General features: G+C 72.5%; 36 protein-coding genes, 1 tRNA gene and 1 pseudogene. 11 read left to right on the top strand and 27 right to left on the bottom strand.

Annotated features, from left to right (window positions below; translation table 11 throughout):
• Positions 1 to 149: 149 nt before the first annotated feature.
• The 9 genes from prfA to AB0J24_RS04465 all read right to left on the bottom strand — a co-directional run bounded on the left by prfA (position 150) and on the right by AB0J24_RS04465 (position 13,025).
• Positions 150 to 1,250, bottom strand: a complete 1,101-nt coding sequence (gene prfA / locus AB0J24_RS04505) for a peptide chain release factor 1 (RefSeq protein ID WP_358675286.1) — start codon at positions 1,248 to 1,250, stop codon at positions 150 to 152.
• Positions 1,251 to 1,336: 86 nt separating this feature from the next.
• Entirely contained in the window at positions 1,337 to 1,558 is a 222-nt protein-coding gene (gene rpmE / locus AB0J24_RS04500; protein WP_358675283.1) for a 50S ribosomal protein L31, read from the bottom strand.
• 120 nt (positions 1,559 to 1,678) lie between these two features.
• Positions 1,679 to 3,988 (bottom strand): transcription termination factor Rho, encoded by a 2,310-nt coding sequence (rho, locus tag AB0J24_RS04495; protein ID WP_358675447.1) that lies wholly within the window; start codon positions 3,986 to 3,988, stop codon positions 1,679 to 1,681.
• A gap of 424 nt (positions 3,989 to 4,412) precedes the next feature.
• Positions 4,413 to 5,330, bottom strand: coding sequence for a homoserine kinase (gene thrB, locus AB0J24_RS04490; RefSeq protein WP_358675280.1), 918 nt, complete (start codon positions 5,328 to 5,330; stop codon positions 4,413 to 4,415).
• A complete protein-coding gene (gene thrC, locus AB0J24_RS04485; RefSeq protein ID WP_358675444.1) occupies positions 5,330 to 6,430 on the bottom strand; it encodes a threonine synthase in 1,101 nt (366 codons plus the stop codon). Before thrC ends, thrB begins: the two co-directional genes overlap by 1 nt.
• Before the next feature lie 139 nt (positions 6,431 to 6,569).
• Positions 6,570 to 7,970, bottom strand: coding sequence for a homoserine dehydrogenase (locus tag AB0J24_RS04480; protein ID WP_358675277.1), 1,401 nt, complete (start codon positions 7,968 to 7,970; stop codon positions 6,570 to 6,572).
• Positions 7,971 to 8,084: 114 nt separating this feature from the next.
• Positions 8,085 to 9,569 carry a diaminopimelate decarboxylase gene (lysA, locus tag AB0J24_RS04475; protein WP_358675274.1) on the bottom strand — a complete coding sequence of 495 codons (1,485 nt, stop codon included), beginning with the start codon at positions 9,567 to 9,569 and terminating at the stop codon, positions 8,085 to 8,087.
• Between the two features lie 4 nt (positions 9,570 to 9,573).
• Positions 9,574 to 11,223: an arginine--tRNA ligase gene (gene argS / locus AB0J24_RS04470; protein WP_358675271.1), complete on the bottom strand. Its 1,650-nt coding sequence runs from the start codon at positions 11,221 to 11,223 to the stop codon at positions 9,574 to 9,576.
• Positions 11,224 to 11,366: 143 nt separating this feature from the next.
• A complete protein-coding gene (locus AB0J24_RS04465; RefSeq protein WP_358675268.1) occupies positions 11,367 to 13,025 on the bottom strand; it encodes an AMP-binding protein in 1,659 nt (552 codons plus the stop codon).
• A gap of 86 nt (positions 13,026 to 13,111) precedes the next feature.
• On the opposite strand from AB0J24_RS04465, the gene AB0J24_RS04460 reads away from it, so the two are divergent.
• From AB0J24_RS04460 to AB0J24_RS04445, 4 genes are all read left to right on the top strand, one after another.
• Positions 13,112 to 14,005 carry a TetR family transcriptional regulator gene (locus tag AB0J24_RS04460; RefSeq protein ID WP_358675265.1) on the top strand — a complete coding sequence of 298 codons (894 nt, stop codon included), beginning with the start codon at positions 13,112 to 13,114 and terminating at the stop codon, positions 14,003 to 14,005.
• Between the two features lie 168 nt (positions 14,006 to 14,173).
• A complete protein-coding gene (locus AB0J24_RS04455) occupies positions 14,174 to 15,139 on the top strand; it encodes a cyclase family protein (protein ID WP_358675262.1) in 966 nt (321 codons plus the stop codon).
• A 10-nt stretch (positions 15,140 to 15,149) separates the two neighbouring features.
• Entirely contained in the window at positions 15,150 to 16,802 is a 1,653-nt protein-coding gene (locus AB0J24_RS04450; protein WP_358675259.1) for an AMP-binding protein, read from the top strand.
• A gap of 201 nt (positions 16,803 to 17,003) precedes the next feature.
• Positions 17,004 to 17,075 (top strand) — tRNA-Arg (locus AB0J24_RS04445).
• Positions 17,076 to 17,186: 111 nt separating this feature from the next.
• On the opposite strand, the gene AB0J24_RS04440 is transcribed toward AB0J24_RS04445, so the two are convergent.
• Positions 17,187 to 17,933 carry a TetR/AcrR family transcriptional regulator gene (locus tag AB0J24_RS04440; RefSeq protein ID WP_358675256.1) on the bottom strand — a complete coding sequence of 249 codons (747 nt, stop codon included), beginning with the start codon at positions 17,931 to 17,933 and terminating at the stop codon, positions 17,187 to 17,189.
• 80 nt (positions 17,934 to 18,013) lie between these two features.
• On the opposite strand from AB0J24_RS04440, the pseudogene AB0J24_RS04435 reads away from it, so the two are divergent.
• Positions 18,014 to 18,631 (top strand): annotated as a pseudogene (locus tag AB0J24_RS04435) (CPBP family intramembrane glutamic endopeptidase); the annotation flags it as partial.
• A gap of 1,262 nt (positions 18,632 to 19,893) precedes the next feature.
• Here AB0J24_RS04435 and AB0J24_RS04430 read toward each other — a convergent pair.
• Positions 19,894 to 22,257: an FdhF/YdeP family oxidoreductase gene (locus AB0J24_RS04430; RefSeq protein WP_358675253.1), complete on the bottom strand. Its 2,364-nt coding sequence runs from the start codon at positions 22,255 to 22,257 to the stop codon at positions 19,894 to 19,896.
• Positions 22,258 to 22,681: 424 nt separating this feature from the next.
• Between AB0J24_RS04430 and AB0J24_RS04425 the strand changes: the two genes are divergently transcribed.
• The gene (locus AB0J24_RS04425) at positions 22,682 to 23,644 is read left to right on the top strand and encodes a glycine betaine ABC transporter substrate-binding protein (RefSeq protein WP_358675250.1); all 963 of its coding nucleotides are present in this window, start codon (positions 22,682 to 22,684) and stop codon (positions 23,642 to 23,644) included.
• A 98-nt stretch (positions 23,645 to 23,742) separates the two neighbouring features.
• Here AB0J24_RS04425 and AB0J24_RS04420 read toward each other — a convergent pair whose 3' ends face one another.
• Positions 23,743 to 24,522, bottom strand: coding sequence for a PRC and DUF2382 domain-containing protein (locus AB0J24_RS04420; protein WP_358675247.1), 780 nt, complete (start codon positions 24,520 to 24,522; stop codon positions 23,743 to 23,745).
• 622 nt (positions 24,523 to 25,144) lie between these two features.
• Between AB0J24_RS04420 and AB0J24_RS04415 the strand changes: the two genes are divergently transcribed.
• From AB0J24_RS04415 to AB0J24_RS04405, 3 genes are all read left to right on the top strand, one after another.
• Positions 25,145 to 26,929, top strand: a complete 1,785-nt coding sequence (locus AB0J24_RS04415) for a phosphatidylglycerol lysyltransferase domain-containing protein (protein ID WP_358675244.1) — start codon at positions 25,145 to 25,147, stop codon at positions 26,927 to 26,929.
• 44 nt (positions 26,930 to 26,973) lie between these two features.
• Positions 26,974 to 29,019, top strand: coding sequence for an NAD(+) synthase (locus AB0J24_RS04410; RefSeq protein ID WP_358675241.1), 2,046 nt, complete (start codon positions 26,974 to 26,976; stop codon positions 29,017 to 29,019).
• A 316-nt stretch (positions 29,020 to 29,335) separates the two neighbouring features.
• Positions 29,336 to 29,617: a hypothetical protein gene (locus tag AB0J24_RS04405; protein ID WP_358675238.1), complete on the top strand. Its 282-nt coding sequence runs from the start codon at positions 29,336 to 29,338 to the stop codon at positions 29,615 to 29,617.
• A gap of 19 nt (positions 29,618 to 29,636) precedes the next feature.
• Here AB0J24_RS04405 and AB0J24_RS04400 read toward each other — a convergent pair whose 3' ends face one another.
• Complete coding sequence (locus AB0J24_RS04400; RefSeq protein ID WP_358675236.1) at positions 29,637 to 30,971, bottom strand: MFS transporter; 1,335 nt, start codon at positions 30,969 to 30,971, stop codon at positions 29,637 to 29,639.
• 299 nt (positions 30,972 to 31,270) lie between these two features.
• Between AB0J24_RS04400 and AB0J24_RS04395 the strand changes: the two genes are divergently transcribed.
• Positions 31,271 to 32,089, top strand: coding sequence for a hypothetical protein (locus AB0J24_RS04395; protein WP_358675233.1), 819 nt, complete (start codon positions 31,271 to 31,273; stop codon positions 32,087 to 32,089).
• A 28-nt stretch (positions 32,090 to 32,117) separates the two neighbouring features.
• On the opposite strand, the gene AB0J24_RS04390 is transcribed toward AB0J24_RS04395, so the two are convergent.
• The 13 genes from AB0J24_RS04390 to AB0J24_RS04330 all read right to left on the bottom strand — a co-directional run bounded on the left by AB0J24_RS04390 (position 32,118) and on the right by AB0J24_RS04330 (position 46,329).
• Complete coding sequence (locus AB0J24_RS04390) at positions 32,118 to 32,744, bottom strand: HAD-IB family phosphatase (protein WP_358675231.1); 627 nt, start codon at positions 32,742 to 32,744, stop codon at positions 32,118 to 32,120.
• 51 nt (positions 32,745 to 32,795) lie between these two features.
• On the bottom strand, positions 32,796 to 33,125 hold the full coding sequence (locus tag AB0J24_RS04385; RefSeq protein WP_358675228.1) for an NIPSNAP family protein: 330 nt from the start codon (positions 33,123 to 33,125) through the stop codon (positions 32,796 to 32,798).
• The gene (locus AB0J24_RS04380; RefSeq protein WP_358675225.1) at positions 33,122 to 34,225 is read right to left on the bottom strand and encodes an LLM class flavin-dependent oxidoreductase; all 1,104 of its coding nucleotides are present in this window, start codon (positions 34,223 to 34,225) and stop codon (positions 33,122 to 33,124) included. Before AB0J24_RS04380 ends, AB0J24_RS04385 begins: the two co-directional genes overlap by 4 nt.
• 45 nt (positions 34,226 to 34,270) lie before the next feature.
• Entirely contained in the window at positions 34,271 to 35,263 is a 993-nt protein-coding gene (locus tag AB0J24_RS04375) for a ribose-phosphate pyrophosphokinase (RefSeq protein ID WP_358675222.1), read from the bottom strand.
• 34 nt (positions 35,264 to 35,297) lie between these two features.
• The gene (locus tag AB0J24_RS04370) at positions 35,298 to 36,242 is read right to left on the bottom strand and encodes a PfkB family carbohydrate kinase (RefSeq protein ID WP_358675219.1); all 945 of its coding nucleotides are present in this window, start codon (positions 36,240 to 36,242) and stop codon (positions 35,298 to 35,300) included.
• Positions 36,239 to 37,279: a LacI family DNA-binding transcriptional regulator gene (locus tag AB0J24_RS04365; RefSeq protein WP_358675216.1), complete on the bottom strand. Its 1,041-nt coding sequence runs from the start codon at positions 37,277 to 37,279 to the stop codon at positions 36,239 to 36,241. The genes AB0J24_RS04370 and AB0J24_RS04365 overlap by 4 nt, the downstream gene beginning before the upstream one ends.
• Positions 37,280 to 37,310: 31 nt before the next feature.
• The gene (locus AB0J24_RS04360; RefSeq protein ID WP_358675214.1) at positions 37,311 to 38,090 is read right to left on the bottom strand and encodes a glutamine amidotransferase; all 780 of its coding nucleotides are present in this window, start codon (positions 38,088 to 38,090) and stop codon (positions 37,311 to 37,313) included.
• A 130-nt stretch (positions 38,091 to 38,220) separates the two neighbouring features.
• A complete protein-coding gene (locus AB0J24_RS04355) occupies positions 38,221 to 39,702 on the bottom strand; it encodes an aldehyde dehydrogenase (protein ID WP_358675212.1) in 1,482 nt (493 codons plus the stop codon).
• Positions 39,703 to 39,764: 62 nt separating this feature from the next.
• Positions 39,765 to 40,106 (bottom strand): cupin domain-containing protein, encoded by a 342-nt coding sequence (locus tag AB0J24_RS04350; protein ID WP_358675209.1) that lies wholly within the window; start codon positions 40,104 to 40,106, stop codon positions 39,765 to 39,767.
• Between the two features lie 46 nt (positions 40,107 to 40,152).
• Positions 40,153 to 41,223 carry a phosphotriesterase-related protein gene (locus tag AB0J24_RS04345; RefSeq protein ID WP_358675206.1) on the bottom strand — a complete coding sequence of 357 codons (1,071 nt, stop codon included), beginning with the start codon at positions 41,221 to 41,223 and terminating at the stop codon, positions 40,153 to 40,155.
• An 81-nt stretch (positions 41,224 to 41,304) separates the two neighbouring features.
• Entirely contained in the window at positions 41,305 to 42,759 is a 1,455-nt protein-coding gene (locus AB0J24_RS04340; RefSeq protein WP_358675203.1) for a nicotinate phosphoribosyltransferase, read from the bottom strand.
• A 550-nt stretch (positions 42,760 to 43,309) separates the two neighbouring features.
• Complete coding sequence (locus AB0J24_RS04335) at positions 43,310 to 45,349, bottom strand: PhoX family phosphatase (RefSeq protein WP_358675441.1); 2,040 nt, start codon at positions 45,347 to 45,349, stop codon at positions 43,310 to 43,312.
• Between the two features lie 251 nt (positions 45,350 to 45,600).
• Positions 45,601 to 46,329 (bottom strand): response regulator transcription factor, encoded by a 729-nt coding sequence (locus tag AB0J24_RS04330; RefSeq protein ID WP_358675200.1) that lies wholly within the window; start codon positions 46,327 to 46,329, stop codon positions 45,601 to 45,603.
• A 258-nt stretch (positions 46,330 to 46,587) separates the two neighbouring features.
• Between AB0J24_RS04330 and AB0J24_RS04325 the strand changes: the two genes are divergently transcribed.
• Positions 46,588 to 48,078 (top strand): GAF domain-containing protein, encoded by a 1,491-nt coding sequence (locus tag AB0J24_RS04325; RefSeq protein WP_358675198.1) that lies wholly within the window; start codon positions 46,588 to 46,590, stop codon positions 48,076 to 48,078.
• A 41-nt stretch (positions 48,079 to 48,119) separates the two neighbouring features.
• Here the strand turns inward: AB0J24_RS04325 and AB0J24_RS04320 are convergent, their stop codons facing one another.
• The gene (locus AB0J24_RS04320; protein WP_358675195.1) at positions 48,120 to 52,001 is read right to left on the bottom strand and encodes an ABC transporter ATP-binding protein; all 3,882 of its coding nucleotides are present in this window, start codon (positions 51,999 to 52,001) and stop codon (positions 48,120 to 48,122) included.
• Between the last annotated feature and the right edge of the window lie 32 nt (positions 52,002 to 52,033).

The following is a 52,033-nucleotide window of genomic DNA, read 5'->3' as shown; positions in this document are numbered from 1 at the left end:
CGTCACCGCGCGGGAGGTCAGCGGACGGGACGTCACCGCGCGGGAGGTCAGCGGACGGGACGTCACCGCGCGGGAGGTCAGCGGACGGGACGTCACCGCGCGGGAGGTCAGCGGACGGGACGTCACCGGGTGGGAGGTCAGCGGGCCGGTCACGCCGCGCCGTCCCCCTCCGGGGCGGCACCGGCGGAGGTGCCGGCCATCGCCTCGGCGCGCTCCGCGGCTGTCAGGGCCGCGACGACGTCGGCCAGGTTGCCGTCCAGGACCGCGGACAGGTTGTGCGCCTTGAACCCGACCCGGTGGTCGGAGATCCGGTTCTCCGGGAAGTTGTAGGTGCGGATCCGCTCCGAGCGGTCGACGGTGCGGACCTGCGAGCGCCGCGACTCGGAGGCCGCAGCCGCGGCCTCCGCCTCCGCCTTGGCCTGCAACCGCACCCGCAGCACGTCCATCGCACGTGCCTTGTTCTGCAGCTGGGAGCGTTCGTTCTGGCAGGTCACGACGATGCCGGTGGGCAGGTGGGTGATCCGGACCGCGGAGTCGGTGGTGTTGACGCTCTGGCCGCCGTGCCCGGAGGCGCGGTAGACGTCGACCCGGATGTCCTTCTCGTCGATCTCGACGTCGGGGGTCTCGTCGGTGTCGGGGAACACCAGGACCCCGGCCGCCGAGGTGTGGATGCGCCCCTGCGACTCGGTGACCGGGACCCGCTGGACCCGGTGCACACCGCCCTCGAACTTGAGCGACGCCCAGACCCCCTCGGCCGGGTCACGGCCGCGCACCGACAGCGTGACGTCCTTGAAGCCGCCCAGGTCGGACGGGGTGGAGCCGAGCAGCTCGACCTTCCAGCCGCGGGACTCCGCGTAGCGGGTGTACATCCGGACCAGGTCACCGGCGAACAGCGCGGACTCCTCACCGCCCTCGCCGGACTTGATCTCCATCAGGACGTCGTCGGAGTCGTGCGGGTCGCGTGGCACGAGCAGCTCGGTCAGCGCCGTCTCCAGCTCGACGACCCGGGCGTCGAGGGTGTCCGCCTCGGCGGCGAAGGCCCGGTCCTCGGCGGCGAGCTCGCGGGCCGCGTCCCGGTCGGCCCGGACCCGCGCCAGCTCGTTCGCGGTGTTCACGATCGGGCCGAGGCGGGCGTAGCGGCGGCCGAGCTTGCGGGCCTGGGCCTGGTCGGCGAGCACCTCGGGATCGGAGAGGCGCTGCTCGAGCTCCGCGTGCTCGTCGAGCAGCGCGTCCACCGACTGGCTGGTCATGAGGTCCTCCGTCGCGGGAGCGGGCTGGGAACGCGAAACGGCGCCCGCCTCCTCGCGTGGCGAGGGGACGGGCGCCGTGTCGGTGGCTACTGGTTGGCGCGCTGACGCTTCCCGTAACGGGCCTCGAAGCGGGCCACGCGGCCGCCGGAGTCCAGGATCTTCTGCTTACCCGTGTAGAACGGGTGGCAGGCCGAGCAGACCTCGACGGTGATCGCACCGTTCGACTTCGTGCTGCGGGTGGTGAACTGGTTGCCGCAACCACAGGTGACCTGGGTCTCGACATACTGAGGGTGCACGCCCTCGCGCATGGGATTCTCCTCTCGATGGCCGCCGGGTCCCTCTTCTCGCAGGGTGAACCGGAGCCGGGAAGCTGACGGGCCATTCAACCATCCGGGCCCCGGCGGAATTCCCACCGGGGCCCGGACGGGTCAGTCGTCGTCCTTGCCGGGGGTGTTCTTCGCGACCTGCATCAGGAACTCGATGTTGGTCTTGGTCTTCTTCAGCCGGTCGAGCACCAGGTCGATCGCCTGCTGGTCGTCCAGCGCGGCGAGGACGCGGCGGAGCTTCACCATCACCGCGTGCTCGTCCGGCGACATCAGCAGCTCCTCCTTGCGGGTGCTGCTGTCGCCGACGTCGATCGCCGGGAAGACGCGCTTGTCGGCGATCTTGCGGTCGAGCTTGAGCTCGGCGTTGCCGGTGCCCTTGAACTCCTCGAAGATCACCGTGTCCATCGTGGACCCGGTCTCGACCAGCGCGGTGGCGAAGATGGTCAGCGAGCCGCCGTCCTCGATGTTGCGCGCGGCGCCGAGGAAGCGCTTCGGCGGGTACAGCGCGGTCGAGTCGACGCCACCGGAGAGGATCCGGCCCGACGCCGGTGCGGCCAGGTTGTAGGCCCGGCCGAGGCGGGTGATGTTGTCCAGCAGGACGACCACGTCGTGGCCCATCTCGACGAGGCGCTTGGCGCGCTCGATCGAGAGCTCCGCCACCGTGGTGTGGTCCGACGGCGGCCGGTCGAAGGTCGAGGCGATGACCTCGCCCTTCACCGACCGCTGCATGTCGGTGACCTCCTCCGGTCGCTCGTCGACCAGGACGACCATGAGGTGGCACTCGGGGTTGTTCGTGGTGATCGCGTTGGCGATCGCCTGCAGGACCGTCGTCTTACCGGCCTTCGGCGGCGACACGATCAGCGCCCGCTGCCCCTTGCCGACCGGCATGACCAGGTCGATCACCCGGGTGGTCAGCTGGTTCGGCTCGGTCTCCAGACGGAGCCGCTCGTTCGGGTACAGCGGGGTCAGCTTGGTGAACTCGGGACGGCTGCGGGCCGACTCCGGGTCGCGGCCGTTGATGGTGTCCACCCGCACCAGCGGATTGAACTTCTGCCGCTGCTGCTCCCCCTCGCGGGGCTGGCGGACGGCACCGGTGATCGCGTCACCGCGGCGCAGACCGTTCTTGCGCACCATCGACATGGAGACGTAGACGTCGGTCGGGCCGGACAGGTAGCCGGTGGTCCGCACGAACGCGTAGTTGTCGAGGATGTCGACGATCCCGGCGACCGGCAGCAGCACGTCGTCGTCGCGGATCTCGGTGTCGACGTTCCCGCCGCCACCGCTGCCGCGCTCGCGGTCCCGGCCGCGCCTGCGGTCCCGGAACCGGCGCCCGCGGCGGCCGCGGCCGTCACCGTCGTCATCGTCGTCGTCGTTGAACGCGCCGGTGTTCGCTGCGGCGGCCGGTGCGTTCTGGGTCGCGGTGTTGCCGCCGCCGTTGCGGCCCGAGCTGTTGCGGCCACCCCGGCCGCCCTCGTCGTTGCGGCCCTCACCGTTGCGGTTGTTGCGCCCGCGGCCACCGTTGTCGTTGTCGCGGTTGCGGCCGCCCCGGCCCCCGTCGCGGGACTCGTCACCGGAGTCGGACTGGGCATCGCGCTGGCCTGCGTCGCGCTGGCCCGAGTCGCGCTGACCCGGGTCGCGCTGGCCCGAGTCCTTCGACGGTGCGTCGTCACCCTGGCCGCCGCGCCGCCGGGTGCGGGAGCGGCGGCCGCCGCCCTCCTGCCCGTCGTCGTTCCGCTCGCCCCGGCGGTCGTCGCCGGCCGGCTTGACGTCGGCCCCGTCCTGGGTCTCCTTCTCCTCGGAGCCGGACGTCGCGGGGGCCTCGGCCGGAGCGGCCGGGGTCAGCTCCGCGACGGCCGCGGCGGCGGACGGCTCGACCGCAAGTGCCGCCGCGGGGGCCTCCGTGCTCACGGACTTCTCCGGGCTCGCGGACTTCTCCGGGCTCGCGGACTTCTCCGGGCTCGCGGACTTCTCCGGGCTCGCGGGGGTGTCCGGGCTCGCGGTCGGCTCCGTGGCCGGGGCGCTCGCCGGCTCCCGGGCGGCCGAAGCGGCCGGGGCCGGTTCGGCCGCCGTCTCCGGGGCGCCGGCCGGCCGGGTCGCGGACCGACGGCGGCGAGCCCGCGGCGCGGGAGCCTCGGCCTGCTCGGTCGCCCCGTTCGTGGCGGGCTCGGCCGCGGGCTTCCCCGCCGACGCGGGTGCGTCGGACCCGGTGTCCCCGAGGGCGAGCTGAGGGGCCTCGGCGCCGTCAGCGCCGCCGGAGCCGGTCGCCGCAGGCTTGGCCTTCGACTTCCTGGGCGGGGCCGCGGCACCGCCCTGACGCTCCTTGATGGCCGCGATCAGGTCACCCTTACGCATGCCGGAGATGTCCGGGACGTTCAGCTCGGTGGCCAGCTGACGCAGTTCCGCCAGCACCATGCCGGACAGGCCGCCGCGACGGCGGGGCGCCGCCTCGTTCGATGCGGTCCCGGTTCCGGCGAGATCGGTCTCGCTCACAGAGTTCCTTCCTGACCGACCCGGTTGTCCTGTCCAGGTCAGGGGATGTCGCGCGCTCGGCCGGCGCGGGTGAGCCGCACCGGCAGCATTCACAAAATGAAGCACCACGACGACGTCGCGGGTGTCAGGCCGCCCGTTCGGGATTCCGAGTCCAGTCAGAAAGGAGATCGGGCGAGCGGGCCCGGCTGCAGACTACGCGGATGTCGCGTGGATCGCCTTACGACGCCGAGAGTAGACGTATCGCTCGCGGGCGGCAACAACCCCCGCCCGGCGAGTCCGCCGACCATAGTCGGATTCGTCACGCCGCCGACCCCGGCGGATGCGAACACCCGAACGTCATCGCAGGTCAGGCGACGTCCACTTGGACACCGCGGGTGTCGATCGGCAGCGGCAGCACCGCGAAACCGTCCGTGTCGACGGCGTCGGGGACCGATCGGTCCGAGGTGAGCGCCAGGACGGTCGGCCCCGCACCGGAGATCGCAGCGGGCACCCCGTGGCGGCGCAGGTCCTCGACCAGCCCGAGCGACGACGGGTACGCCGTGCGCCGATAGGGCTGGTGCAGCCGGTCCTCGGTCGCGTCGAGCAGCAGATCGGGCCGCCGGGTCATCGCCAGCACCGCGAGCGCGCACCGGCTGCCGGTGAACGCCGCGTCGGCGAGCGGGACCCGCTCCGGGAGCAGGCCACGGGTGGTCTTGGTGGACGACTCGGCCCCCGCGACGAAGGCCACCGGGTGCACGTCGGGGTGCACGTCGAGCTTCTCGGCGTGGAACCGGCGCGCCGCGCCGGAGGACTCCCACGCGACGACGAACCCGCCCATCAGGCTGGCGGCCGCGTTGTCCGCATGGCCCTCCATACCGGCCGAGAGCTGCAGCAACGTGTCCCGCTCCAGGGCCGCGTCGCGCCCGCAGAGCACCGCCGCGGCGGTGACCCCGGCGACGGCGGCGGCCGCCGAGCTGCCCAGTCCGCGCGAGTGCGGGATGGCGTTCGTGCAGCGCAGCCGCAGCCCGGCCGGGGCCGCGGCCGGGTCGGACCCGCCGAACAGGTCGAACGCCAGGCGCATCGCCCGCAGCACGAGATGCCGCTCGTCGCGCGGGACGTGCCGAGCACCCTCCCCCGCCACGTCGACGAACAGGCCGGGGGTGTCGAACGTCTCGACCTCGATCTCGTCGTAGAGCCCGAGGGCCATCCCCAGCGAGTCGAAACCGGGCCCGAGGTTGGCGGTCGAACCCGGCACCCGGATCCGGACCCGTGTCGGGCGGCCCATCAGGCCAGCTCGAGGGCCGCCGCGACCGCACCGGGATCGATCGGCACGATCTCCGGGTCGGGTGCGGTGAGCAGGGCGGAGTCCGGGTCCTTCAGACCGTGCCCGGTGACCGTGCACACCACGAGCGAGCCCTTCGGCAGCGTGCCGTCCTCGCTGGACTGCAACAGTCCGGCGACGCTCGCCGCGGACGCGGGTTCCACGAACACCGCCTCCTGCGCCGAGAGCAGCCGGTACGCGGCGAGGATCTCGTCGTCGGTGACGGCGGCGAACCGGCCGCCGGACTCGTCCCGGGCGGTGGTCGCGCCGCGCCAGGACGCCGGGGCGCCGATCCGGATCGCGGTGGCCACCGTCTCCGGCTCCTTGACCGGCGCACCGTGCACCAGCGGCGCGGCGCCCGCGGCCTGGTAGCCGAACATCCGCGGCAGCTCCGAGATCAGCCCGTCGGAGTGGTAGCCGCGATAACCCTTCCAGTACGCGGTGATGTTGCCCGCGTTGCCGACCGGCAGGCAGTGGACGTCCGGGGCCTGCCCGAGCTGGTCGCAGATCTCGTACGCCGCGGAGGCCTGCCCGGCGATCCGGGTCGGGTTCACCGAGTTGACCAGTGCGATCGCCGGATAGTCGGCGGTGGTCTTGCGGGCCAGCTCCAGGCAGTCGTCGAAGTTGCCGTCGATCTGCAGGATCCGGGCACCGTGCGCGACGGCCTGGGCCAGCTTGCCGAGCGCGATCTTGCCGCGCGGGACCAGCACCGCGCACGTCATCCCGGCGCGGGTGGCGTACGCCGCCGCCGACGCCGAGGTGTTGCCGGTCGAGGCGCAGAGCACGCTCTGCTTGCCCTCGGCGAGTGCGGCGGTGACCGCCATCGTCATCCCGCGGTCCTTGAACGAACCCGTCGGGTTGGCACCGTCGACCTTGAGGAAGACCTGGCAACCGGTCCGCTCGGACAGCCGCGGCGCCGGCAGCAGCGGCGTCCCGCCCTCACCGAGGGTGACCACCGTCCAGTCCGGCTGCACCGGCATCCGGTCCCGGTAGGCCTCCACGACCCCCGGCCAGTGCCCCGGCGGTGGGGGCGCCACCGACCCGGTCGCCTGGACCGCGGGCATCGGGCCACCGGCGGCCGGGCCCCGGACGTTGTGCACGCTGCCGGTCATCGCCGGTCGCCTCCCGTGTTCGGCCGGCCCCAGCCGGATCTGTTCGGCCGGCACCAGCCGGATCGCACCGTTCTCTGCTCCCGCACCGTCATCAGCCCATGCCCAGCGCGCTCACCGCGCGCCCGAGGCCCTCCACCCGGAGCACACCCACCACCCCGACGACGTGGTCGAGATCGGCGAGCGCGGAGACGGTCGCGGCCAGCGCGGCCTCCGGCGCCGAGTGGGTGACGACGGTCAGCCGGGCCGGGCCGAGCCCCGTCCCCTCCGCACCGGCGACGCTGTCGATCGAACCGTTGATGCCGCCGGTCTGGCGCACCGCGGCGATCGAGACACCCTGCCGGGCGAACTCACCGGCGATCGCGGCCAGCACGCCCTCACGGTCGGCGACCTCGAGATCGACGTGGTAGCGGGTCGGTACCTCGCCGATCGGACGCACCGGCAGGCTCGCGTAGGCCGACTCGCGGGGCCCGCGGCCGCCGCCGACCCGGTTGCGGGCCACCGCGACCAGGTCGCCGAGCACCGCCGAGGCGGTCGGCGCACCACCGGCGCCCTGGCCGTAGAACATGAGCTGGCCGGCCGCCTCGGCCTCGACGAAGACGGCGTTGAACGCGCCGTCGACGCGGGCCAGCGGGTGCGAGTCGGGCACCATCGCCGGGTAGACGCGCGCGGACACCGACTCGACCGGTGCACCGTCGGGCCCCTCGGCCACCACACGTTCACAGATGGCGAGCAGCTTGATCGTGCAACCGAGCCGTCGCGCCGCGGCGACGTCGGCCGCGCTGACCCCGCGCATCCCCTCGCGGTACACGTCGGAGGCGGTGATCCGGGTGTGGAACGCGAGGCTGGCCAGGATCGCGGCCTTGGAGGCGGCGTCGTAGCCGTCGACGTCGGCGCTCGGGTCGGCCTCGGCGTAGCCGAGCCGGGTGGCCTCCTCCAGCGCGTCGCCGTAGGAGGTGCCGCCGGAGGCCATCGCGGACAGGATGAAGTTCGACGTGCCGTTGACGATTCCGGCGACGCGGGTGATCCGGTCGCCGGCCAGCGACTCGCGCAGCGGACGCAGCAGCGGGATCGCCCCGGCGACGGCGGCCTCGTAGTAGAGGTCGGCGCCGGAGGCGTCGGCCGCCTCGGCCAGCGTCGGCCCGTCCTCGGCGAGGAGCGCCTTGTTCGCGGTGACGACCGACTTGCCGGCCTTGAGCGCCTCCAGCAGCCAGCCGCGGACCGGCTCGATACCACCGATGACCTCGACGACGACGTCGACGTCGGCGCGCGCGACGAGCGCACCCGCGTCGGTCGTGACCAGGTGGCCGAAGTTCTCGGTCAGCCACGGGTGCCGGTGCGGCCTGCGGACGGCGACGCCGACCAGCTCGACCGGCGTCCCGATCCGCGCCGTCAGGTCCGCGGCCTGGTCGGTGATCAGCCGGACCACCTCGGTGCCGACGGTGCCGCAGCCCAGCAACGCGACCCGGACGGCCCCGCTCTCGCCCCTCGCCACAAGCCCTCCTCGCGTACCGCACCCGCCTCAGCGGGCGCCGATCATTCCTGGTCAGGCCGGTCCCGGGTGCGCCGGGTGGCCGTTCTCACTCACACCGCGGCGCTCGCGGGGCGATCACACCTCGAACCGGAACTGGTCCTCCAGTGTCTCGCGCCGCAGCAGCGTCCGGGCGGCACCCTCGCGGACGGCGACGACGGCGGGCCGCGGCAGCCGGTTGTACCCGGACGCCATCGCATAGCAGTAGGCCCCGGTCGCGGCGACCGCGAGCAGGTCACCGGGCGCGAGATCGGCCGGCAACCAGCAGTCGCGCACGACGATGTCGCCGGACTCGCAGTGCTTGCCGACTACCCGGGAGAGCACCGGTTCGTCACCGTGACGACCGTCCGGGCAGGGGATGCGGTCGTGCCCCGACGAGCGCGACACCAGCCGGACGTCGTACTCGGCGTCGTAGAGCGCGGTGCGGATGTTGTCGCTCATGCCGCCGTCGACGCTGACGTAGCGGCGGCTGTAACCGCCCAGCGGCACGTCCTTGATCGTCCCGACCTCGTAGAGGGTGACGGTGCCCGGCCCGGCGATCGCCCGGCCGGGCTCGACGGCGATACCCGGGACGTCCAGTCCGGCGGCCGCGCACTCCCGCTTGACGATCGACCGCAGCTCCTCGGCCAGTGCGGGCATCGACAGCGGGGTGTCCGCCGGGCGGTAGGCGATGCCGATACCGCCGCCCAGGTCCAGCGTGCGCAGGGCGGTGAGGTTCTCCGAGCCGTGTTCGGTGTGCAGGTCGGCGAGCACCTTCACGACGCGGCGGGCGGCCGCCTCGAACCCCTCGGTCTCGAAGATCTGGCTGCCGATGTGCGAGTGCAGCCCGACCAGCTCCAGGTGGGGGGCGGCGACGACCCGGCGGGCGGCCTCCAGCGCGGCGGAGTCCTTCCCGGACCTGCTGCCGTCCGGGCCCGCGCCGCTCGCGATGGAGAACCCGAACTTCTGGTCCTCGTGGGCGGTCGCGATGTACTCGTGGGTGTGCGCCTCGACCCCGACCGTGAGCCGGATCAGCACCCGGGCGGTCCGGCCGCGCTCGGCGGCGACGGCCTCGAGCCGGGCGATCTCGTCGAAGCTGTCCAGGACGATCCCGCCGATGCCCGCGTCGACGGCGGCAACCAGCTCGTCGGTGGACTTGTTGTTGCCGTGCAGGGCGATCCGCTCGGGCGGGAACTCCGCGCGGAGCGCGACGGCGAGCTCACCGCCGGAACAGACGTCCAGCGACAGGCCCTCCTGCGCGACCCAGCGGGCGACCTCGGTGCACAGGAACGCCTTGGCCGCGTAGTGCACCGACGCCGCGCCGAACGCGGCGGCGAACTCGGCGCAGCGGGACCGGAAGTCGTCCTCGTCGAGCACGAACAGCGGGGTGCCGTGCTCCCGGGCGAGGTCCCGGACGTCGGCACCGGCCAGGGCGAGGGCGCCGTCCGCGCCGCGGACGGCGTTGCGCGGCCAGACCGCCGGGGCCAGGTGGTCGAGCTCGGCGGCCGACCCGGGGCGCGGGCCCGCGGACTCGGGGGCGGGGGTCAGGCCGGCGTGCAGCGGACCTGCGGGGTGGGCTCTCATCGGGCTACATCCGTTCCGGGGCGCTGACGCCGAGCAGCCCGAGACCCGTGGCGAGCACCTGGCGGGCGGCCGCGCACAGCGCCAGCCGGGCCCGGTGCAGGTCGGTGACCTCCTCGTCGCCCTGGGGCAGGACACGGCAGGCGTCGTAGAACTTGTGGTACGCCCCGGCGAGCTGCTCCAGGTAGCGCGCGACCCGGTGCGGCTCGCGCAGCTCCGCCGCGGAGCGGACGACCTCGCCGAACTCGCCGAGGGTGCGGATCAGGTCGCCCTCGCGCGGGTGTTCGAGCAGACCGTAGGCGTCACCGACGGTGATCCCGAGGTCGGCCGCGTTGCGGGCCAGCGACGCCAGCCGGGCGTGCGCGTACTGCACGTAGAAGACGGGGTTCTCGTTGGTGCGGCTGGCCAGCAGGTCCAGGTCGATGTCCAGCGACGAGTCCACCGAGGACCGGACCAGCGAGTACCGGGCCGCGTCCACACCCACGGCCTCGACCAGGTCGTCCATCGTGACGACGGTGCCGGCCCGCTTGCTCATCCGCACCGGGTTGCCGTCCTTGACCAGGTTCACCAGTTGCCCGATCAGCACCTCGACGACGGCGGGATCGTCGCCGAGGGCGGCCGCGGCGGCCTTGAGCCGCGCCACGTAGCCGTGGTGGTCCGCGCCGAGCATGTAGATGCACAGGTCGAAACCGCGGGCGCGCTTGTCGCGCAGGTAGGCGATGTCACCCGCGATGTAGGCGGGGCGGCCGTCGGACTTGATGACGACCCGGTCCTTGTCGTCACCGTGGTCGGTCGAGCGCAGCCACCAGGCCCCGTCGGCCTGGTAGAGCGAGCCGTTCTCCTTCAGTGCGGTGACGGCCGCCTCCACGGCCCCGGAGTCGTGCAGCGACTGCTCGTGGAACCAGACGTCGAACTCGGTGCCGAACTCGGCCAGCCGCTCCTTGATCTCGTCGAACATGTAGCCGACGCCGACCCGGCGGAACGTCTCGTCCCGCAGCCGGGGCTCCAGCTCCAGCACCCCCGGCTCGGCGGCGACCACCCGGGCGGCGATCTCACCGATGTAGGCACCGCCGTAGCCGTTCTCCGGGGCGGGCTCGCCCTGCGCCGCGGCGACCAGGGAGGCGACGAAGCGGTCGATCTGCGCTCCGGCGTCGTTGAAGTAGTACTCGCGGGTCACCTTCGCGCCGCGCGCGGACAGCACCCTGCCGAGCGCGTCGCCCACCGCGGCCCACCGGGCACCGCCCAGGTGCAACGGGCCGGTCGGGTTGGCGGACACGAACTCCAGGTTCACATCGCGTCCGGCGAGCTCGTCGCCGGTGCCGTAGCCGGCTCCGGCGGCCAGCACCTCACCGACGATCGCGCCCTGCGCGTCGGCGGCCAGGCGCAGGTTGATGAACCCCGGGCCGGCGATCTCGGCGCTCGCGATGCCGTCGCGGGTGGCGAGCTCCTCGGCCAGCCAGGTGCCCAGCTCGCGCGGGTTCACCCCGGCCTTCTTGGCGGTGCGCAGCGCGATGTTGGTGGCGTAGTCACCGTGCTCGGGGTTGCGGGGCCGTTCGACGACTCCGTCCGTGGGCAGCGCCGGGACGTCCATGCCACGTCGGGTCAGCACGTCCCGCGCGACGTCACGGACCAGGTCGGCGAGCACGTCGGGATTCACCGGCCCGATTCTAGGAGGTGACGACGACCGCTCCGGACGCGGTCCGGCCTCGGGCGGCTCCCCTCCGGGCCGGCCGCCCCGGGCGCGGGACACGGCCCCGTGAGCTGCACCGGTCGTGTCCGGCCGCCGGGCCCGAGGGGAGATCAGCGCCCGCGCAGGGCCCGGCGCATCAGCTTGCCGGTCGCCGTCCGGGGCAGTGCGCCGACGATCTCGACCTCGCGCGGGTACTTGTAGGCGGCCATCCGCAGTCTGCAGAACTCGATCAGCTCCATCTCGGTCGCGCTCCGGCCCGGTCGCAGTGCCACGTAGGCGCGGGTGGACTGACCCCGGTAGTCGTCGGCGATGGCCACGACCGCGGCCTCCAGCACCGCCGGGTGGTCGGTGAGGACCTGTTCCACCTCGTACGGCCAGACCTTGTAGCCGGCGGCGTTGATCAGGTCGGTGCTGCGGTCGACGACGTAGAACCAGCCCCGGTCGTCCATGAACCCCACGTCGCCGGTTCGCATCCCGGCTCGGGTGAACACCTCGGCCGTCTCCTGCGGGCGACGCCAGTACCCCGGCCCGATCTGCGGCCCGGTGGTCACCAGCTCGCCGATCTCCCCGGCGGGCAAGGGGCGGCCGTCGTCGCCGACCACGGCGACGTCGGTGTCGAAGACGGGGAGCCCGACGGACAGCGCCCTGGTGTCGGCATGGACCGGTGCGCGCACACCGGGCGGAACCATGTGGGTGGGCGAGGACGACTCCGTCTGGCCGTAGACGTTGTGGAGGTAACCGCCCAGCTCGGCCTCCAGCCGGTCCACCACGTCCGGCACGAGCGGTGATCCGCCCGAGTAGCGCAGCCGCAGCGACCGCAGGTCCGACGCCGACACCGCCGGATCGTCGGCGAGCGCGATGTAGGCGGTGACCGGAGCGACGGTGAAGGCCGGCCGGTGCCGCCGGACGGCGTCGAGGACGACGCCGGGATGGAACCGGTGGGTCAGGATCAGCGGCGAGCGGAGCAGCGCGGCGAGGAGCACGGCGCCGACCAGGCCGGTCACGTGGAAGACCGGCGCCGTCGCCAGCACCGGTTCTCCGACCCGCAGCCCGGTCCAGTCGCGGTAGGTCCGGGCGTTGAACGCGAGGGACCCGTGGGTCAGCATCGCGGCCTTCGGCTCGCCCGTGGTGCCCGACGACGGGGCGAGCACCGCGAGGTCGTCCGGAGCGGGTGGGACGTGCGGCGGCGGGGGCCCGGAGTACGACGCGACGAGGGCGGTCAGGTCGAGCGTGTCGCCGGGCCGCCGCGGTGTCGCTCCCTCGAAGATCCGCCGGTCCGGGCGGCTCAGAGCGCTCAGCGGCGAGGTGGTGACCACGGTGCGGACGTTCGTGTCGGCCCGGGCGAGCACCCCGCGGACCACGTCCTCGTAGAGGTCGTCGAGCGCCAGCAGCGCCGCGGGCTCGTAGTCGCCGAGGGTGAACTCGAGCTCGCGCTGCTTGCTCATCGGGCTGATCAGCGCGGCGACACCACGCGCCTTCCAGGCCGCGAGGAGCCCGACGACGAAGGCGGGATCGTTCTGCAGGCAGAGGGCCAGCCGGTCCCCCGGCGCGAAACCGCGGTCGAGGAGCAGTGCGGCCAGCGCGTCCGAGGCACGGTCGAGGTCGGTCCAGGTGAGGCCGGTGTCGAAGTAGTGCACGGCCGCAGCAGCGGGCGCCGCCTTCACCGCGGCCCGGAACACGGCCAGCGCCGAGTCGTGCTCCCGGCGCCGGGACCGGCGCAGATGCGGTGGGTACGAGGCCAGCCAGGGGCGCTCACCGGGGCCGCTCACCGACGACGACCGGTGACGGGTGCGACTGTGCCAGGACCCACGGGCCGGAGTGTACGACGCAGGGATGCCGCCGTAAGATGTTCAGCATGCCTGAACCGCCGGCCGGGGGTGCCGCGGTCCGCTCCGCGCGCCGGCGCGCCGGTGTCACCCTGCGCCGGCTGGCCCGCGACATCGGCGTCAGCGTCGGGACGATGAGTGCGATCGAGAACGACAAGGTCCGGCTCACGGTGGAGCGGCTGCAGCAGATCGCACGCTGCCTGGACGTGCCGGTCAACCGGCTGCTCGAACCCCCCGTCGTCGCGGAGGACGGCGCGACGCGCCCGCTCGCGGCCCACCCCGGGGAGTGGCGGATCTTCGACGAGCTCGATCTCGATCCGGTGCTCAGCTCGGCGATCGAGGTCTTCAGCGAGACCGGGTACCACGGCGCGACGATGAGGGTCATCGCGACCGGCGCCGACATCAGCGTGCCCGGCCTCTACCACCACTACCCGAGCAAGCAGCACCTCCTGGTGGCCCTGCTCGAGATCGCCCTGCACGACCTCGAATGGCGTGTGGTGGCCGCGGGGAAGGACGTGGACGACCCCGTCGACCACTTCGTCCTCACCGTGGAGGCACTGGCGCTGTACCACGCCGAACGCGCCGAGCTCGCCTCGCTCGCGCTGACCGAGATCCGCAGCGTCGAGGAGCCGAACCGGGAGCGCCTGACCGCGGTGCAGCGGCGCGTGCGCGAAGCGCTGGAGGAGGCGGCCACGACCGCGGTGCGCCTGGGCCGGTTCACCGCACCGGACGTCCGCACGACCACCCGGGCGATCTCGACGATGTGCCTGACGCTGCCGTACTGGTTCCCGGAGTCGCGGGAGGCGGCGGAGCTGGGGCCGGCCCGTCTCGCCCGGCACTACGCCGGGCTCGCGCTCGCCATGATGCGTCCCGTCGCCGCGGCGCAGCCCGCACCGCCAGTTCAGGAAAATCGAACTCACTGACGTTCGCGATCACCCCGGACAGCGCCTCTCCTCACCACGTTCGGCACGAACGTTCGCGAGGTCACACCCCGAGCTTGACGCCGGCGTCCGCACCCGACATGCTCCTGAACACCGACCGAGCGAGCGTTCTGACGCTTGTTCGGCAGCTTCAGTGTCGAAGGAGACCACATGTCCGACGTGCCCACGATGCGCGAGCTCCTCGGTGACGACGCCCTCAGCAACTGGGGCCGGTGGGGCCCCGACGACGAGGTCGGCGCGCTGAACTTCCTCGATGCCGCCCAGGTGCTGCGGGGCGTGCAGCACGTCAGGTCCGGTGAGGTGTTCCCGCTGCAGGCGCCGATGGGACACCCGCACGGCGACCCCGTCTTCCCCGGCCGGGAGGGCACCAAGCGCACGAACGTCCTCGACGAGTCCTCGTGGGACGAGGGCAAGGAGGGCGCACCGGCCTTCCCCGGCGGCCTGCACTACGCCGACGACAAGGCGGAGATCTTCCTGCAGGGCTCCACGCAGTACGACGCGCTGGGGCACGTCTGGTACGACGGCAAGATCTGGAACGGCTACGACGCGCGCGACACCGTCGACGGGATGAAGAAGGCGTCGGTGCAGGCCATCGCCGAACGCGGGGTGGCGGGCCGCGGCGTCCTGATCGACATGGCCCGGCACCGCGGCAAGCCGTGGCTCGACAAGGGCGAGACCTTCAACCACACCGATCTGGAGGAGGCGGCGAAGGCCCAGGGGGTGGAGCTCGGACAGCGCGACATCCTGCTGATCCGCACCGGCTTCCTGTCCTACTTCTACTCGGTCCCGGCCGAGGAGTTCTACGCCGACTTCGTCGAGCCCGGACTGACGTACTCCCGCGAGCTGGTGCAGTGGTTCGCCGACCGCGAGATCCCGAACCTCGTCACGGACACCATCGCGAACGAGGTGACCAAGGACCCGGTCTCGGGGGTGATGCTGCCGCTGCACTGCGCGCTGATGCGCAACCTCGGCGTGGTGCTGACCGAGATCGTCGCGCTGGACAAGCTGGCGGAGGCGTGCGCGGCCGACGGCCGGTGGGACTTCCTCTACACCGCGGCCCCGCTGAACGTCGTCGAAGGCACCGGCGCCCCGGTCAATCCCGTCGTCATCCGCTGAGGAACCCGTTGTGAGTGTCTACGACGACAAGCCATGGCTGGCCCGCTACGACCGGGGCCAGCCCGCCGGGGCCCAGGTCGAGTACGACAACGCCCTGGAGATGTTCCGGGCGTCGGTGGCGCGCGGACCCGACGGCGACGCGATCCGCTACTTCGACGGCCGGATCAGCTTCGCCGAACTCGACCGGCTCACCGACGCCTTCGCCGCGGCACTCGCGGCCGAGGGCTTCACCGCCGGTGAGCGGGTCGCGATCTTCGCCCAGAACGTGCCCCAGTTCGTGATCGCCCAGATCGGCACGTGGAAGGCCGGCGGGATCGCCGTCTCGATCAATCCGATGAACCGGGTACGGGAGCTCACCGAGCTGCTCACCGACTCCGGGGCGACGGTGCTCGTGGCGCTGCAGTCGCTGCACCGCGACGTGGCGTCCGAGGTCGTGGACGGGACGGCGGTCCGCACGGTGATCACGACCTCCGAGCTGGACTTCCAGACCCGTGACGAACCCGCCGTCTTCGACGGCGTCGAGCGGGTCGAGTGCCCGGGCACCCTCGATCTCGTCGAGCTGCTCGACCGGTACGCGGGTGCGGCACCGCCGCAGGTGTCGCTCGGGCCGGACGACGTGGCGTTCCTGACGTACACGTCGGGCACCACCGGCCCGCCCAAGGGGGCGATGACCACCCATCGCAACGTCGTCTTCAACGCACAGACCTACCGGGACTGGATCGGCATCGGCGCGGACGACGTGGTGCTGGGCATCGCGCCGCTGTTCCACATCACCGGCCTGGTCGGGCACATCGCGGTGTCGCTGCTGACCGGGGCACCGCTGGTGCTGATGTACCGCCTCGACCCGGCGCTGACCATCGACACCGTCGAGGCCGAGCGGGCGACCTTCACGGTCGGATCGATCACGGTCTTCATCGCGCTGATGAACGCCCCGAACGCGGACCGGTCGAAGTTCGCCTCCCTCACCAAGATCTACTCGGGCGGAGCGCCGATCCCACCGGCCACGGTCGAGGCCTTCCGCGAGGCCTCCGGCCACTACATCCACAACATCTACGGCCTGACGGAGACGACCTCACCGTCGCACGCGGTGCCCTTCCACGCCGAGGCACCGGTCGATCCCGACTCCGGTGCGCTGTCGGTCGGGGTGCCGGTCTACGACACGGTCGTGCGGATCGTCGACGAGGACGGCACGGAGCTGCCCGTCCGCGAGATCGGCGAGCTCGTCACCGAAGGCCCGCAGGTCGTCGCCGGCTACTGGAACAAGCCCGAGGAGACCGCACGGGCCCTGCCGGGCGGCGTCCTGCACACCGGCGACGTCGGCTACATGGACGAGCAGGGCTGGTTCTACATCGTCGACCGCAAGAAGGACCAGATCAACGCGGGCGGTTACAAGGTCTGGCCGCGCGAGGTCGAGGACGTGCTCTACGAGCACTCCGCGGTCCGTGAGGCCGCCGTCGTCGGTGTCCCCGACGACTACCGCGGCGAGACGGTGAAGGCCTTCGTGTCGCTGAAGGCGGGGGCGCAGGCCGCACCGGCGGAGATCATCGCGTTCTGCAAGGAACGGATGGCCGCCTACAAGTACCCCCGTCAGGTGGAGATTCTCGACGAGATCCCGAAGACCGTCAGCGGCAAGGTCCTGCGCCGCGAGCTCCGCTCGCGGTAGCGACTCCGCGAAACGGCATCCGCGGACCGTCCCGGGGGCCGCCGGTCCCTGACCGGCGGCCCCCGGCAGGCACGGCCTGCTCGTCGACCGCGATCGAACCGGTGCCTGGCCGCGGACCCGCCGGCACGACCGCTCGCCCGGTCGCTTTCACACCCCCGGGGTGAGGGCCGCCGGGCGTGCGGTAGTGTTCAACTCGTTGCCGCCCCCGTAGCTCAGGGGATAGAGCACCGCCCTCCGGAGGCGGGAGCGCAGGTTCGAATCCTGCCGGGGGCACACTCTGGATCTACTGACGATCGGCCCTTCACCTGCTGATATGCAGATGAAGGGCCGATCTGTCATGTCCGGTGTCCACGGGCCCGCGGTCGGCCCGGGCGGGCCCGCGGATCACGCCGTGCCCGCCCGGGGAGGCCGCGCACCGGAGATCCGTAGCTCCACCCCGTCCAGCAACCAGGCCAGGCCCGCCTCGAACGCGGCGACGGCCGTCGGCGGGCCGGCCATGGCCTCGATCGCCGGGAAGCGCCCCGGCTCCGGGCCGCGGGTGGCCAGGAACGCCTCCTGGGCCGAGCGCCAGCTCCGGCCGTCGGGATCGGTCCACTCGCGGGCGCGGTCCTCGGCGATCACCAGCGGGACGTGCCCCCGGACGTGCCCGCTCACCGCCTGCACCACGGTCAGCGCCGCGGCGTGGTCCAGCCCGGTGCCGTCGAAGACCCGGATCGCCGAGTCGGTCCAGGCGAAGGCGTGCGGTCCGACGAACCGGCTGTCGTCGATCTCGACCAGCCACGGGTGCTCGCGGAACCCGGCCATCTCCTCGACCGCCCATGCCTCGGTCCGCTCCCGCCATCCCCCGGGGCGGGTGTGCGGCAGCGGGACCCGGCCGATGCTGGTGTCGGCCATCAGCGCCAGCAGCGCCGCCCGGTTCGGGACGTAGGTGTACAGGGTCGCGGCGCCGACGCCGAGCCGGGCAGCGACCCGCCGCATCGACAGCGCACGTACGCCGTCCTGCTCGGCGACCTGCATGGCGGCGTCGACCAGCTGCTCGACGGTCAGCTGGCGCCGGGGGCCGCGCTGCGGGCGACCGAGCCCGTTCCACAGCAGGTCCAGCACCACGCCGGCGTCCTCGTCCGCTCCCACGAGGCCATCCTTCCGCTGATCTCCGAACAGTGTTTACCCTAGGCCTGCTCGAACAGTGTACGGAGTATTGGGGGGCGTGTATGACAGGGCCGGATCGTGATCACCTACGACTGTGGAGCCGCACGGTCGGGGTGCTCGCCGCGTTCACCGCGATCGCCGCCGGGGCCGCCGTCCTCGCCGGTCACCTGCCCGGTGGCGAGGACGGTCCGCCCGGGCTGGCGGTACGGGCCGTGGGCGGTGCCGTGGTCGCCGCGATCACGGTCCGGGCGGGGCTCGCGTTCCTCGGCCGGGGGGCGATGAGCGGCCCCGGGCCGCGGTCACGGCTCACCGTCGCGGCACCGGCGCTGACCTGGATCGGGGTGGTCGCGCTGGGCACGGCCGCCGCCCTGCTGACCGGATCCGCCACGCTCGACGACACCGCGCTCGGCTCCGCGGTGTGGGCGGTGCTGACCGTCGCACCGTTGCTCGTTCTCGCCACCGCCGTGCCCGAGGAGCTCGTCTTCCGCGGGTACGTCCAGCACCTGCTGGGCCGGCGGCTGGCCCCGATGACGGTGATCGCGGTGCAGGCAGCGCTGTTCGCCGCGTGCACCGGACTGGTGTCCCGTTCCGCGGGCGCACTGACCGGCGCCTTCCTCACCGGTGTCCTCCTCGGCTACCTGCGCCGGTCCACCGCAGACCTGTGGGGGGTGCTGGGCCTGCGCGTCGCCATGACCGTGAGCACGGTCTTCCTCGGCGCCGCCGGTCTCGCCTTCACCCGGGCGCCCACGGCCTGGAACCTGCTGCTGAGCATCGGCGCCGCGGTCGGCGTCCTGTCGACCGCCGCCGTCCTTCGCGGCCGGGCCCCCGCGGCCGTGGCGGACCCCGACGCGGCGCCGTCGCGGCCGCGCACCGGGCTGGACCAGAAGGGGATCCTCTACGACGTCGGGTCGAGCTACCTGCCCGGTCAGCATTCCCGCGCCCGCTGGCGCCCGGACGTGGTGCGCAAGGAGCTCCGGGTCATCCGCGAGGAGCTGCACTGCACGGCGGTCTGCCTGTTCGGGGAGTCGCCACGACGGCTGGAGGAGGCCGCGCGCACGGCCCTGGAACTGGGCCTGTACGTCTGGCTGCAGCCCCGCCGGCTCGACGATCCGCTGCCCCGGGTGCTGGACAACCTCGGCGAGGTCGCCGACCTCGCCGAGCGCCTGCGCCGCGAGCACCCCGACCGGGTCGGGCTGAACGTCGGGTGCGAGATCAGCGTCCTGCACCGCGGGGTGCTGCCGGGCGGCCCGCGCGCGCGGATGCTGGGGCTGACCGTGGTCGGCGCGATCGTCCCGCCCTACCTGGGCCTGCGGATCAACCGGGTGCTGCGCCGGATGGTCGCGGTCGCCCGGGAACGCTTCCGCGGCCCGCTGAGCTACGGCGCCGGCACCTGGGAACCCGTCGACTGGCGCCCGTTCGACGTCGTCGGGGTGAACCACTACACCGACGAGCTGACCCGGTCGGACTACCGGCAGGGCCTGCGCCGGGCGGCGTCGCACGGTAAACCGGTGCTCGTCACCGAGTTCGGGTGCTGCAGCTACCAGGGCGCCCAGGACAAGGGCGGATCGGGATCCGAGATCATGGACTGGCGGAACCTCGACGATCGCCGCGTCACCGGCTCGCACACGCGCGACGAGCAGGTCCAGGCCGACCACATCGAGTACCAGCTCGACGTGTTCGAGACCGAGGACGTGGCGGGCGCCTTCCTGTGCATGTTCGTCGAGGGCGACTGCCGGTGGTCTCCGGATCCCACCCGGGACCTGGACATGGCGAGCTTCGGCATCGTCCGCCCCCGTCGCTGGAGTCCGGACTCGACACCGACGACGGCCACTGGGAACCGAAGGCCGCCTTCCACACACTCGCCCGCCGCTACGGCGCCCGCCTCCCCACCGCTCCCTGACCCCGGGTGCACGCCCCGTCGGCGAGCCGGCGAGAACGCCGGTCAGGAGAGGTGCGCCACCTCGGGATGGGACTTGTGCAGCCAGTCCCCGCCGACGGCCCCCTGGGCGCCCGAGGGGTCGCAGTCGACCTCGCCGGCGACGGTCAGCCGGACCACCACCGACTTCGACGCCGGCTGGTTGCTCCCCCGTGCGGTCGCGTCCAGCGGGACCAGCGGGTTCGTCTCGGGGTAGTACGCGGCCGCGGTACCCCGCGGCACGTCGTAGGCGACCAGCCGGAAGCCCTGGGCGCAGCGGACGTGCTCGTCGCCCTCCCAGCGGGTGACCAGGTCGATCCGATCACCCTCGGCGAAGCCGAGCGCGGCGATGTCCTCGCGGTGGGCGAACACCACGTCCCGGGCGCCCTCGATGCCGCGGTAGCGGTCGGAGTAGCCGTAGATGGTGGTGTTGAACTGGTCGTGGCTGCGCAGCGTCTGCAGCAGCAGGTGCCCCTCGGGGACCTGCACCACGTCGATCGGGGACACCTCGAACTCGCCGCGCCCGGACGGTGTGTCGAAGGTGCGGGAGTCGCGCGGCGGGTGCGGCAGGATGAAGCCGCCCGGACGCCGGGCGTTGACCTCGTAGCTCTCGCACCCGGGGACGACCCGGGAGATGTGGTCCCGGATGCGCCGGTAGTCCGCCCGCATCCCGGCCCAGTCGATGCCGTAGCGGTCGCCGAGGGTGGCCTCGGCGATCCCGGTGATGATCGCGACCTCGGAGCGCAGGTGCGGGCTCGCGGGCTTGAGCGGCCCGCGGGAACCGTGCACCGAGCAGGTGGAGTCCTCGACGGTGACGTATTGCAGCCCGGACTCCTGCATGTCCCGTTCGGTGCGTCCGAGGGTCGGCAGGATCAGCGCGGTCCGCCCGCCGACCAGGTGCGAGCGGTTGAGCTTGGTCGAGATCTGCACGCTGAGCAGCGTGTTGCGCAGCGCGGCGGCGGTGACGTCGGTGTCCGGCGCGGCCTGCACGAAGTTCCCGCCGAGACCGATGAACACCCGCACCTTCCCGTCACGCATCGCGCGGATGCTGTCGACGGTGTCGAAGCCGTGCTCGCGGGGAGGGTCGAACCCGAACTCGCGTTCCAGCGAGTCCAGGAAGCTCTGCGGGACGCGTTCCCAGATGCCCATCGTGCGGTCGCCCTGCACGTTGGAGTGGCCGCGGACCGGGAACAGTCCCGCGCCGGGCTTGCCGATGTTGCCCTGGGCCAGCGCCAGATTGACGAGCTCCTTGATCGTGGCGACGCCGTTGCGGTGCTGGGTCAGCCCCATCGCCCAGCAGAAGACGGTCCTGCGGGAGTCCCGCAGCAGCGCCGCGGCATCGGTGATCTGCCGGCGGGTGAGCCCGGTGGCGTCGGTGACGACGTCCCAGTCGACGTTCGCGACGTGATCGCGCCACTGCGCGAACCCGTGCGTGTACCGCTCCAGGAAGGGGTGGTCCAGGGCGTCCCACTCGACGAGCAGCGAGCCGATCGCCTGGAACAGGGCGATGTCGCCGTTGACCCGGATCGGCAGGTGCATGTCGGAGAGCTGGGTGCCGTTCCCGACGACGCCCCGCGGCGTCTGCGGGTTCTTGAAACGGTTCAGGCCCGCCTCGCGCAGCGGGTTGATCGTGAGGATCGTGGCGCCGTTCTGCTTCGCGTGCTCGAGCTGGGTGAGCATCCGCGGATGGTTCGTGCCGGGGTTCTGACCGGCGATCACGATCAGCTCGGCGCCGACCAGGTCGGGCAGCGTGACGCTCGCCTTGCCGATCCCGATCGACTCCTGCAACGCGATCGACGTCGACTCGTGGCACATGTTCGAGCAGTCCGGCAGGTTGTTCGTCCCGAACGCCCGCGCGAAGAGCTGGTAGGCGAACGCGGCCTCGTTCGAGGCCCGGCCCGAGGTGTAGAACGTCGCGTCGTCGGGCGAGTCCAGGCCGTCGAGCTCGCTCGCGATCAGCCGGAACGCCTCGTCCCACTCGATCGGTTCGTAGTGGGTGGCGTCGGGGCGGCGCACCATCGGATGCGTGATCCGGCCCTGCTGCCCGAGCCACCACTCGGAGTGGGCGTCGAGCTCGGCGACGCTGTGCCGGGCGAAGAACTCCGGGGTCGCCCGGGCCTTCGTGGCCTCCTCCGCGACGGCCTTCGCGCCGTTCTCGCAGAACTCCGCGGTGGCCCGGTCCCCCGGGTCCGGGTCCGGCCAGGCGCAGCTCATGCAGTCGAACCCGTCGGCCTGGTTCAGGTCGAGCAGGGTCCGCGCCGTCCGGACCGGGCCCATGTGCTCCAGCGAGCGCTTCATGGACACCGCGACGGCGGTCGGCCCACCGGCCGTGTCCTTCGGGGGGCGGCGGTCGAGATCGTCCTCGGTGAACTCCTCGGTCCGCTTCCTCATCGGTGCACCTCCGGGCCGGCCCGTGCCACGGCCGGGTAGTTCGTCGTGGTGGTCGGGCATGCCCTACCCGCCGCGCGAGATCCGAACCCCCTGCACACCGATCGGATCCGGGCCGGCTCCGCCGTTGTGGCCTGCACGATTCCCGGTGCCCGGCCCGAGTCGCACGGCCCCCGACCGGGACGACCCGCCCACGTCACCGGCGGGCGTCCGGTGCCGCACCGCGGCCGCCGATCACGGTGCGTCATCTTCAGTGGCTTTCGACCCGCCCGCACTTCTGTACACGATCCGCTACCCAGCGTGATGAATATCCCTATATCAGGCAACTTAAGACGTCACTGACTTCGAGACCCCCCGTTGCGCAGGAGCGAACTTCATGGTCATCTATACGCTCCGTGATCGACCTTCGCTCCCCGGGAAGTCTTTCGTGATCGCTCCCACAACCGTTCTCCGACGCTCCACCGGGCTGGCGCTGCTGCTCGCCACCCTGATCGTCACCGCCGCCTGCGGGCCGCCGACGGCCGCCGGCTCACTGGCGGCCGCCGCCGATCTCTCCGGCCAGACCTACGTCGTCGGCTCGAAGGATTTCGACGAGCAGCTCGTCCTCTGTCAGATCACCGTCGCCGCGCTGGAGGCGGCGGGCGCTTCGGTCACCGACCGGTGCAACCTCGGCAGCACCGACGAGACCCGCCAGGCCCTGCTGGACGGCGACATCTCGATGTACTGGGAGTACACCGGCACCGCATGGGCGTCGTTCATGCGCGAACGGGAGCGGATCCCGGACGCCGACGTCCTCGCCCAGGTGCGCCAGCGCGATCTGGCCGACAACGACATCGTCTGGCTCCGGCCGGCCGGCTTCAACAACACCTACGCCTTCGCCGTGGCCGGCGGGCCCGCCACCGCCCTGCAGCTCGACACGATCAGCGACATGCTCGCCTACCTGCGCTCCGACCAGCCCGGGACGATCTGCGTCGAGCCCGAGTACCACTCGCGCGAGGACGGCCTGCGCGGCCTGCAGCGCCTCTACGAGGCCGAGATCCCGGCGGACCGGGTACAGGTGATCGGCGAGGACCTGATCTACCAGTCCACCGCGGACCAGGTCTGCCTGTTCGGCGAGGTCTACAGCACCGACGGGCGGATCCTCCACTTCGGCCTGAAGGTGCTCGAGGACGATCGCGACTACCACGTGACCTACACCGCGGTCCCGACCCTGCGCCGGGAGGTCTACGACCGCGCACCGGAGGTGGCCCGGGTGCTCGACCCGCTCTCCGCGGCCCTCGACTACCCGACCATCCTGGAACTGAACAGCCAGGTCTCGGCCGGATTCGAGTCACCGCAGGACGTCGCCCGGGACTGGCTCGCCACCCACGGGTTCATCGGCCGGGCCTGACCGGAGCGACCGGAACCCGCCCCGAACGGCGGACGCCGCCCGTGCGGGGACTCCGCGGCCGTGGCCGCGGTGTCCGCGCGCGGGCGGCGTGTCCGGCCTCAGCGCTCGAGGGAGTTCGACGGGTCGTCGACGTCGATCTGCTCCTTGCGGACCGTGTCCGACACCGTCTCCTCGTCGGTCACGGTGCGGGTGCCGAGCCGGACCTTCTCCACCGCCTCGGTGGTCTTGTCCACCACCGGGCGCTCGCGGTGCAGGGTGACCTCCTGCTCCTCCTCGCCGATCGCACCGGGACGGGCCGCTGCGGTGCCGTCGTCGGTGATCGGTTCCCGCTCCAGCCGGACCTCCTCGTGGCTGACCGGCACGGTCACCGTCTGGTCCTCGGTGACGACGTACTTGCGCAGCGCCACCCGCCCGGCCTCCTCGGACTCGGTGCCGACGCGCAGCCGCTCCTCGTGCCGGACCATCGCGTCGTCGCCGGGGGCCCCGGCCGGACGCTCGCGACCGGCCTCGGCGGTGCCGGTCGTGGCGTGCCTGCCCTCCCCGGGCCGGCCGGCGGCACCCGTCGCGGCGACGCCGTAGTGGCGGTACAGCTCGTCCTCCTCGGAGCCGGTGAGCCGCTCGTCGGACCGGCCGACGTGCGGGCAGTCCTTCACCTGCTGCTTCTCCACCGGCAGTTCCACAGCGGAGTCCTTCAGGTCCGCGTTCTGCAGCGGGACGAAGCTCTCCTTGGTGCCGAACAGACCGGTGTTCACCGTCGCCCAGGTCGGCGTTCCGTCCCGCTCGTCCAGGTAGACCTGGCCGATCTTGCCGACCTTCTCGCCGTGCGAGTCGACCGCCTGGCGCCCGATCAGGTCCCGGGTCATGTCCTTCGTGATCATCCTGTTCGCCTCCGTGAGTCGATCGATGCAGTGCACATCCGGACACTCCAGGGGTCGACGGTCCGGGGCCGCTCCATGCGTCGAACCGGACGTCGTCCGTCGGACGAGTGGCCACCGTCATTCCGTCGGAGCAATGGGAACCCTTGCGCGACAACCCAGGGTCGGTGCGGTTACCGCTGCGGGCGACTCCGTACGAGATTTTTGGGAGCCCCTCACCGCTGCACGGCCGGACGGCCCGACGGGCCGCCGCGTCCGGCCCGTCCGGTTCGTCCGGCTCACCGGCCCCTGGTCGGCCGGCGACGGTGCCCCCGGCCGGTGGCGGTGGTGAGCCCGGCCGGCAGGTGGCGCTGAGCCGTCCGGCGGCTGACGGTGAACCCGGCCGGCAGGCGGCCGCGCCCCGGCCGGCGGGTGACGGTGAGGCCGTCCCGCCCGGCGACGGCCGGGTGGCGTACACCGGGCCGACCGACAGCGCTAGCGTCCGGCCCTACCTCCCTCCGCCGCCGGGCTCCCCGGACCCGGAGCACCCGGATCGACGGGCTGATCACAGGGCGGCTCGACGGGCGGGATCGGCGGGCGGGATCGACGGGCGGGATCGACAGGCGGGATCGACGAGGAGGAGCGCGTGGCGGCCGACCCCGGCGGGGACCAGCAGCACGGCCCCGTCCGCGCCGAGAGCCCGCACCCGGACCCGGAGGCGCGGCGACGACGGCTCTCCGAGGCAGCCGTGGTCCGCGCCGTGGTGTGGGCGGCCCGGATCGTCGGCCTGCTCACCGTGGCCACCGCGGTGCTGCCCGCGCCGCGCCGGCTGCTGGGCAGCGAGCTGCGCAGCTCGCTCGGTCTCCCCCCGGGCGTGGGCCTGGCCGGGCTGGTCGTGACGGCGGTCGCCGGGGTCGGACTGCTCCTGCTCGCCACCGGGTTGCGACGACGCAAGCAGCGGGCCTGGTGGGTGGCGGCCGGGACGACCGCCGTGCTGCTCGTGGTCAACGTGCTGCACGTCGTGGACCAGCGGCGCGGACTCGCGCCGGTGATCCTGGTCGGCGCGCTGCTGCTGGCGCTGCTGGCCACCCGCCGGTACTTCGTGGCGCGTCAGGACCCGGGCGGGCTCGGCCGCGCGCTGCGCAGCCTCGTCCACTTCGGACTGGCCGGCTTCCTGATCGTCTGGGTGCTGCTCGCGATCAATCCACGGCGGCTCACCGGTGAGGCGTCGATCGCCGCACAGGCAGCGCACGCCGGGCTGTCGCTGATCGGCGTCACCGGCCCGGTGTCGTTCGCCCCGCACGCGCGGTGGCTCGACGACCTGACGACCGCGGCCGGGCTGACCTTCGGCGTGGTCGCCGTGCTCACCGCCGGGTACCACCTGCTGCGGTCACCCGAGCCGCGCCCCTCACTGCTCCCCGAGGACGAGCAGCGGCTGCGCGTGCTGCTGCGCCGGTGCGACGGCGACTCCCTGGCCTACTTCGCGCTGCGCCGCGACAAGGCCGCGGTCTTCGCGCACGGCGGCAAGTCCGCCGTGTCCTACCGGGTGCTGGCCGGGGTGGCGCTGGCGTCCGGCGACCCGGTCGGCGACATCGGTGCCTGGCCCGGCGCGATCGAGGCGTTCCTGCGCGAGTGCACCCGGTACGGCTGGTCGCCCGCCGTGCTCGGCTGCTCCGAGCGCGGCGCGATCGCCTGGGCGAAGGCCGGACTGGACGCACTGGAACTCGGCGACGAGGCGGTGCTCGACGCGACCACCTTCACCCTGGACGGACGGCCGATGCGTGGCGTGCGGCAGACCGTCAAGCGGATGCAGCGGCTCGGGCACACCGCGGTGGTGCGGCGGCTGCGCGACCACGACGACGACGAACGCACCCGGATCGCCCGGCGCGCGCTGCGCTGGCGGGGTGACCAGCACGAGCGCGGTTTCTCGATGGCGTCCTCGCGGGTGGCCGATCCCGCCGACCCGGACGCGGTGATCGTCACCGTGTTCCGCGGCGACGAACCGAGCGGGATGCTGCAGCTGGTCCCCTGGGGCCCGGACGGACTGTCGCTGGACCTCATGCTGCGCGACGCCGGCGCCGACAACGGGATCAACGAACTGATGATCGCCGAGCTGATGGCGGCGGCCCCTGGGCTCGGCGTCCGGCGGGTGTCGCTGAACTTCGCGGTGTTCCGCTCCGCGCTCGAACGCGGGGAGCGGATCGGTGCCGGGCCGGTGGCCCGTGGATGGGCCCGGCTGCTGCGGCTCGCGTCACGCTGGTGGCAGATCGACTCGCTGTACCGCTTCAACGCCAAGTTCCGGCCCGCCTGGCACCCGCGCTACATCCTGTTCCCCGCCGTCCGCGACCTGCCGCGGATCTTGTTCGTCGCGCTGGAGGCGGAGGGGTTCGGCGGGCGCCCCCCGGCGGTGCTGCGACTGCTGCGCCGCTGACGGGCGCCGGAGCCGCGGATTCCGTACGCGGGCAGAATGCCGATGTGGACTTTCGCTCCGTGTACCGCCAGCACTTCCTGCGGGCCGCCGCGGCGACGCTGCACACCACGCTCGCGCAGCCGGCCGCGAACGCCGCCGCGGTGCTGGACGTGGCCCGTTCCTGTCACGACGACGGCGTCGGGCTGGTCGTGTTCCCCGAGCTGACGCTGTCCGGCTACTCGATCGAGGACGTCCTGCTGCAGGACACCCTGCTGGAGGCGGTCGAGCGGGAGCTGGTCGCGCTCGCCGCGGCCACCGCCGACCTGCTGCCGGTGCTCGTCGTCGGGGCGCCGCTGCGGTACCGGCACCGGCTCTACAACACCGCGGTGGTCATCCACCGCGGCCGGATCCTCGGTGTCGCACCCAAGTCGTACCTGCCGACCTACCGCGAGTTCTACGAGCGGCGCCAGACCGCCGCGGGCGACGACGTGCGCGGCGCCACCGTCCGGCTCGGCGGTGACGACCACCCGTTCGGCACCGACCTGCTCTTCGCCGCCCAGGACCTGCCCGGTTTCGTGCTGCACGTCGAGATCTGCGAGGACTTCTGGGTGCCGATCCCACCGTCGGCCGAGGCCGCGCTGGCCGGGGCGACGGTGCTGGCGAACCTGTCCGGGTCGCCGATCACCGTCGGCCGCGCCGAGGAGCGCCGGATGCTGTGCCGGTCCGCCTCGGCGCGGTGCACGGCCGGGTACGTCTACGCCGCCGCGGGCGAGGGCGAGTCGACCACCGACGTCGCCTGGGACGGCCAGACCATGATCTACGAGAACGGCGCGCTGCTCGCCGAGTCCGCCCGGTTCCCGCAGGGTGCGCAGCACTCGGTGGCCGACATCGACCTGGACCTGATCGTCGCCGAGCGGCGCAGGCAGGGCACCTTCGACGACAACCGGCGCACGCACGCCGCCCGCACCGGGGCCTACCGCACGGTGCCGTTCCGGCTCGATCCGCCCGGTCACGACATCGGCCTGCGGCGCACCGTGGAGCGCTTCCCGTTCGTGCCCGCCGACCCGCAGCGCCTGGAGCAGGACTGCTACGAGGCGTACTCGATCCAGGTCGCCGGGCTGGAGCAGCGGCTGCGCGCCATCGGACAACCGAAGGTGGTCATCGGGGTGTCCGGCGGGCTGGACTCCACGCACGCCCTGATCGTCGCGGCCCGGGCGATGGACCGGATGGACCGCCCGCGCACCGACATCCTGGCGTTCACGATGCCCGGCTTCGCCACCTCCGACCACACCCGCAACAACGCGGTCGCGCTGTCCGAGGCGCTCGGCGTCACCTTCTCCACGATCGACATCACCCCGACCGCCCGGACCATGCTGACCGAGATCGGGCACCCCTACGGTCGCGGCGAGCCGGTCTACGACGTGACGTTCGAGAACGTCCAGGCCGGCCTGCGCACCGACTACCTGTTCCGGCTGGCCAACCAGCGCGGCGGGATCGTGCTCGGCACCGGTGACCTGTCCGAGCTGGCCCTGGGCTGGTCCACCTACGGTGTCGGCGACCAGATGTCGCACTACAACGTCAACGGCGGCGTGCCGAAGACGCTGATGCAGCACCTGATCCGCTGGGTCGTCTCCTCGGCGCAGTTCGACGAGCGCGTCGGCGAGGTGCTCCGGTCGGTGCTCGACACCGAGATCACCCCGGAGCTGGTGCCCGCCGACGACGGCCGCGAGGTGCAGTCCAGCGAGGCGACGGTCGGCCCGTACGCACTGCAGGACTTCACCCTCTGGTACACGCTGCGGCACGGGTTCCGGCCGTCCCGGATCGCGTTCCTGGCCGGGCACGCGTGGTCCGACGCGAGCACCGGGCAGTGGCCGCCCGGCTTCCCCGACGACGAGCGCCCGGCCTACTCGCCCGCCGAGATCCGCCGCTGGCTGCAGGTCTTCGCCCAGCGCTTCTTCTCCTTCTCCCAGTTCAAGCGGTCCGCGCTGCCCAACGGTCCGAAGGTCTCCGCCGGTGGGGCGCTGTCCCCGCGCGGTGACTGGCGCGCACCGTCGGACATGTCGGCCGCGCTCTGGCTGGACGAGATCGCCCGCGAGGTCCCGGACCACTGATCGGGTGGTGCGCATCTCACGCCGGGCGCAGCCACGGTGCGTGTCGCCGTGACGTGCGGACCGGTTGCCGATCGAGGCAGCGGGTCGGCGAGCGGTCCCCGGCCCGGCGTGCGTCCCGGCGCGGTCGTGGCGCTCTCCCGGAGATCACCGCACGGGACCGGGTCGTTCGTCGTCCTTGCCTCCGAACAGCGCAAACACTCCGTCCGAAGTGGAGCGTTCGGGGCAGTCGCAGGGCCGCCGGACGCCGTCGGATCCCCTGGTCCGCACGGGTGATCCGCACTACTACTCTCCCTCGCAATCGACCTGGAGGTGAGTCTTGGCGCTCGCGAACATCCTGTCCGAGATGCCCGATCTGCTGGAGCGGACCCTACGGGAGCACACACCCGACTCCCGGGGCTGCTGCCGCGAGTGCCGGGATGCCACCGGGATCAGCGCGGCCTGGCCGTGCGTGACCCGTGACCTCGCCGAGCAGGCCCGCTCGATGAACGGGGCACCGGCACTCGAGACACCCCCCGCCGGGACCGTCGCGGGGCGCCGCCGGGCCCGCGACCTCGGCAGCGCGTCCGCGGCGGCGAACGGCAGGCACCGCTCCCCCTGACCGGGCAGGCGACGCCGGGTCAGGACAACCGGGCCGGGGACCCCGGCCGGTGCGTCTCCCGGATCAGCAGCACCGCGGTCAGCGAGACCAGCGCGACCAGCACCATGTAGGCCGCGACCGACATCGACGTCCCGTAGGCCTGTTGCAGCGCGGTCGCGATCAGCGGGGCGAACCCGCCGCCCAGCACCGCGCCCACGGCGTAGGAGAACGATGCGCCGCTGTAGCGGTAGCGGGCCTCGAACATCTCGGCGAACAGCGCGGACTGCGGGCCGTACGACAGCCCCAGCCCGATCGTCAGCACCACGACCGCGGCGACCATCGCGCCGAACGCGGCCGTGTCCAGCAGCAGGAAGAACGGCACCGGCCAGAGGACCAGCAGCACCGAACCGACCAGGTAGACCGCGCGCCGGCCGGCCCGGTCGGACCAGACCGCGCCGGCGACGATGCTCACCAGCCAGCTCAGCGACCCGATGATCACCACCAGGATCATCGTGTTGCGTTCGACCGCCAGCACCTGGGTGCCGTAGGCGAGCAGGTAGGCCAGGAAGATGTAGCCGATCGCGTTGTTCGCGATGAAGCTGCCCGAGGCCAGCACCAGCTCCCGCGGCCGGTTCCGGAAGACCTCGAGGATCGGGGCCCGGCTGCGCGACCGGTTCTCCCGCAGCATCGCGAACACCGGGCTCTCCTCGACCCGCAGTCGGATCACCAGGCCCACCACCACCAGCAGGATCGACAACAGGAACGGGATCCGCCAGCCCCAGGCCGCGAACTGCTCCGGGCTGGTCAGGTTCGACACGACGAGGAACACTAGCTGGGCGAGGATCAGCCCGGCCGGGACGCCGATCTGCGGGAACGAACCGTACCGGCCGCGCTTTCCGGGCGGCGCGTGCTCGACTGACATCAGCGCGGCTCCGCCCCACTCACCGCCCGCGGAGAGCCCCTGCAGCAGCCGCAGCACGACGAGCAGGATCGGGGCGGCGACGCCGATCTGCGCATACGTCGGCAGCAGGCCGACGCCGACCGTGGCGAAACCCATCAGCAGCAGCGACGCCACCAGCATCTTCTTGCGGCCGATCCGGTCGCCGAAGTGCCCCCAGACGATCCCGCCGAGCGGGCGGGCGATCAGGCCGACCCCGAGCGTCGCGAACGCGGCCAGGGTGCCGGAGGCGGGCGACAGCGTCGAGAAGAACTGGCTGTTGAACACCAGGGCGGCGGCCGTGGCGTAGATGAAGAAGTCGTACCACTCGATCGTCGTGCCGATCGCGCTCGTGGTGGCGACGCGGCGTACCTGGCGCGGCGCCGAACCGGTCGTGTCGGCGACGCTCCCGGCGCCCACCGGGTCGGTCGATGTCATCGGGCCCTCCCCTCCGGCCGCACCTCGTCGTGCGACCGCACCGAGCCTCGCACCGAACGTCCGGTCGGCATAACCCGGAGAACGAATCCCAGACGTCCGGACGGGCCGAAAGGTTGCGACCACTCGCCGCATCGGGCCGCGCGGTCGTCTCCCGCCGGTGCCGGACACCCGGCCGGCGCGGCGGTCTTCGCTAACGTCCGGGACGGAACTCGCGGTCCGGTTCCCCCGACGGGCAGGGATTCCCCCGATCCCACGCTCCCCCGCAGCCCGCCCGGCCCGCGTGCCGGAGGAGAACTGTCGTGCCCCGACACCGCCATCGGCGGGCGGACGAGACCCTCTCCGGGTTTCGTCACGTCGCCACCGCGGCCGCCGTCGCGAGCGGAGCCCTCGCCGTCGTCACCCCCGTCGCCGGGCTGGAGCTCGGCCCGGTCGAGGCGGACCTGCGCCTGGCGTCCGAGACGACCGGCAGCACCGACGGAACCGGTGAACCCGATCATGCCGCGGCCTTCGCCGAGGCCGCGGCCGCCGCCGAGGCACCGCGCAGCGCGCCGGTGCTCGGTTCGGACCTGGTCCGCTCCGCCGGCCTGCTCGACGCCACCGCCGACGCAGGTCGCGCCGCCGGCGCGGAGGCCGAGCGGATCGCCGAGCGGGCCGCCGCACGGGCCCGCACCGTCGCGGGTCGCGACGACCGACCGCAGCCCGGTGAGGGCGCGGGCCGGGGCGGGCCGGACACCGCGTCCTGCGACATCGACACCAGCGGCCTGGGCGCCGTGCAGAGCTGGGTCGCCGACGCCGCCGAGTTCCTGGGCTGCGCCTACGGCCGGCCGGACCTGATCGGCGTCGCCCAGCGGGCCAACGCCTCCGACCACCCGACCGGGCACGCCCTGGACCTGATGGTGCGGGGTGAGACCGGTGACCGGATCGCCGAGTGCGCGCTGGCCAACGCCGACGAGCTGGGCGTGAAGTACGTGATCTGGGATCAGCGGATGAACCACGGCTCGGGCTGGACCGAGATGGAGGATCGCGGCGACGACACCGCGAACCATGTCGACCACGTGCACATCTCGTTCGAGAAGAGCGCCGGTTCCGGTGATCCCGACCTGGGCAGGTGCGCCTGACCCGCGGGGGGCGCGGCGCCCCACCGCGTCACGAGGGGACCAGCTCCCGGCCGAGCGCGTAGGCCGCGCGCAGGTCGGAGCCCTCGTAGACGACGGCGCAGCGGTCGCGCAGCAGTTCGGTCGGATTGACCCCGACGGTGTGGGTCAGCCGCTCGAACAACAGCATGTCCGAGCGGGAGTCGCCGTAGGCCGTGCAGTCGTCCTCACCCAGCCCGAGATCGGCGAGCAGGCTCAGGGTGATGTCGACCTTGTGCTGCAGGGTGAGCAGCGAGTCCGTCCGCGGCGCGCGGCCGGGCACCACGTCCGAGCCGAACGTCCGGTGCGCCCCCCAGCCCTCCAGCCTGCGCACGAAGAAGTGCGGCGACTGGGAGATCACCGCGACGTGCTCGCCGCGGGCCCGGATGTCCGCGAACACCTCCGGCACACCCTCGATCCAGGCGGCGGCCTCGAAGGCCGCGTCGATCTCGGCCTCGGAGGCGTCCTCCCAGAGGGGCAGCACCGACTCCCAGAACTGCAGGTCGGTCAGTCCGCCCGCGTTCCACGAGCGTTCGACGGCGTCTGCGATCTCGAACGCGCCCAGGTGGCGCGACAGCTCCACGGTGGCGGCGCCGCGCAACAGCGTGCCGTCCATGTCGAAGACGTGCAGGCGGGTCATCGTTCTCCTCGCAGGGTGCAGCGCGGGCAGCGGTCGGTCACGAGCGGTCGGTCACTGCCCGGGGGTGGCCGGGCCGGCGTCGAGGACCCGCCGCCGCATCGAGGCGAACAGCGGCCCGTCGGCCTCGGCGGCGGTCAGCGCCGCGACCCACTCCGGATCGCCCAGCATCGCGTTCCACTTCCGGTCGAGCTCGGCCAGGTCGTCGAACCTCAGGGTGTAGACGAGCTCGCCGAAGGAGTGCTCGCCGATCATGGTACGGCCGGCGCTGACCAGCTCCATGCCGTGCTTGTCGAGCATCGGCACGGTGGCGGAGGTGAACAGGTCGAGCACCGCACCGAGCCGGCCCGGTGCGGCCACGTACTCGCGAACCTCGTAGATCACGCCCGCTCCCCCTCGACGAAGGCGGGCAGGACCTGCTCGGCCATCAGCTCCATCTGGGCGACGACGGCCTCGATCGGCTGCCCCCAGGCGATCAGGCAGGCGAGGTGGTCGACGCCCAACGCCTCCATGTGCTTGAACCGCTCGATCATCTTGTCCGCCGTGGAGAGGACCGGGTCGGAGTACTTCTCCCAGAGGTTGTCCGAGGACGGCGACTCGGTCGCGGGCACGATCCGGCCCGCCTCCACGAACTCCACCTTCTCGCCCGCGTCGCGTGCCTTGAGCCGGTCCTCGCGGGTGCCCCGACTGCCGGTCTGGGTGAGCGCGAGGTAGTGGTTGTACTCGCTGACCATGTCGTCGAAGAACTCGAGCGCGTCGGCCTCGGTCCGCCCCAGCCAGGTGTGCCGGTAGACCATGACCTCACCGCGCGGTGAACCGCTCGCGGCGGCCGCGGTGTTGAACGCCTCGAGCAGCGCCTCGAGGTCCCCGTGCGGCTCGAAGTTGCCCCAGTTCGGCGCCGTGAGCAGGTTGAGGCCCTGCTCGGCCACCTTCCGGACACCGTCGACGCTCTGCGAACCGACCCACAGGTCCGGACCGGGCTGCGAGGCGGGCTTGGGCACGATCGTCGTGCGCGGGAAGGAGAAGAAGCGACCGTCGTAGGTCACGTCGTCCTCGACCCACACCCGCCGGATGATCTCCAGCGCCTCCTCGTAGATCTCGCGCCCCTGTGCGGGGTCCACCCCGATCCGGTCCAGCTGGTAGCGGCCGCCGCCCCGGGCCACGCCGATGCCCACCCGGCCCGGTGCCAGGTGGTCCAGCATCGCCATCTCCGACGCGATCAGCAGCGGGTTGTAGCTGGGGAGCACCACCACGCCGGGCAGGATCCGCAACCGCGTGGTGCGGGCGGCCGCGAGCGCGGCGAAGGCCAGTGCGCTGGGGTTCGCCACGTAGTTCTGGAAGACGTTCTCGTTGATCGCGACGCCCTCGAAACCGAGCCGCTCGGCGGTGTCGACGATCGTGAGCATGTCCTGCAGGAGCTCGCCCCACGGACGGTCCATGTCCGCGTAGAAGAAGGGGGTCGTCACCCAGAATTTCAGTGCCATGTCGTCTCTCCTCGACGGCCGGGTATGTAAACGTTTCTATCTCATCTAGAAAAGATGGTTCTTCCCGCCGAAGACCTCGCTCACCGAGTCGTCGGTGAAGATCCTCCGTATGGAGTCCGCGAGCAGCGGTGCGCAGGACACGACGTCGATCGACGACGGCGCGCCCGGTCGCAGCGGGATGGTGTCGGTGACGACGATCCGCTCGAACGGAGACGCCGCCAGGTTCTCGAAGGCCCGCCCGCTGAACACGGGATGGGTGGCCGCGGCGAACACCCGCCGCGCACCGGCCCGCGCGACCGCCTCCCCCGCGGCGCGCAGCGTGCCGGCGGTGTCGATGATGTCGTCGACGATGATCGCGGTCTTGCCCCGGACATCGCCGATCACCTGGTTGATCTCGGCGACCTGCTGCGCGGGACGCTCCTTGTCCAGGATGGCCAGACCGGCGCCCATCCGGGTCGCGAACTGCTTGTTGAGCTTCACCCGTCCCGCGTCGGGCGCCACGACCACCAGATCGTCGTCGAGCCCCGCGAAGTGGTCCGCCAGCATCATCAGCGCTGTCATGTGGTCCACCGGGATCCCGAAGAACCCCTGCAGCTGACCCGCGTGCAGATCCATGGTGAGCACCCGGTCGACGCCGGCCGCCTCGAGGGTGCGGGCGACCATCCGCGCCGAGATCGGCTCGCGCGGCGCGGACTTCTTGTCCTGCCGCGAGTAGCCGTACCAGGGCGTCACCGCGATCACCCGATGTGCGCTCGCCCCGACCGCCGCGTCCACCATGACCAGCAGTTCCAGCAGCGCGTCGTTGGCGTTCACCCCGGTGTCGGGATTGCCGCACATCGGTTGGACGAGGAAGACGTCCGCACCGCGGATCGACTCGTCGAACCGGCAGTACACCTCGTCGTTGGAGAAGGTCCGCAGCGTGATCGGGCCGAGATCGACCCCCAGCTGGCCGGCGATCCGACCGGCCAGCGCGGGGTTCGCGCGGCCGGAGAACAGCATCAGCCGCTTGTCGTAGCCCCGCAGTAGCGATGCCGTCATGTGTCCATCCTTCGTCCAGGTCGTGGGGGCCGGCTCATCGAGCGGGCCCGGTCGCGGCGTCGATCGCCGCGACCCGCGGCATGCCGGCCCGGGCCCCGACCGTGCCGACGGACAGCGAGGCAGCCGCGACACCGCGGGCGACGGCCTCGGGTACCGGGACACCGGCGGCCACCGCGGCCGCGAGCACCCCGTTGAACGTGTCACCCGCGCCCGTGGTGTCCCGGACGTCCGCGGGCGGGGCGGGAACCGGTACCGCCCCCCGCTCGGGGTCGACGACCAGAACGCCGTCGCCACCGAGCGTCACCGCCACGTGGGCACCGGTCCGGGCGGCCACCGCGGCGGCCATCTCCGGCACGGTCCGCGCCGCCGGGTCGCCCGCCTCGGCCCCGAGCAGCGCGTGCAGATCCTCCAGCTCGGTCCGGTTCGGCGTCAGGACCGGGCCGAGGCCGAGCAGGTCCACCAGCCCGGAGGAGACCGGCGCCGGGTTCAGCACGCAGGCCAACCCGTGCGCGGCCGCCGTCCCGACCGCGGCCGCCACCGCGGCCGGCGGGATCTCGGTACTGACGAGCACGCAACCGGCCCACCCGGCCGAGCGTTCCACCGCCGCGCACACCGTCGCCGCGTCCACGACCGCGTTGGCCCCGGCACCGACGGCGATCTGGTTCTCCCCCTCGTCGTCGACGACGATCAGCGCCGTCCCGGTGGCGACGTCGTCGAGCACCGCCACGTCGGAGACGTCGATACCCTCCGCACGCAGCTCGGCCAGCGCGCCGCCCCCGGTGTCGTCGGCGCCGACCGCGCCGCAGTAGCGGACCTCGGCGCCGGCCCGGGCCGCGGCGACCGCCGCATTGGCCCCCTTCCCGCCGCCGTACCGCTCGACCCCGGGGCCGACCACCGTCTCCCCGGGCCCCGGCAACCGGGCCGCACGCACCACCAGGTCGACGTTCACGGCACCGACCACCACCACCCGGGGCGTCATCGGTCCGACCTCGGCGGGCCCACCGAGTCCCGCACCTGGACGACGGCGGGAAGCTCGCCGATGGCACCGGACTCGTCGTTCTCCAACAGGTCGAACAGGGCCGCCGCGGCCCGGAAGCCCATGTCGTGGGCGGGCTGACGGACGGTGGTCAGTCGCGGGGTGAGCAGTGCGGAGACCGGCAGGTCGTCGAACCCGACGACGCTCACGTCCTGCGGGATGCGGAGACCGGCGTCGCGGCAGTACTCCATCGCCCCGATCGCCATCAGGTCGTTCATGCAGATCAACGCCGTGGGCCGCGGTTCGGCGGCCAGCGCCCGCTCGGCGAGCTCGCGCCCGGACGCCTGCCGGTAGTCACCGGGCAGCACCGGCACCGAGTCCGGATCGATCCCGGCCCCGGCGAACGCCTCCCGGTACCCGGCCAGTCGCTGCTGGGCCGTCCACAGGCTGGGCGGCCCGCCGATCACGGCGACCCGCCGGTGCCCCTGTTCCATCACGTGCGCCGACACCTCCCGGGCCCCCCTGCGGGCTTCGCACACCACCGCGGGGAGGTCCAGGCCGGGGATCTGCTCGTCGACGAGCACGACCGGCCCGGAGCGCGCCAGCTCGTAGATCGCCGCGGGCATCGATCCCGTCCCGGACAGGTAGATCACACCGTCGATCCGCTGGCTGCGCAGCAGCTGCGCCTGCTTCTCCTCCGGCAGCTCCGACGCGTCCGGCACCACCAGCACGACCAGGACGTCGCGGGCGGATGCGGCCCGCTGCACGCCCTCGGTCACCATGGCGAAGAACTGGTTGGTCAGGTCGGGCACGATCATCCCGATGGTGGCGGCGCCCCGCCGCTTGAGGCTGCGGGCGGACTCGTTGGGCGAGTACTCGAGCACCTGGACGGCGTCGAGCACCCGGTTGCGCCGCTCGGGAGCCACCGGCCCGGAGTCGTTGAGCACGTAGCTCACCGTGCTCAACGAGACCTGGGCGTGCTCGGCCACGTCCTTCATCGTGGGCCGTCTGCGCCTGGGCCTGCGGTCGGACTGCGTCACGTCACGTCACCTTCGGGTTCTCAGGGGTGGCTCAGGACTCGCGGCCGCCGGCGGCCCAGGACAGTATCGAGGTCCACAGCGCGGCGTAGTGCTCCCACTCCACGAACTCCGGCGGGGCCCAGTGCGGGGCGAGATCCGAGGTGAACGCCACCGAGCGGCCCCGGCCGTAGCTCCCGACCACCAGCAGCGGGTCGTCGCCGGTCTGTGCGACCACCGTGGCGCCCTCCTTCGGGAAGGTCCGGTTGTAGCCCAGCAGCATCGGCCACTCGGCCGGGGTGCCGCCCAGTACCGGATGGGCCGGGTCGCACACGTCGACCTTCAGCCCGTCGGACATCTCCACGCGGTCGTCGGTGGGCATCAGGTCGACCGGCAGGACGTCCGCGAGCGGGCTCATCCCGTAGCGCGCCTTCCCGTCGATGCCGGTGAACGACAGGTACCCGCCGATCATCACCAGCCCGCCGCCGCGCCCCACGTAGTCGGCGACCAGCGCGAGCTTGTTGGGCGACTTCTCCGAGCGCAGAAACGTCTCGTCCGGCAGCAGGAACGAGTTGGAGCCGATGTCGGAGATGACGACGACGTCGTACGCGTCGAGGGCCTCCGCGGTCCGCGGGAAGGAGGCGGAGATCTCGTGTCCCCGCACGTAGGTCACCTCGTGGCCGGCGGCCCGCACACGCTCCAGGAAGACGCCGGCACCCTCCTCGTACTCGGTGGAGTGGAACTGGTCGAAGCCCTTCATGTGGATCGTGTGCTTGATCCAGGACTCGCCTGCCACCAGGACGCGCAGCGGGGGGGAGCTCACTTTGTCGGGCACGTGCCCTCCTCTCGACGTGGAAACTGACTATAAACGATTCTCGTTCACCGTGGCGGTGCTCGACGACCAGGTCACAGCACCGCCTCCGGGCGCCCGGGTGGTGCGGGGGCGAGGGCCTCCCGCCGGCCCGTCACGCGCCGACCGGCCTCGACTCGAGGACGACCGTCTTGTTCTCCAGGTAGGGCAACAACCCGGCGACGCCCCCCTCCCGGCCGAAACCGGACTGCTTGACACCGCCGAAACCGATACCGAAGTCCGCCCGGTTGCCGTTGTGGCCGACGGTGCCCGACCGGAGCTGCCGGGCGACGGCCCGTGCCCGGTCCACGTCCCGAGTGAACACCGAGGCGTTCAGGCCGTAGATCGAGTCGTTCGCGATCCGTACGGCGTCCTGCTCGTCCCTCGCGGGGATCACGGTCAGCACCGGGCCGAAGATCTCCTCCTGCGCGATCCGCCACGAGTTGTCCACGTTGCCGAAGACCGTCGGCTCGACGAACCATCCGCGGTCCAGACCGGCCGGGCGGCCACCGCCCGCGGCGAGCGTCGCCCCCTCACGCAGACCGATGCGGACGTAGCGCTCGACCCGTTCCCGCTGCTGCGCCGTGGCCAGCGGGCCCATCTGCACGGCCGGGTCGAACGGGTCCCCGACCCGCACCTGCCGGAACGCCTCGGCGAGACCCTCCACCATCTCGTCGTGCCGATCGCGGGGCACGACGATCCGGGTCAGCGAGCCGCAGATCTGGCCGGTGAGGAAGCACTCGGCCCCGGCCAGGACGCGGGCCGCCTCGGCGATGTCCGCGTCGTCGAGGATCACGGCCGCCGACTTGCCGCCGAGCTCGAGGGTGAACCGGCCGACCCGCTCGGTCATGATGCCGGCGATGGCCTTCCCCGCCGCGGTCGACCCGGTGAAGGCGATCTTGTCCACCCGCGGGTCCCGGACGAGGGTCTCGGAGACCTCCCGGTCGGCGGTGAGGACGTTCAGCACACCCGCGGGCAGCCCGACCTGCTCGGCGATCTCGGCCATGACCAGCGCTGAGCCGGGCGCCTCGGGGGACGCCTTGAGGATCACGGTGCACCCGGCGAGCAGGGCCGGGGCCAGCTTGTAGGCGGTCAGCAGCATCGGCACGTTCCACGGGACGATCGCACCCACCACGCCGACCGGCTCCCGCACGATCATCCCGAACCCGTCGCCGCCGGACGGGACGGCGGGCTCCTCGAAGGGGAAGGTCGCGGCGAGCCCGGCGTAGTAGGAGTACGCGTCGGTGACCTCGCCCATCGCCGCCGGCACCGCACCGGCGAGGATGCCCGACTCCCGCGGCCAGATCTGGGCGATGTCGGCGATCCGGTCCTCGAGCGCGGAACCGATCTCCCGGATGTACCCGGCACGCTGCTCGTGGGTCATGCGCGGCCAGGGGCCGTCGTCGAACGCGGCTCGCGCCGCACCCACCGCGGCGGCGACGTCGGCGTCGGTCGCCTCGGCGACGCTGTAGTACACCTGCTCGGTGACGGAGTCGACGACCTCGATCGTGTCCGTGGACGCCGGGGCGACCCACCGGCCGTCGATGTAGAACTGGTCCGGCCGGTCGAGCGGTACGGCGGCGCTCGTGATGTGCACTCGCACTCTCTTTCCTTCTGCGACGGCGCCCGGTGCGGGCGCCGTCAGGTGCGGCATACGGGTCAGGATCCGGCCCGGGCCGGCGGGACGTAGAACGACACCTTCCGGACGGTCTCGATGGTCCGCCAAGTGTTCGTGTCCCCGGCGAACAGCCGGACGACGTCGCCCGGGCCGATCACGATCGTCTCCCCGGTGCGGTGGAAGGTGACCTCCGCCTTGCCCTCCAGCACCACGAAGACCTCGTCGGCGGTGACGCCCTGGTACTCCCCGACCTCGGCCCCCCAGACGTCCACGGCGGTGTCCGAGGTCAGGCTGCCCAGGCAGCGGGCACCGGTGCGGAACGTCGGTGCCTTCGGTTTCCAGTCGAGCTCGGCCGAGAAGGCGTTGCCCAGGAGCTGGCTCATGGTTCTCCAGTCACAGGTAGGTCCACGGGCTCCCGCCCGGGAATGGTCAGTGGCCGGCGGGCGCGCTGCTGCGGGCCACCGTGAACAGGCGTCGGGGGTTGGCGGTGAGCAGGCCCGCGGTCACCTCACCCGGCACGCCGTGTCGTTCCAGCCGGGGCAGGAAGTACCGGGGCACGTAGCCGTAGCCGTTGCCGCCGTTGCGGGTCCACATCGCCTTCGACGCCATGTCGTGGCTGAGCAGGATCCGCTCCGCGTACCCCGCCCGGATCAGGGCCGCGACGGCCGATGCCGTCTGTTCCGGTGCCGGGCACTGCCCCTCGCCCGCGTAGAAGAACGGCATGCCGATCATGTCGAACTCCAGCCAGACACCGCGCTCGGCGACCGCCCGCTGATAGTCCGGGTCCTCACCGGAGGGGTCCATGTGGCACAGGACGACCGACTCGGGGCGGGCCCCCTCCTCGTCGAGCACGATGTCGAGGACCTCGTGCGCGCGCCGCTGCCAACCCGGCAGGTGCACGAACAGCGGGACGCCGAGCTCCCGCTGGGCGCGGGCCGAGGCCCGCAGGTGCGTCCGCTCGGCCTCGGTGAACTGGGGCGAGACACCGATCTCACCGATGATCCCCGGCCGGATCCCGGTCTCACCGACCCCGTCGCTGAACTCGGCCAGGATCTCCGCCACCAGGTCGTCGACGGTGGTCTCGGCGCGGCGGGCCGGATGGAAGATGTGCACGTACCACCCGGAGCCCATGACGACGTTGAGGCCGGTCCGCTCCGCGATGTCGCGCAGCGCGACCGGGTCGCGACCCACGTCGCCGTTGGTGCAGTCGACGACGGTGCGGCCGCCTGCCTCGACGAAGTTCGCCAGCTCCGCCACGGTGGCGTCCGGGTCGTCCTGGCGGGTGTTGTCCAGGCAGCAGCGGGGGTCCTCGCGCAGCCGCCACTGGATCGACGGACTCACCGGAGCGTGGAACACCGCACGCTCCACCGGGTCCTCCGGTTCGGCGCGGCGTCGGCCGGACCAGTCGCTGAGCAGGTGTTCGTGGGTGAGCGTCATCCCGAGGGCGTCCACCGGAACCGGCCCGCGCACAGTACTGACCAGCACCGTCGGGTCATCCATCGGGCCAACCTCTCTCGTTCGTGCAGGATCCCGGTCCCCCCGGCCGGGGGAGGGTGCGGTCGGGGGAACCGGGTGGACGTGTCAGGCCGAGACGGGCAGATCCGAGGAGGCGGTGCGCAACTGGCCGACGTGGTCGATGTAGTAGGACTCCGGCACCTCCTTCTCGCTGTTCGCGATCAGCTCGGTGAAGTCCCACTTGCGCAGCAGCTTGCCGTCCCGGAACACCGGCTGCAGCACGTTCTCCGACTCGGGGATCGAACCCTTCGGCACGGTGGTGTAGACACCGTCCTCGTGCTTGAGGGCGAGCCGGCCCTTCTTCGACACCTTGAACGCCGCACCCGTCGGGGACTTGGCGATATCGCGCCACTCCCCGTCCACCCGGACCGCCGAGGCCTTCTGGCCGAAGTTGTTGGTGTCGCGGTTCCAGTGCTGCAGCAACCCGCCGCCCATGCCGAAGATCGCGTTCTCGGCGGAGAACCCACGCCGCTCGAGCTCCATGTAGACCTGCGGGAGCGAATGGAAGTTCACCCCGTCGCCCTGCACCACCCGGATGAACGGCGGGAGGACCTTGAACCCCTTGGAGTTCACGGTGTAGCCGAAGCTGTCCATCAGCCAACCGGTGGTGTCCGCGGTGACCTCGACGATGTCCCCGGAGTCGGGGCGGATCCCGACCAGACCGGGGAAGTTCCGGATCTGGTCCTTGAGCTCGACACCGATGATGTTCTTGACGCAGTGCTCGTGGTCGTAGGTGTCGGTGAGCAGCAGCGCGCAGCCCTCGGGCGCGTAGACGTCCAGCATGTTGCGCAGCGCGTCGGCCTCGTGCTCGCGACCCCAGGCGCAGAACCCGGCGTGCTCGGAGTTCGGTCCGGAGTTCGACACCTTGCCCGCGTTGTAGAAACGCTTCGCGGCCAGGATGCCGGGCACCGTGTCCGACTGGTCGAAGTTCACCAGGTGCGCGAGCCCGCCCAGCGCGGCGGACTGCTGGGAGCTGACGCCCCGGGCACCGTAGTCGTGCAGCATGTTCCGCAGTCCCGCCGAGGAGTCGGCGGTGCGCTCCAGCGCTTCCTTGATCACCATCTTGGACAGCCAGCTGACCGTCCCGATGGTGCTCGGGTACCAGACGGCACGCAGCAGCGCGGTCTCGAAGAAGCTGGTGACCCAGAAGTACTTCGGGTCGGTGTTGATGAGCTGGACCAGCACGTTGCGCGTGGGGAGCACGGTGCCCTCGGGGACCGCCTCGATCTCGACGGGCAGGTAGCCGCCGTGGTCGTTGAGGATGCCCAGCCAGTTCTCCCGGTTGAAGTGCATGCCCTGCTCGCGGACCACGAACTCGGCCTCGTCGATGTCCTCCAGCGTGATCGGCTTCATCAGCTTCTCGCGCAGGTAGACCTGGAGACCGACGAACATCGTGACCGGGAACAGCCCGCCGCGGGACTCGATGTAGCTGGACACGTACTCCGTGCCCTTCGGGTACAGCGGGTAGTGACAGTGCTTGTAGTTGTCCGTGTCGATGATCAGGTTGTCGAGGTACCCCATCGATCCGCCTTTACGAGAGTCGTTTCTACCAGTGGCCTTCGTGCACGTTTCGGACTGGTCTCACCCCGCCCGGCCGTCGACGCCGCTCAGCGTCAGCGCCCCGTTCACGTCCGCAGAGTGTGTCCCACCGGGTCGACCGAAGCCAGAGACTACCGCGGATTGAACACGATCGTAACGTTTCTATCCCGGACGAAACATGCGCGACCTGCGGCGATTCCGGACATCCCGGACGCGTCTGCGCCCTCGGCACGACCCGGGCCGCGCCGTACGTCGACCCGGCCGGACCAGCGCGGACCCAGACCTCCCGACCACCGGCCCGACCGGCCCCGAGGCGGAGCCGGACCTCGACCGGGCCGACCTCGGGCGAGATCATGGAATCGATTCATGTCGCGGGCCCAGGTTCCCGGTCCGGACCCCGGGACCCGGGAGACGACGAGGCCCCCCTGCGGTCGAGGTGCGACTGCAGGGGGGGCCTCGTCTCGGACGTCGCTGAGGTCGCCGAGGTCGCTGAGGTCTCGGACGTCTCTCCCGAGCGACCGGCTCGGGTCGGTCAGACCCCGATCGCTCCGTGCAGGTTCCGGATCGACACGACCGCGGGGCGCGGCTGGGACGCTCCGCCGTCCGGCCAGTGCGACGCGGGCCGCTCCGGTGAGGCGTCGTCGAGATCGCCCGGGTGCTGCACCGACACCAGCACGAAGTCCTCGGTGACCACCGGGCCGCAGCACTCGGATCCCACCGGCACACTGGCGAACAACCGGGTCGACCCGCGCGCCGGCCCCTCCAGGACGACACCGTAGAGCCCGTCGTTGATCTCCAGCGCCTGGCTGGAGTCGGTGGCGATCCAGAGGTTGCCGTGCCGGTCGAAGGCCACGTTGTCCGGCGAGGTGATCGGGCTGACCTGCGACTTGTCGACACCGCCGAACCAGGTCGACGGGTCCTCCGGATCACCGCAGACCAGCAGGATGTTCCAGCCGAACGTCGTCGCCGCCGGGTCGTCGCCCTGCTCGGTCAGCTCGATCACGTGCCCGTGCTGGTTGGCGTGCCGCGGGTTCGCCTCGTCGGCGCCCGCCTCGCCCGCCTTGCCGCGGTCGGAGTTGTTGGTGCAGGCGATGTACACCTTGCCGGTGCGCGGGTTCGGCTCGACGTCCTCGGGGCGGTCCATCTTGGTCGCACCGGCCCGGTCGGCGGCGAGCCGGGTGAAGACGAAGACGTCGGCCACGCTCATCCCGGCCACGTAGGACCTCGTGGTGGACGCCAGCGGGGTCCACGTCCCGCCCCCGTCGAAGGCACCGTCGCCCGGGAGCGCACCGTCACCGGTGATCTCGGCGGCCGGGCTGTTCCCGGTGAAGGTCGCGACGTAGAGCGTGCCGGAGGCGAGCAGGCCCGCGTTGTGCTCGCGGTCCGCCCGGCTGTTGCCCTTGCGCATCCGCTTGTCGGACACGAACTTGTACACGTAGTCGAAGCGCTCGTCGTCTCCCATGTAGACGACCGGGCGTCCGTCGCGGGTGAGCGCGACGGTGGCCCCCTCGTGCTTGAACCGGCCGAGCGCGGTGTGCTTGACCGGTGTCGACGACGGATCGTGCGGGTCGATCTCCACGATCCAGCCGAACCGGTTCTCCTCGTTCGGCTCCTGGGCGAGGTCCCAGCGCGGATCGACCCGCTCCCAGCCGCGACCGGAGGGGCCTTCGCTGATGCCGTAGCGCTCGGCACGCGGGTCGGTCACCGGGCCGGAGGCGAAGTAGCCGTCGAAGTTCTCCTCCGCCGTCAGGAAGGTGCCCCACGGTGTGGTGCCGCCCGCGCAGTTGCCGACCATGCCCAGAACGGTGCGACCGGACGGATCGGCCTTGGTCCGCAACGCCTCGGCCCCGGCCGCCGGACCGTCGAACACCATCGGGGTGTCGGCGGTGATCCGCCGGTTGAGCCGGCCCGCCCGGTCGTGACGCAGCTCGCCGGTCCGCCGGTCGCGGACGACCTCGACGACCGCGCCGCCGTGCGCGGCGATCCCGATCCGGATCTGCTCGTCGGTGGGGTTCCACGGTTCGTAGCCACGGAACATCAGCGGTTCGATGGTGTACTCGTGGTTGGAGTACATGACGTGCCGCTTCCCGGCGCCGTCGAGCGGCAGGATCCCGCAGAAGTCGTTGTTGTAGCCGAACTGCCGGGCCTGCGCGGACGCGCTCTGGTTCTCGAAGTCGAACTCGGGGGCGTCCGGGAAGAGCGGGTCACCCCAGCGGACGACGACGTTGCTCGCGTACCCGGGCGGGATCCGGACGGCGTCGTCGAGGTTCGGGGCGACGGTCTCGTAGCGCAGCCCGCGGGGCGGCTGCCCCGCGCCGTGCCCGTTGCCGTGAGCCGCCGGAGCCGCACCGGCGACCCCGGTTCCGGTACCGGCACCGGTCGTGGCGAGCCCGGCCCCGGTGGCCAGTCCGAGCACCGCGCCCGCCCGGAGCACGCCCCGGCGGTCCAGCACGGTCCGCATGACGTCACCGAAGTACCCGTTCGACGACCTGTTCGGCTCCGGCCGGGAGCAGGCGTCGCCGCAGCGGTAGCGGCAGGTCAGGCCCTGGCGTCCGAGCGGGAGCAGGCGCAGGCGCGACTTCTGGCCTGGCTCTTCGGGATCCGGGCAGCACTGAGCCACGGTCGTCCTCCTGGAATGTGGTGGGGATGGACGATCTCGGGTTGCAACCGTCCGGTGCCCGCATCACAGCAGGCGAATCCACCTGATGGGTGATCCAGAAGTGGCCAACGGGTGAACGCGACCGCGGAACGGCGTGGTGTCCGCCACGACGAACCGGGCCGGGGCGGGATCGATCCGCACACCCCGGCCCGGGAGCCCGGTACTCAGACGATGCCCTGGCGGGCCGCCGTGTAGACGATCTCGGTGCGCCGCCGCACCTCCAGCTTGTCGCGCAGGTTCCGGACGTGGAACTTCACGGTCGCCTCGGAGATCCGCAGCCGGGCGCCGATCTCGCGGTTGCTCATGCCGACCGCGAGCAACCGCAGGACCTGGTTCTCCCGGTCGGTGAGCAGCGCGGTCCGGCAGAGGTCGGGGCCGGAGTCCTGGGTGTTCTCGCGCAGCACCTGCAGCGGCCCGGCACTGCCGGTCCCGGGATCGAAGACCCCCTCGCCACGCAGCACCGCCCGCACCGCCCGCACGATCTCCACCGTGTCGGCGCCCTTGCGCAGGTAGCCGTGCACGCCGAGGCGAACGGTGCGCATCATCGAGTCACGGTCCCGGCAGCCGGTGAGCACCAGGACCCGCGCACCACGACAGCGCTCCAGCAGGGCGCGCACCAGGTCCAGGCCCGGACGCTCGTCCCGGCCGAACTCGATGTCGACGATGATCACGTCCGGGCGGGAGCGCTCGGCCGCCAGCAGGGCGTCGCGCGGGGAGGACCCCTCACCGGCGGGAGCGAGATCGGGCTCGGCGGTGAGCAACGCACGCAGACCGTGCCGGACGATCGGCTCGGAGTCGATGACCAGGACCCGGGCCGCCCGCCGGACCACATCGGCGGAGTCGCCACCGCGAACCTGCACGTCGGTGGCTCCACGAACGGCTTCGAGCGTCATCGCTGTCCTCCGGTGCGTCCTCACCGGGCCGCCTCCGTGACGACCCGGCCGACACCGTAGGTCGGGTTACGTTGCCCGCGCGTTGCGCGCGCACGGACACGGCGGCAACAACCGTCTGAGCAGGCAGGTCTGCGCCCCGGTGTCTGCGGGTATGCTCCCGGTCCAGGAACGGCGAACCCACGGTGGCGGTGTCGCGACGGAGCGGAACCGCAAGGCGAGGAGCCCGCATGGCGCCCTCGGCTGGAACGGGGAGGCGACATGCTCGACGCGGACGGCGGATCGGCCGCCGACGAGCTCGTCGCGGACGCGCACCGGCTGCGCCGGATCTACGAGGACGGGCTCGGCACCGGAGGAGCCGGTGGCGCCCCGCGACCGGTGGTGTCCGACTCGTGGCAACGCAGTCTCGCCGCCCGGGTTGACCCGGAGCGCCGGCTGCCCCCGTTGGTGTTCCGGGCCGACGAGCTGCGCGAGGTCCGGGAGAACCATCCGCTGCACGCGGTCATGCCGCTGCTGCGCAACACCCTGGTGAGCATCGCCGACGAGGCGATGCACGTCATGCTGGTGACCGACGCCGACGGCCACGTCCTCTGGCGGGACGGCGCGCACGGCCTGATGCATTCCGCCGACGACGTCGGGCTCTGCGAGGGCACCCGCTGGACCGAGGACGCGATCGGGACCAACGCGATGGGCACCGCGCTCGCTCTGGACCAGCCGGTCCGCATCCACTCCGCCGAGCACCTGGTGCGCACCTACCACGACTGGACGTGCGTCGCCGCGCCCGTGCACGACCCGGACACCGGTGACACCATCGGCGCGATCGACATCTCCGGGCCGCTGCACACCGTGCATCCCGCTCTGGTCCAGCTGGTCACCACGACCGCGCATCTCGCCGAGAACCAGCTCCGGGTGCGGCTCGCGATCGCCGACGAGCGGTTGCGGGTGAAGAACATGCCGCACCTGTCCGCGTTGCGCGGTGCGGAGGGGGCGCTGCTGTCCCCGACCGGGCGGGTGATCGCGAGCGAGCCCTACGGCCGGTTCCCGGAGCGGGTCCGGGTCGAGCAGGGCGCCGACCGGGTCCGGCTCGGCGACGGCCGCGAGATGGCCGTCGAGCAGCTGTCCGAGGGTTATCTGCTGATGCCGCCGGCACGTCGCCGCCGGGCGCCACGGGCAACCGGGTCCTCGCTCGCCCTGCGGTTCACCGGTGGGGCGGGGCCGCGGATCACCCTCGACGGGGTGGACTCCGCAGCGACCCTGCGCCCGGCCGAGATCCTCACCGCGCTGGCCCTGCACCCCGACGGGCTGTCCGGCGAGCAGCTGACGCTGATGCTCTACGGCGACGACGGCAACCCGACGACCGTGCGCGGTGAGATCCACCGGCTGCGCAGCTCGCTGGGAGCCGACCTGCTGCTGACCCGGCCCTACCGGCTGGCGACCGAGCCGGAGGCCGACTTCCTGCGGATGCGCGACGCCCTGCGCGAGGGTCGCGTCGCGGATGCACTCGACGCCTGCCACGGGGAGTTGCTGCCCCGCTCGGACGCCCCGGCGGTGCGCGAGCTGCGTGACGAGCTGGTCGCCGGCCTGCGGCACGCGATCCTCGCGACCGACGATCCCGATCTGCTGCACCGCTTCACCGGGCACCCGCTCGGCGGGGACGACCTGCAGGTGCACGAGCGCCTGCTGGAGCTTCTCGACCGCGACGACCCGCGGCGACCCGCCGTCGTGGCCCGCGCGGAGCGGCTGCTCACCTGATCCGGAGGGCCGGCCGGTCGAGGACACGACCGGCGCGGCGCTCAGGGTCGCGCGGCCAGCGGGCTGTCCGGCTCGGGTTCCAGCTCGCCCGCCCGCCAGAGTGCGGCGTAGCGACCGCCCGACCGGAGCAGCTCGTCGTGCGTGCCCTGCTCGGCGATCCGGCCGCCCGCCAGCACCACGATCCGGTCCGCACGGCGGGCGGTCTGGAGCCGGTGGGCCACCACGAACGCCGTGCGGCGCGACGACACCCGTTCCCCGGCGACCAGCACCGTCGCCTCGGTGGCCGGGTCCAGTGCCGCCGTCGCCTCGTCGAAGATCAGCACGTCCGGGTCGACCAGCTCCGCCCGCGCCAGCGCCACCAGCTGCCGCTGCCCGGCCGACAGCCCCTGTCCGCGCTCCCCGACCGGGGTGCGGAAGCCCGACGGCAGCGACCGCACCAGGTCGAGCGCACCGACCGCGCGGGCCGCCGCCTCGATCTGCTCGGGCGAGGCGTCCGGCCGCCCGTACGCGATGTTGGAGGCCACGTCACCGGTGAACAGGTGGGCCTCCTGCGGGACGACGCCGAGCCGGGACCGGTACCCGGCCAGCGGGTACCGGCGGACGTCGACGCCGTCGACCCGGACCTGCCCCTCGACGGTGTCGTAGAAGCGGGCCACCAGTTTGATCAGTGTGGACTTGCCCGCTCCCGTCGCCCCGACCAGCGCCACCGTCTCCCCGGGCGCGACCCGCAGCGACACGTCCTCCAGGGCGGGCCGGTCCACCCCGGCGTAGCGGAACGTGACGTGCTCCAGCTCGACCTCGCCGCGTAGCCGCTCCGGGACCGCGACCGGTTCCGGGTCGCCGTCGGTGCCCGCCCGGTCGGGCACCGAGGTCGGGGTGCGCAGCAGCTCGGCGATCCGGTTCAGGCCGACCCGGGCCTGCTGGTAACCGTCGAACACCTGGGAGAGCTGCTGGACGGGGCCGAAGAACAGCGTCAGGTACAGCAGGAAGGCGACGAGCACACCGGGCGTCATCTCACCGGACACGATCCGGGCGCCACCGACACCGAGCACGACCGCGGTCGCGACGTCGGAGAGCAGCGCGACGAACGGGAAGTAGGTGGCGATGTAGCGCTGGGCCCGCAGCCGCGACCGGCGGTAGGCGTCGGACCGCTCACCGAACAGGTCGTAGCTGAACTCCTCGCGCACGTAGGCCTGCGCGATCCGGACGCCGGTGACGTTCTCCTGCAGGTCGGCGTTGACGACGCTGACCCGTTCCCTGGCCTCGGCGTAGGCCCGCGAGGAGAAGCGGCGGAACACCACGGTGCCGACCAGCAGCAGGGGCAGCAGCCAGCCCAGCGCGTAGAGCGCCAGCTCCGCGTCGGTCACCACCAGCGCCACCGCGACGCCGACGATCGTCAACAGGCTGACCACCGCCTGCGCCAGGCCGGTCTGCAGGAACGTCGACAGCGCGTCGACATCGGTGGTCATCCGGGTCATGATCCGGCCGGAGAGCTCGCGCTCGTAGTAGTCGAGACCGAGCCGCTGCAGGTGCGCGTAGCTGCGGATGCGCAGCAGGTAGAGCAGGCTCTCCCCGGCCCGGGCGGTGACCAGTGTCTGGAACCCGACGACGACCGCGTCCAGCGCGACGATCAGCAGCCCGGCGAGCGCCGCGAGGACCAGCACCCGGGTGGCGCCCTCGACGATGCCGGAGTCGACGGCGACCCGGGCCAGGCTGGGCAGGGCGAGGGTGGCCAGCGCGTCCGCCGCCATCAGCGCGATGCCCAGCACGAGCAGCGGCCGCACCGGCCGCAGCAGCGAGGACAACCGGAACTCCGGGTCGGGGGCGGTCGGGTCGCCGCCGCCGCGCAGCCGCGGTGACTCGGTGGGCGGGGGCAGCTTCGCGACGGCATCGAGCAGCTCCGGCGTGGCGCTGATCGAACCCGCCCATCCGGCCGCGTCACCGCCCGCCTCGCGGCCGAGTGCGCGGTCCGGATCGGCCGCCGCCGGTTCCACCACCGGCCAGAGGCCCGGCGTGGCGGCAGTGACGGCCACCCCGGCGTCCGGCGAGTCGGCGGCGGCGACCGGCGGGGCACCGGCCGGCACGGCGTCCCCCGCCGCCGCGCCGTCACCCGGGCCGGACCCGCGCCGCCCGGCGCCACCCAGCTCGTCGACCGACCCGGTGGCCAGCAGCTCGCGGAAGAGCGGACATCGGCCGCGCAGCTCGTCCTCGGTGCCGATGTCGACCACGCGGCCGCGGTCGAGCACGGCGATCCGGTCGGCCAGGGCGAGCGTGGACCGGCGGTGCGCCACGAGCAGCGTGGTGCGCTGCGCGGTCAGCTCGTGCAGCGTCTCGTGGATCGCGGCCTCGGTCGCCGTGTCCACCGCGGAGGTCGCGTCGTCCAGCACGAGCACCCGGGGCTTCGACAGCATCGCCCGGGCCAGCGCGATCCGCTGCCGCTGGCCACCGGAGAGGGTGAGCCCGCGCTCGCCGACCTCGGTGTCGTAGCCGTCGGGCAGGTCCTCGACGAACGCGGCGACCTGTGCCGCCTCGGCGGCGGCCCGGATCTCGTGCTCACCCGCGTCGGGCCTGCCGTAGGCGATGTTGTTGCGGATCGTGTCGGAGAAGAGGAACGCCTCCTCGAAGACGACCCCCAGCTCGGCACGCAGATCGTGCAACCGCAGGTCCCGCAGGTCGACCCCGCCGATCCGCAGCGCACCGGCCTGCGGATCGTAGAAGCGCGGCAGCAGCAGCGCGACCGTCGACTTGCCCGATCCGGACGGCCCGACCAGGGCGAGGGTCTCCCCCGGCTCGACCCGCAACGACAGCTCGTCGAGCACCGGGTGGGGTGCGGCGTGCCCGTCCGGCCCGGATCCGGCCGGCTCGTAACCGAACCGCACGGCGTCGAGCTCCACACCGAGCGGTCCGGCGGGCAGCTCGCGGGGCTCGGCCGGATCGACGATCTCGGGCTCGGCGTCGATGATCTCGTAGACCCGCTCGGCCGCGGCCCGGGTCAGCTGAGCGGTCACGACCAGCGCGCCGATCAGCCGGGCCGGCCCGACCAGCATCCCGACGTAGGCGGTGAAGGCCAGGAAGGTGCCGAGATCGATCGAGCCCTGCGCGGCCATGTACCCGCCGACGCCGATCACCGCGACCTGGCCGAGACCGGGCAGCGCCAGCAGGACCGGATTGAGCCGGGCGGTCAGTCCCGCGGCGCGCAGCCGCTCGCCGTAGAGCCGGTGCGCCCGCCGCTCCAGCTCCGCGGTCTCCCTGGCCTCCTGGCCGAAGCCCTTGACCACCCGGACACCGGTGACGGTCTCCTCGACCTGCTGGGCGATCTCGGCGGCCCGCTGCTGCGCCGACCAGGTCGCCGGGAACAGGGCCCGGCGGATCCGGTTGGTCGCCAGGAACGCCACCGGCAGCAGGACCAGTGCGATCACCGTGAGCAGCGGGGAGAGCCACAGCATCGCCGAGACCGCGACGACGACCAGCACCACGGTGCCCGCCGAGAGCGGAACCATCGACAGGAAGCCCTGCACGAGCTGCAGGTCGGAGATCGACCTCGAGGCGACCTGCCCGGTGCGCAACCGGTCCTGCCGGACCCCGTCCATCCGCTGGACCGCGGCGAACACCGCGCGCCGCAGGTCGTGCTGCACGTTCAGCGCCATCTTGCCGCCGAGGTAGCGGCGCACGAACGCCCCCGCGAACTTCACGACACCCAGCACCAGCAGCGCGAGCACGGCCGGCATCAGCGCTCCGGTGTCGCCGGCGACGACGCCGTTGACCCCTTCCCTGATCACCAGCGGCCCGACCGCCTCCAGCCCGACCCCGGCCATCGACGCGGCCAGCGCGCCGAGCGTGACGCGACGGTGCCGCAGGCAGGCACCGGTGAGGCGGCGGATCCAGCCCGGGCGGGCCGGGCCGTCGTGGTGGGGGCGGGACACGTGGATCAGGCTATGCCCGCCCCCTGACAGAT

This window comes from Pseudonocardia sp. NPDC049635 (assembly GCF_040659795.1).
Taxonomy (GTDB): domain Bacteria; phylum Actinomycetota; class Actinomycetes; order Mycobacteriales; family Pseudonocardiaceae; genus Pseudonocardia.
The sequence above is the reverse complement of the archived record's forward strand: the minus strand, read 5'-3'. Positions and strand labels throughout refer to the sequence as shown.

What these genes read in the sequence shown, in the direction of transcription:
- AB0J24_RS04380 (WP_358675225.1), bottom strand. Translation starts at nt 34,225, where the DNA reads ATGGCACTGAAATTCTGGGTGACGACCCCCTTCTTCTACGCGGACATG.
- AB0J24_RS04340 (WP_358675203.1), bottom strand. Translation starts at nt 42,759, where the DNA reads ATGGGGTACCTCGACAACCTGATCATCGACACGGACAACTACAAGCAC.
- rho (WP_358675447.1), bottom strand. Translation starts at nt 3,988, where the DNA reads ATGGTGCTGGCGGAACTGCGTCAGCTGGCCACCGAGCTGAACGTCCCG.
- lysA (WP_358675274.1), bottom strand. Translation starts at nt 9,569, where the DNA reads ATGAGAGCCCACCCCGCAGGTCCGCTGCACGCCGGCCTGACCCCCGCC.
- AB0J24_RS04460 (WP_358675265.1), top strand. Translation starts at nt 13,112, where the DNA reads ATGCCTGAACCGCCGGCCGGGGGTGCCGCGGTCCGCTCCGCGCGCCGG.
- AB0J24_RS04375 (WP_358675222.1), bottom strand. Translation starts at nt 35,263, where the DNA reads ATGACGGCATCGCTACTGCGGGGCTACGACAAGCGGCTGATGCTGTTC.
- thrB (WP_358675280.1), bottom strand. Translation starts at nt 5,330, where the DNA reads ATGGGCCGCCCGACACGGGTCCGGATCCGGGTGCCGGGTTCGACCGCC.
- AB0J24_RS04420 (WP_358675247.1), bottom strand. Translation starts at nt 24,522, where the DNA reads ATGATCACGAAGGACATGACCCGGGACCTGATCGGGCGCCAGGCGGTC.
- prfA (WP_358675286.1), bottom strand. Translation starts at nt 1,250, where the DNA reads ATGACCAGCCAGTCGGTGGACGCGCTGCTCGACGAGCACGCGGAGCTC.
- AB0J24_RS04350 (WP_358675209.1), bottom strand. Translation starts at nt 40,106, where the DNA reads ATGAGCCAGCTCCTGGGCAACGCCTTCTCGGCCGAGCTCGACTGGAAA.
- AB0J24_RS04390 (WP_358675231.1), bottom strand. Translation starts at nt 32,744, where the DNA reads ATGACCCGCCTGCACGTCTTCGACATGGACGGCACGCTGTTGCGCGGC.
- AB0J24_RS04325 (WP_358675198.1), top strand. Translation starts at nt 46,588, where the DNA reads ATGCTCGACGCGGACGGCGGATCGGCCGCCGACGAGCTCGTCGCGGAC.
- AB0J24_RS04330 (WP_358675200.1), bottom strand. Translation starts at nt 46,329, where the DNA reads ATGACGCTCGAAGCCGTTCGTGGAGCCACCGACGTGCAGGTTCGCGGT.
- AB0J24_RS04370 (WP_358675219.1), bottom strand. Translation starts at nt 36,242, where the DNA reads ATGACGCCCCGGGTGGTGGTGGTCGGTGCCGTGAACGTCGACCTGGTG.
- thrC (WP_358675444.1), bottom strand. Translation starts at nt 6,430, where the DNA reads ATGCCCGCGGTCCAGGCGACCGGGTCGGTGGCGCCCCCACCGCCGGGG.
- AB0J24_RS04455 (WP_358675262.1), top strand. Translation starts at nt 14,174, where the DNA reads ATGTCCGACGTGCCCACGATGCGCGAGCTCCTCGGTGACGACGCCCTC.
- AB0J24_RS04430 (WP_358675253.1), bottom strand. Translation starts at nt 22,257, where the DNA reads ATGAGGAAGCGGACCGAGGAGTTCACCGAGGACGATCTCGACCGCCGC.
- AB0J24_RS04345 (WP_358675206.1), bottom strand. Translation starts at nt 41,223, where the DNA reads ATGGATGACCCGACGGTGCTGGTCAGTACTGTGCGCGGGCCGGTTCCG.
- AB0J24_RS04400 (WP_358675236.1), bottom strand. Translation starts at nt 30,971, where the DNA reads ATGACATCGACCGACCCGGTGGGCGCCGGGAGCGTCGCCGACACGACC.
- rpmE (WP_358675283.1), bottom strand. Translation starts at nt 1,558, where the DNA reads ATGCGCGAGGGCGTGCACCCTCAGTATGTCGAGACCCAGGTCACCTGT.